This is a genomic window from Falsiruegeria litorea R37 (assembly GCF_900172225.1).
GTDB classification, from domain to species: Bacteria; Pseudomonadota; Alphaproteobacteria; order Rhodobacterales; family Rhodobacteraceae; genus Falsiruegeria; species Falsiruegeria litorea.
The window spans coordinates 277,690-333,293 of record NZ_FWFO01000004.1 but is presented as its reverse complement, the minus strand read 5'-3'; the positions used below and the strand labels follow the sequence as shown (position 1 = coordinate 333,293).

The 55,604-nt window shown below is 60.9% G+C and carries 56 protein-coding genes (2 of these 56 only partly in view); 28 read left to right on the top strand and 28 right to left on the bottom strand.

The annotated features are described in order from the left end of the window. From TRL7639_RS19755 to TRL7639_RS19745, 3 genes are all read right to left on the bottom strand, one after another. Positions 1-48: the start of an FAD binding domain-containing protein gene (locus TRL7639_RS19755; RefSeq protein WP_085797591.1), read on the bottom strand. It extends 834 nt beyond the left edge of the window; the window shows 48 of its 882 coding nt (coding positions 1-48); the start codon lies at positions 46-48; its stop codon lies off the left edge, out of view. A 186-nt stretch (positions 49-234) separates the two neighbouring features. Further along, on the bottom strand, positions 235-1,068 hold the full coding sequence (locus TRL7639_RS19750; protein ID WP_085797590.1) for a tryptophan 2,3-dioxygenase: 834 nt from the start codon (positions 1,066-1,068) through the stop codon (positions 235-237). A 4-nt stretch (positions 1,069-1,072) separates the two neighbouring features. Next, positions 1,073-1,846, bottom strand: coding sequence for a hormone-sensitive lipase (locus TRL7639_RS19745; RefSeq protein ID WP_085797589.1), 774 nt, complete (start codon positions 1,844-1,846; stop codon positions 1,073-1,075). 130 nt (positions 1,847-1,976) lie between these two features. On the opposite strand from TRL7639_RS19745, the gene TRL7639_RS19740 reads away from it, so the two are divergent. The 7 genes from TRL7639_RS19740 (at position 1,977) to TRL7639_RS19710 (ending at position 9,554) form a co-directional block, all read left to right on the top strand. After that, positions 1,977-4,271, top strand: a complete 2,295-nt coding sequence (locus tag TRL7639_RS19740) for a bifunctional salicylyl-CoA 5-hydroxylase/oxidoreductase (protein WP_085797588.1) — start codon at positions 1,977-1,979, stop codon at positions 4,269-4,271. Next, on the top strand, positions 4,268-5,026 hold the full coding sequence (locus TRL7639_RS19735; protein ID WP_085797587.1) for an SDR family NAD(P)-dependent oxidoreductase: 759 nt from the start codon (positions 4,268-4,270) through the stop codon (positions 5,024-5,026). The genes TRL7639_RS19740 and TRL7639_RS19735 overlap by 4 nt, the downstream gene beginning before the upstream one ends. Continuing rightward, positions 5,023-5,490 carry a MarR family winged helix-turn-helix transcriptional regulator gene (locus TRL7639_RS19730; protein WP_085797586.1) on the top strand — a complete coding sequence of 156 codons (468 nt, stop codon included), beginning with the start codon at positions 5,023-5,025 and terminating at the stop codon, positions 5,488-5,490. Before TRL7639_RS19735 ends, TRL7639_RS19730 begins: the two co-directional genes overlap by 4 nt. Then, on the top strand, positions 5,487-6,287 hold the full coding sequence (locus TRL7639_RS19725; RefSeq protein ID WP_085797585.1) for an enoyl-CoA hydratase family protein: 801 nt from the start codon (positions 5,487-5,489) through the stop codon (positions 6,285-6,287). Before TRL7639_RS19730 ends, TRL7639_RS19725 begins: the two co-directional genes overlap by 4 nt. Before the next feature lie 83 nt (positions 6,288-6,370). Then, a complete protein-coding gene (locus TRL7639_RS19720) occupies positions 6,371-7,519 on the top strand; it encodes an acyl-CoA dehydrogenase family protein (RefSeq protein WP_085797584.1) in 1,149 nt (382 codons plus the stop codon). A 2-nt stretch (positions 7,520-7,521) separates the two neighbouring features. Then, positions 7,522-9,144, top strand: coding sequence for an AMP-binding protein (locus tag TRL7639_RS19715; RefSeq protein WP_085797583.1), 1,623 nt, complete (start codon positions 7,522-7,524; stop codon positions 9,142-9,144). A gap of 14 nt (positions 9,145-9,158) precedes the next feature. Then, the gene (locus TRL7639_RS19710; RefSeq protein WP_085797582.1) at positions 9,159-9,554 is read left to right on the top strand and encodes a RidA family protein; all 396 of its coding nucleotides are present in this window, start codon (positions 9,159-9,161) and stop codon (positions 9,552-9,554) included. Positions 9,555-9,668: 114 nt separating this feature from the next. On the opposite strand, the gene queF is transcribed toward TRL7639_RS19710, so the two are convergent. Genes queF through queC form a run of 4 tightly spaced genes read right to left on the bottom strand, consistent with a single transcriptional unit; the run spans position 9,669 to position 11,915 of the window. Beyond that, positions 9,669-10,133, bottom strand: a complete 465-nt coding sequence (gene queF, locus TRL7639_RS19705) for a preQ(1) synthase (protein WP_085797581.1) — start codon at positions 10,131-10,133, stop codon at positions 9,669-9,671. A gap of 23 nt (positions 10,134-10,156) precedes the next feature. Further along, positions 10,157-10,864, bottom strand: coding sequence for a 7-carboxy-7-deazaguanine synthase QueE (gene queE, locus TRL7639_RS19700; protein ID WP_085797580.1), 708 nt, complete (start codon positions 10,862-10,864; stop codon positions 10,157-10,159). After that, positions 10,861-11,214 carry a 6-carboxytetrahydropterin synthase QueD gene (gene queD, locus TRL7639_RS19695; protein ID WP_085797579.1) on the bottom strand — a complete coding sequence of 118 codons (354 nt, stop codon included), beginning with the start codon at positions 11,212-11,214 and terminating at the stop codon, positions 10,861-10,863. Before queD ends, queE begins: the two co-directional genes overlap by 4 nt. Beyond that, complete coding sequence (queC, locus tag TRL7639_RS19690) at positions 11,214-11,915, bottom strand: 7-cyano-7-deazaguanine synthase QueC (protein ID WP_085797578.1); 702 nt, start codon at positions 11,913-11,915, stop codon at positions 11,214-11,216. Before queC ends, queD begins: the two co-directional genes overlap by 1 nt. Before the next feature lie 178 nt (positions 11,916-12,093). Between queC and TRL7639_RS19685 the strand changes: the two genes are divergently transcribed. Genes TRL7639_RS19685 through TRL7639_RS19665 form a run of 5 tightly spaced genes read left to right on the top strand, consistent with a single transcriptional unit; the run spans position 12,094 to position 15,485 of the window. Then, positions 12,094-12,918 (top strand): TauD/TfdA dioxygenase family protein, encoded by an 825-nt coding sequence (locus TRL7639_RS19685; RefSeq protein WP_085797577.1) that lies wholly within the window; start codon positions 12,094-12,096, stop codon positions 12,916-12,918. Beyond that, entirely contained in the window at positions 12,915-13,292 is a 378-nt protein-coding gene (gene pcaC, locus TRL7639_RS19680; protein ID WP_085797576.1) for a 4-carboxymuconolactone decarboxylase, read from the top strand. The genes TRL7639_RS19685 and pcaC overlap by 4 nt, the downstream gene beginning before the upstream one ends. Continuing rightward, positions 13,289-14,017, top strand: coding sequence for a protocatechuate 3,4-dioxygenase subunit beta (gene pcaH / locus TRL7639_RS19675; RefSeq protein WP_085797575.1), 729 nt, complete (start codon positions 13,289-13,291; stop codon positions 14,015-14,017). The genes pcaC and pcaH overlap by 4 nt, the downstream gene beginning before the upstream one ends. After that, entirely contained in the window at positions 14,017-14,637 is a 621-nt protein-coding gene (pcaG, locus tag TRL7639_RS19670; RefSeq protein WP_085797574.1) for a protocatechuate 3,4-dioxygenase subunit alpha, read from the top strand. Before pcaH ends, pcaG begins: the two co-directional genes overlap by 1 nt. A gap of 17 nt (positions 14,638-14,654) precedes the next feature. Beyond that, positions 14,655-15,485 carry a 3-oxoadipate:acetyl-CoA acetyltransferase gene (locus TRL7639_RS19665; protein WP_085797573.1) on the top strand — a complete coding sequence of 277 codons (831 nt, stop codon included), beginning with the start codon at positions 14,655-14,657 and terminating at the stop codon, positions 15,483-15,485. A gap of 251 nt (positions 15,486-15,736) precedes the next feature. Here TRL7639_RS19665 and TRL7639_RS19660 read toward each other — a convergent pair whose 3' ends face one another. Then, complete coding sequence (locus tag TRL7639_RS19660; RefSeq protein ID WP_085797572.1) at positions 15,737-16,597, bottom strand: LysR substrate-binding domain-containing protein; 861 nt, start codon at positions 16,595-16,597, stop codon at positions 15,737-15,739. A 98-nt stretch (positions 16,598-16,695) separates the two neighbouring features. On the opposite strand from TRL7639_RS19660, the gene TRL7639_RS19655 reads away from it, so the two are divergent. Beyond that, on the top strand, positions 16,696-17,400 hold the full coding sequence (locus tag TRL7639_RS19655) for an SDR family oxidoreductase (RefSeq protein ID WP_085797571.1): 705 nt from the start codon (positions 16,696-16,698) through the stop codon (positions 17,398-17,400). Here the strand turns inward: TRL7639_RS19655 and TRL7639_RS19650 are convergent. Genes TRL7639_RS19650 through TRL7639_RS19635 form a run of 4 tightly spaced genes read right to left on the bottom strand, consistent with a single transcriptional unit; the run spans position 17,397 to position 23,414 of the window. Next, entirely contained in the window at positions 17,397-18,671 is a 1,275-nt protein-coding gene (locus tag TRL7639_RS19650; protein WP_085797570.1) for an NAD(P)/FAD-dependent oxidoreductase, read from the bottom strand. The two genes, TRL7639_RS19655 and TRL7639_RS19650, sit on opposite strands and share 4 nt — an antisense overlap. Beyond that, a complete protein-coding gene (gene amaB / locus TRL7639_RS19645; protein ID WP_085797569.1) occupies positions 18,661-20,163 on the bottom strand; it encodes an L-piperidine-6-carboxylate dehydrogenase in 1,503 nt (500 codons plus the stop codon). Before amaB ends, TRL7639_RS19650 begins: the two co-directional genes overlap by 11 nt. 30 nt (positions 20,164-20,193) lie before the next feature. Then, positions 20,194-21,228: an ACP S-malonyltransferase gene (locus TRL7639_RS19640; protein WP_085797568.1), complete on the bottom strand. Its 1,035-nt coding sequence runs from the start codon at positions 21,226-21,228 to the stop codon at positions 20,194-20,196. After that, positions 21,225-23,414 carry a dehydrogenase E1 component subunit alpha/beta gene (locus tag TRL7639_RS19635; RefSeq protein WP_085797567.1) on the bottom strand — a complete coding sequence of 730 codons (2,190 nt, stop codon included), beginning with the start codon at positions 23,412-23,414 and terminating at the stop codon, positions 21,225-21,227. The genes TRL7639_RS19640 and TRL7639_RS19635 overlap by 4 nt, the downstream gene beginning before the upstream one ends. Before the next feature lie 177 nt (positions 23,415-23,591). Between TRL7639_RS19635 and TRL7639_RS19630 the strand changes: the two genes are divergently transcribed. Beyond that, positions 23,592-24,488 carry a LysR family transcriptional regulator gene (locus tag TRL7639_RS19630; RefSeq protein WP_085797566.1) on the top strand — a complete coding sequence of 299 codons (897 nt, stop codon included), beginning with the start codon at positions 23,592-23,594 and terminating at the stop codon, positions 24,486-24,488. A gap of 6 nt (positions 24,489-24,494) precedes the next feature. Here the strand turns inward: TRL7639_RS19630 and TRL7639_RS19625 are convergent, their stop codons facing one another. The 9 genes from TRL7639_RS19625 to TRL7639_RS19585 all read right to left on the bottom strand — a co-directional run bounded on the left by TRL7639_RS19625 (position 24,495) and on the right by TRL7639_RS19585 (position 35,636). Continuing rightward, positions 24,495-25,241 (bottom strand): nuclear transport factor 2 family protein, encoded by a 747-nt coding sequence (locus TRL7639_RS19625; RefSeq protein WP_085797565.1) that lies wholly within the window; start codon positions 25,239-25,241, stop codon positions 24,495-24,497. 19 nt (positions 25,242-25,260) lie between these two features. Next, positions 25,261-25,869, bottom strand: a complete 609-nt coding sequence (locus TRL7639_RS19620; protein ID WP_085797564.1) for a DJ-1/PfpI family protein — start codon at positions 25,867-25,869, stop codon at positions 25,261-25,263. Positions 25,870-26,076: 207 nt separating this feature from the next. Next, the gene (locus TRL7639_RS19615) at positions 26,077-27,234 is read right to left on the bottom strand and encodes an acyl-CoA dehydrogenase family protein (protein ID WP_085797563.1); all 1,158 of its coding nucleotides are present in this window, start codon (positions 27,232-27,234) and stop codon (positions 26,077-26,079) included. Between the two features lie 311 nt (positions 27,235-27,545). Beyond that, on the bottom strand, positions 27,546-28,334 hold the full coding sequence (locus TRL7639_RS19610; RefSeq protein ID WP_085797562.1) for a TIGR03084 family metal-binding protein: 789 nt from the start codon (positions 28,332-28,334) through the stop codon (positions 27,546-27,548). Continuing rightward, positions 28,335-29,465, bottom strand: coding sequence for a nitronate monooxygenase (locus TRL7639_RS19605; RefSeq protein WP_085797561.1), 1,131 nt, complete (start codon positions 29,463-29,465; stop codon positions 28,335-28,337). It lies immediately after the preceding gene. Beyond that, positions 29,465-31,441 (bottom strand): acetyl/propionyl/methylcrotonyl-CoA carboxylase subunit alpha, encoded by a 1,977-nt coding sequence (locus tag TRL7639_RS19600; protein ID WP_085797560.1) that lies wholly within the window; start codon positions 31,439-31,441, stop codon positions 29,465-29,467. Before TRL7639_RS19600 ends, TRL7639_RS19605 begins: the two co-directional genes overlap by 1 nt. Positions 31,442-31,444: 3 nt before the next feature. Further along, on the bottom strand, positions 31,445-32,233 hold the full coding sequence (locus tag TRL7639_RS19595) for an enoyl-CoA hydratase/isomerase family protein (protein WP_085797559.1): 789 nt from the start codon (positions 32,231-32,233) through the stop codon (positions 31,445-31,447). A gap of 2 nt (positions 32,234-32,235) precedes the next feature. After that, on the bottom strand, positions 32,236-33,855 hold the full coding sequence (locus TRL7639_RS19590) for an acyl-CoA carboxylase subunit beta (RefSeq protein WP_085797558.1): 1,620 nt from the start codon (positions 33,853-33,855) through the stop codon (positions 32,236-32,238). Continuing rightward, on the bottom strand, positions 33,855-35,636 hold the full coding sequence (locus TRL7639_RS19585) for an acyclic terpene utilization AtuA family protein (protein WP_085797557.1): 1,782 nt from the start codon (positions 35,634-35,636) through the stop codon (positions 33,855-33,857). Before TRL7639_RS19585 ends, TRL7639_RS19590 begins: the two co-directional genes overlap by 1 nt. A gap of 115 nt (positions 35,637-35,751) precedes the next feature. On the opposite strand from TRL7639_RS19585, the gene TRL7639_RS19580 reads away from it, so the two are divergent. Both TRL7639_RS19580 and TRL7639_RS19575 read left to right on the top strand, forming a co-directional pair. Further along, positions 35,752-36,390, top strand: coding sequence for a TetR/AcrR family transcriptional regulator (locus TRL7639_RS19580; RefSeq protein ID WP_085797556.1), 639 nt, complete (start codon positions 35,752-35,754; stop codon positions 36,388-36,390). Between the two features lie 4 nt (positions 36,391-36,394). After that, positions 36,395-37,552 (top strand): acyl-CoA dehydrogenase family protein, encoded by a 1,158-nt coding sequence (locus tag TRL7639_RS19575; RefSeq protein ID WP_207559696.1) that lies wholly within the window; start codon positions 36,395-36,397, stop codon positions 37,550-37,552. 50 nt (positions 37,553-37,602) lie between these two features. Here TRL7639_RS19575 and TRL7639_RS19570 read toward each other — a convergent pair whose 3' ends face one another. From TRL7639_RS19570 to TRL7639_RS19550, 5 genes are all read right to left on the bottom strand, one after another. Next, on the bottom strand, positions 37,603-38,343 hold the full coding sequence (locus TRL7639_RS19570; RefSeq protein ID WP_085797555.1) for an anti-sigma factor family protein: 741 nt from the start codon (positions 38,341-38,343) through the stop codon (positions 37,603-37,605). Continuing rightward, entirely contained in the window at positions 38,333-38,866 is a 534-nt protein-coding gene (locus tag TRL7639_RS19565) for an RNA polymerase sigma factor (protein WP_085797554.1), read from the bottom strand. Before TRL7639_RS19565 ends, TRL7639_RS19570 begins: the two co-directional genes overlap by 11 nt. Positions 38,867-38,882: 16 nt before the next feature. Next, positions 38,883-39,257: a c-type cytochrome gene (locus tag TRL7639_RS19560; RefSeq protein WP_085797553.1), complete on the bottom strand. Its 375-nt coding sequence runs from the start codon at positions 39,255-39,257 to the stop codon at positions 38,883-38,885. 105 nt (positions 39,258-39,362) lie between these two features. Next, positions 39,363-39,956 carry a YceI family protein gene (locus TRL7639_RS19555; RefSeq protein WP_235820462.1) on the bottom strand — a complete coding sequence of 198 codons (594 nt, stop codon included), beginning with the start codon at positions 39,954-39,956 and terminating at the stop codon, positions 39,363-39,365. A gap of 130 nt (positions 39,957-40,086) precedes the next feature. Beyond that, positions 40,087-41,088 (bottom strand): AraC family transcriptional regulator, encoded by a 1,002-nt coding sequence (locus tag TRL7639_RS19550; RefSeq protein WP_085797551.1) that lies wholly within the window; start codon positions 41,086-41,088, stop codon positions 40,087-40,089. 99 nt (positions 41,089-41,187) lie between these two features. Here TRL7639_RS19550 and TRL7639_RS19545 point away from each other — a divergent pair, with 99 nt between their 5' ends. Beyond that, positions 41,188-42,396, top strand: a complete 1,209-nt coding sequence (locus TRL7639_RS19545) for an acetyl-CoA C-acetyltransferase (RefSeq protein ID WP_085797550.1) — start codon at positions 41,188-41,190, stop codon at positions 42,394-42,396. Positions 42,397-42,411: 15 nt separating this feature from the next. Next, positions 42,412-44,553, top strand: a complete 2,142-nt coding sequence (locus tag TRL7639_RS19540) for a 3-hydroxyacyl-CoA dehydrogenase NAD-binding domain-containing protein (RefSeq protein ID WP_085797549.1) — start codon at positions 42,412-42,414, stop codon at positions 44,551-44,553. Positions 44,554-44,574: 21 nt separating this feature from the next. Here the strand turns inward: TRL7639_RS19540 and TRL7639_RS19535 are convergent, their stop codons facing one another. Then, positions 44,575-45,150, bottom strand: a complete 576-nt coding sequence (locus TRL7639_RS19535) for a TetR/AcrR family transcriptional regulator (RefSeq protein ID WP_085797548.1) — start codon at positions 45,148-45,150, stop codon at positions 44,575-44,577. 301 nt (positions 45,151-45,451) lie between these two features. Here TRL7639_RS19535 and TRL7639_RS19530 point away from each other — a divergent pair, with 301 nt between their 5' ends. Together TRL7639_RS19530 and TRL7639_RS19525 are read left to right on the top strand one after the other, a co-directional pair. Further along, positions 45,452-45,916, top strand: coding sequence for a nuclear transport factor 2 family protein (locus tag TRL7639_RS19530; RefSeq protein ID WP_085797547.1), 465 nt, complete (start codon positions 45,452-45,454; stop codon positions 45,914-45,916). Positions 45,917-45,927: 11 nt separating this feature from the next. Then, a complete protein-coding gene (locus tag TRL7639_RS19525; protein ID WP_085797546.1) occupies positions 45,928-46,545 on the top strand; it encodes a pyridoxamine 5'-phosphate oxidase family protein in 618 nt (205 codons plus the stop codon). Between the two features lies 1 nt (position 46,546). Here the strand turns inward: TRL7639_RS19525 and TRL7639_RS19520 are convergent, their stop codons facing one another. Further along, complete coding sequence (locus TRL7639_RS19520; protein ID WP_085797545.1) at positions 46,547-47,188, bottom strand: TetR/AcrR family transcriptional regulator; 642 nt, start codon at positions 47,186-47,188, stop codon at positions 46,547-46,549. A gap of 78 nt (positions 47,189-47,266) precedes the next feature. On the opposite strand from TRL7639_RS19520, the gene TRL7639_RS19515 reads away from it, so the two are divergent. The 8 genes from TRL7639_RS19515 to TRL7639_RS19480 form a co-directional block, all read left to right on the top strand. Further along, complete coding sequence (locus tag TRL7639_RS19515) at positions 47,267-48,586, top strand: flavin-containing monooxygenase (RefSeq protein ID WP_085797544.1); 1,320 nt, start codon at positions 47,267-47,269, stop codon at positions 48,584-48,586. Next, positions 48,583-49,485 (top strand): bile acid:sodium symporter family protein, encoded by a 903-nt coding sequence (locus TRL7639_RS19510; protein ID WP_085797543.1) that lies wholly within the window; start codon positions 48,583-48,585, stop codon positions 49,483-49,485. The genes TRL7639_RS19515 and TRL7639_RS19510 overlap by 4 nt, the downstream gene beginning before the upstream one ends. After that, positions 49,482-50,414, top strand: coding sequence for an SDR family oxidoreductase (locus tag TRL7639_RS19505; RefSeq protein ID WP_085797542.1), 933 nt, complete (start codon positions 49,482-49,484; stop codon positions 50,412-50,414). The genes TRL7639_RS19510 and TRL7639_RS19505 overlap by 4 nt, the downstream gene beginning before the upstream one ends. Then, complete coding sequence (locus TRL7639_RS19500) at positions 50,411-51,172, top strand: SDR family NAD(P)-dependent oxidoreductase (protein WP_085797541.1); 762 nt, start codon at positions 50,411-50,413, stop codon at positions 51,170-51,172. Before TRL7639_RS19505 ends, TRL7639_RS19500 begins: the two co-directional genes overlap by 4 nt. Positions 51,173-51,487: 315 nt before the next feature. Then, positions 51,488-53,965, top strand: a complete 2,478-nt coding sequence (locus TRL7639_RS19495) for a heavy metal translocating P-type ATPase (RefSeq protein WP_085797540.1) — start codon at positions 51,488-51,490, stop codon at positions 53,963-53,965. Positions 53,966-53,975: 10 nt separating this feature from the next. Continuing rightward, complete coding sequence (cueR, locus tag TRL7639_RS19490; protein ID WP_085797539.1) at positions 53,976-54,365, top strand: Cu(I)-responsive transcriptional regulator; 390 nt, start codon at positions 53,976-53,978, stop codon at positions 54,363-54,365. A gap of 90 nt (positions 54,366-54,455) precedes the next feature. Next, positions 54,456-55,334: an NAD(P)-dependent oxidoreductase gene (locus tag TRL7639_RS19485; RefSeq protein WP_370809094.1), complete on the top strand. Its 879-nt coding sequence runs from the start codon at positions 54,456-54,458 to the stop codon at positions 55,332-55,334. Between the two features lie 105 nt (positions 55,335-55,439). Next, positions 55,440-55,604, top strand: partial view of an aminotransferase class III-fold pyridoxal phosphate-dependent enzyme gene (locus TRL7639_RS19480; RefSeq protein WP_207559700.1) — the 5' portion only. 2,904 nt of this gene lie beyond the right edge of the window; 165 of the gene's 3,069 nt are visible here — the first part of the coding sequence; the start codon lies at positions 55,440-55,442; its stop codon lies off the right edge, out of view.

Here is a 55,604-nt window from a genome sequence, read left to right as displayed (position 1 = left end):
AGCCAGAGCCGAGGCTTCGGCAAAACTGGCAGGGCTGTGATAGTTCATATTTACCTCGCACCTGTTGGTCAGGAATTGACTGGGTGGTTTGAGGCGACGTTAGAACAGCAACTCAGGTAGGTCCATGGCCAGTAGCGACACTTTGATCAAACTCTGAATGTCGTTTTTGGCCATGCTGTATTGGGGTTTGAAGAAAAACCCAATTCTAAGCTCGGGAAAATGAAAGGCTGGGCCTTACAAATCGCCACGCAAATGCCAAAGCTCGGGGAACAGCTCGACCTCAAGCATGCGGCGCAGATATTGTACCCCGCTGGTGCCGCCCGTTCCCCGCTTGAACCCGATCACCCGCTCAACAGTTGTGACGTGGTTGAATCGCCAGCGGCGAAAATAATCTTCGAGATCGACCAGTTTTTCGGCCAGTTCGTACAGGTCCCAATAGGTCTTTGGGTCCTCATAGACCATCGTCCAGGCGCGTTGTACTTCGGGGTCCGAGGAATGCGGTGCATCCAGGCGATAAACCTGGGAATCAAAAGCAACCCCGGTTTTGGCCGACAGGGCATCCAGCGCCACGTGATAGAGAGATTTTCGCGCCAACTCGTCCGACAACATCTGGTGCGATTCCGGTCGGTGTTCGTGCACCTTCATCATTGCTGGGTTGCGGTTGCCCAAGGAAAACTCGATCAGCCGGTACTGATGCGACTGAAAGCCAGACGAATTGCCCAAGGCTTCGCGGAATGTGGTGTAATCGCTGGGCGTCATGGTGCGCAGCACGTCCCAGGCCGAGTTCAGCTGATCAAAGATGCGCGCCACCCGTGTCAGCATCTTGAACGCGGGCCGGAAGTCATCGCCTTTCAGCAGTTCTCGCGCCGCGGCAATTTCGTGCAGCACCAGCCGCATCCACAGCTCAGATGTCTGGTGCTGGATGATGAACAGCAGCTCGTCATGGGCATCGGAGTGCAACTCATGCGTGGCCAGAAGCTGGTCCATATGCAGATAATCGCCATAGCTCATGTCCTTGGCATAGGACATTTTTGCGCCGTCCTGGCTGGGGTCATAGGCCTGTGTCATGGGATCAATCCTTGAGCAATTCAGTAAGAAGGGGGGAACCCGGTCGGCCAATGGCCTCGACCACCGAGAAATGGTCCTGATCCGGTTCAAAGACATTCGGAACCTGCCAGTTTTCTGACAGAACGCGGGTTTGGCGCACCAGCTCCGGGCGCTCAAGCGCGCCGACCCAAGCGGTCACGTCCAAACCTTCGCGTTTGGGCAGCAAGGCGGGGCTCTGCGCTTCGGCCTCGGATGCATCCAGGTGCAGGGTGTTGTTCATCTTGGTCCACTGCAGAGGGCGCAAGTCGTGAATGCCACTGACCGAGATCACCCGGTCCAGCCGCCCCGGCACGGGGCCATCCGCGCACGCCATGCGCGACACCAGATGCCCGCCCGCCGAATGGCCGATCAGGCGCACCGGACCATCAACCATGCCCGCGGCCTTGGTCGTCGCCGCCGCAATTTCGGCCACCATCTGTGACAATCGCGCCTCGGGAGCCAAAGTGTAGCTGGGGATGGCCAACGCCCACCCCTGCGACAAGGGACCGGCGGCAAAGTGGGACCAATAGCTTTTGTCGAGCATCTGCCAATAGCCGCCATGCACAAAAACGATCAGCCCTTTGGCCTCGCCTTGGGGCCGGAACAGATCAAACTGATTGCGAGCGCCATCACCGTAAGGCAGGTCAAGCTCTCCGCCTTTGGCGCGATAAGCTTCTGCCTGTACAGCCCAGGCAGCGGCCAGCTTGTCCGAGCCCGCAACATAGCCGGAATTGTCAAAGGCATCATCCCAGTCGATCATGTGATCCTCCCTGTCCTGGGGTCAGCCTATGCGTCACTCTCACTTATTTCAAGCTTAAAGGTTTATGCTTGAAATAATCAGCAACCGGGGTATCGTAACCCTCAACAACACCGTTAGCGGGAGGGAATCGATGCACGTTGCATGTATTGGGGGCGGGCCAGCCGGGCTCTACTTTGCGATCTCGATGAAGCTGCGCGATCCCGCCCACGAGGTTTCGGTGATCGAACGCAACAAGGGCGACGACACCTTTGGCTGGGGCGTGGTGCTCAGCGATGACGCGCTGGAGAACCTGACCACCAACGACCCCAAAAGCGCCGAGGCGATCCGCGCCAACTTTGCCTATTGGGACGACATCGCCGTGGTGCATGACGGCGTACGCACGGTGTCGGGCGGCCACGGCTTTGCCGGGATCGGACGCAAGAAGATGCTGATCCTGCTGCAGGATCGCGCCCGCGAACTGGGCGTTGATCTGCAGTATGAGACCGAAGCGCGACCGATCGCCGAATATCAGGCGGAATACGATCTGGTGGTGGCCTGTGATGGGCTGAATTCCCGCGTGCGCAGCGACATGGCCGAGCATTTCAAGCCGGATGTGGACGTGCGCGAATGCAAGTTCATCTGGCTGGGCACCCATCAGAAGTTCGACGACGCCTTTACATTTATCTTTGAAAAGACCGAACACGGTTGGGTTTGGGTCCACGCCTATCAGTTCGACGAGGACACCGCGACGGTGATCGTGGAATGCAGCCAAGAGACATGGGACGCCTTTGGGTTTGAACACATGTCTAAAGAAGAAAGCGTCGCCACATGCGAACGCATCTTTGCCGATCATCTGGGCGGGCATGCCTTGATGTCGAACGCCAATCACCTGCGCGGTTCGGCGGTCTGGATCAACTTCCCCCGCGTCCTGTGCGAGAAATGGCACCACGAGAATGTGGTGCTGATGGGCGACGCCGCCGCAACGGCGCATTTCTCGATCGGGTCAGGCTCACGTCTGGCTTTTGACAGCGCCATTTCGATGGCCACCTTCCTGCATTCGGAACCTGACTTGGAGCAGGCATTCGTGCGCTATCAGGACGAACGCCGCCTCGATGTGCTCCGCCTGCAGTCGGCAGCACGCAACTCGCTGGAATGGTTCGAGCAGGTCGAGCGCTATCTGGACATGGACCCGGTGCAGTTCAACTATTCGCTGCTGACCCGCTCACAACGCATTAGCCACGAAAATCTGCGCCTGCGGGATGCAGAATGGCTTAAGTCTGCCGAAGGCTGGTTTCAGACCCGCACTGGCGGAGCCGCTGAACCCATCCGCGCGCCGATGTTCGCACCCTATCGCTTGCGCGACATGGACCTGCAAAACCGCATCGTCGTCTCGCCCATGGCGCAATACAAGGCCGTGGATGGTGCCCCTACGGATTGGCATCTGGTACACTACGGCGAACGCGCCAAGGGCGGTGCGGGGCTGGTCTATACCGAAATGACCTGTGTTTCGGCCGAAGGGCGGATCACACCGGGCTGTCCCGGCCTGTATGCGCCGGAGCATGAGGCCGCTTGGACGCGGCTTACCAATTACGTGCACGACCACACCCCTGCCAAGATCTGCTGTCAGATCGGCCATTCGGGGCGCAAGGGGTCGACCCAATTGGGGTGGGAGACGATGGACGCGCCCCTGAAGGGCGGGAATTGGGAGGTCATGTCAGCCTCTGCCCTGCCTTGGTCCGACAACAACGCCACCCCGCGTGAAATGAACCGCGACGACATGGATCAGGTGCGGGATCAGTTTGTTGCCGCTGCCGAAATGGCCAACCGCGCCGGGTTCGACATGATCGAACTGCACGCCGCACACGGCTATCTGATCTCGTCCTTCATCTCTCCGGTATCGAACGTCCGCACCGACGACTATGGCCGGTCACTGGAAAACCGTATGCGCTACCCGCTCGAGGTCTTCGCCGCCATGCGCGCCGTCTGGCCCGTGACCAAACCGATGTCGGTGCGCATTTCGGCCAACGACTGGGTGGGCGAGGCCGGTGTGACGCCCGAAGAAGCCGTCGAAATCGCGCGCCTGTTCCGCTCGGCCGGGGCCGACATCATCGACGTCTCGGCCGGTCAGACCACCACCGAGGCGCAACCGGTCTACGGCCGCATGTTCCAGACGCCCTTCTCGGACCGCATCCGTAATGAGGCCGGGATCGCCACCATGGCCGTTGGCAACATTTATGAGGCCGATCACGCGAATTCGATCCTGATGGCAGGCCGCGCCGATCTGATCTGCGTGGGCCGCCCCCATCTGGCCGACCCCTATTGGACCCTGCACGAGGCCGCCCGCATCGGCGACCGCCATGCCGATTGGCCCCTGCCCTATCTCGCCGGTCGCGATCAAGCCTGGCGATTGGCCGACCGCGAAGCCGAAGCGGAGATCCGCGCGTGAGTGTCGAAGGCAAACATGTCGTCGTCACCGGCGGCGGCAGCGGCGTGGGGGCCGAGATCGCGCAAGTAATGGCCCATGCGGGCGCCAAGGTCACCATCCTGGGCCGCCGCGAGGCGCCGCTGCGCGAGGTTGCCAAGCAGCACAAGTTCATCGGCTGGATCACCTGTGACGTGACTGACGCGGACGCTGTAAGAGCCGCTTTCACCCAAGCGCGTGGATTGAATGGACCGGTTGAGGTGGCCATCGCCAACGCTGGCGCCGCCGACAGCGTGCCCTTTGCCAAGATGAAACCCGATCGGCTGACGGCCATGCTGCAAGTCAATCTGACCGGTGTGTTCAACACCTGGCAGGCTGCTTTGCCCGACATGCAAACAAACGGTTGGGGTCGCATGATCGCCGTCGCCTCCACCGCCGGGCTCAAGGGGTATCCTTATGTCTCGGGCTATGTCGCCGCCAAACATGGCGTTGTCGGCCTGACCCGCGCGCTGGCGCTGGAACTGGCGCAGGACGGGATCACGGTCAACGCCATCTGCCCCGGCTTCACTCAGACCCCCTTGCTGGATCGCTCGATCCAGAACATCGTGGACAAGACCGGGTTGAGCGCCGAGCACGCCGCCAAAACGCTCTATAAATCGAACCCGCAACAACGCTTCATCCAGACGGATGAGGTTGCGGGCACCGCGCTCTGGCTTTGCTCTGACGCCGCACGCTCGGTCAACGGCCACACCCTGACCCTTAGCGGAGGTGAAATATGACATCCCCCGATCCAGAAATGACACCCGAACCCGACAGCAAGGCCCGCCTGCGGCTGTGGTTGAAACTGCTCAAAGTGACCCGGTCAATCGAGGCTGATCTGCGCGAAGCCTTGCGGACCGAATTCGCCTCCACCCTGCCCCGTTTCGACGTGATGTCGGCGCTGAGCCGCCACGCCGAAGGGCTGAAGATGAGTGAGCTTTCGGGGCTGCTCAAGGTGTCGAACGGCAATGTCACCGGCATCGTCGAGCGGCTGGTTGAAGATGGAATCGCGCTGCGCGAAGCCGTCCCGGGCGACCGCCGCGCCAGCCGCGTGCGCCTGACCCGCAAGGGGGCAGAAGAGTTCGCGCGGCAGGCATCGGAACATGAGCACTGGGTGAATGAGCTGTTGGGCGCGCTGGAGGCGGATGAGGCCACCGCCATGATCGAACAACTTGACCGGATTATCAGGGAGGAGGCGCAATGAACGCCGATACGACGCATTTCAATTGCTCCATCACGGACGGTATCGCCACGGTCTCGCTCGACCGGCCCGACCGCAAGAACCCGCTGACCTTCGACAGCTATGCCGAACTGCGCGACTGGTTCCGCGATCTGCATTATGATGACGAGGTGAAGGCGGTGGTCTTTGCCTCGAATGGCGGCAACTTCAGCTCGGGCGGGGATGTGCATGACATCATCGGGCCGTTGACGAAGATGAACATGAAAGAGCTGCTACACTTTACCCGCATGACCGGCGATCTGGTCAAGGCGATGGTGAATTGCGGCAAGCCGATCATTGCCGCCATCGACGGAATTTGTGTGGGGGCTGGCGCGATCATCGCCATGGCGTCCGACCTGCGGATCGCCACGCCTGAGGCAAAGGTGGCGTTCCTGTTCACCCGCGTCGGGTTGGCGGGTTGTGACATGGGCGCCTGTGCCATCCTGCCCCGGATCATCGGTCAGGGTCGTACCGCGGACTTGCTCTATACCGGCCGGTCTATGTCGGCGGACGAAGGCGCGGCCTGGGGGTTCCACAACAAGGTGGTACCAGCCGAGGAGTTGGACAGTGCCGCTCTGAAGCTGGCCGAGCAGATCGCGGCCGGTCCGAACTTTGGACATATGATCACCAAGACAATGCTGGCGCAAGAATGGTCGATGTCGATCGAACAAGCCATCGAGGCCGAGGCACAAGCGCAGGCGATCTGCATGCAGACCGGGGATTTCGAGCGAGCCTATCGGGCCTTTGTGGCGAAAGAACGCCCCGTGTTTGAGGGGGATTAAGCCGATGGGTTTGTCTGCGTGGCTGACTTCGGGACCGCCTCCGGCGGCCGTATTTGGAACAAAAAGAAGCAAGGGATCACGACATGGCTGATCGAAGCTTTTTGCAGTGGCCGTTCTTTGAGGATCGCCATCGCGAGTTGGCGAAGACTCTGGATGCTTGGTGTGCGGATCATTTGTCTGTGGATCACGCCGACATCGACGCGGCCTGTCGCAAGCTGGTGAGCGATCTAGGGGCCGCTGGGTGGCTTCAGCCAACAGCTGGTGAAGTGCTGGACGTGCGGACCCTGTGCCTGATCCGCGAGACGCTGGCGCGCCATGATGGGTTGGCGGATTTTTCCTTTGCTATGCAGGGGCTGGGGACCGGAGCTATTTCGCTCTTTGGCACTCCGGCACAACAGGACGAATGGTTGCCATTGACGCGGGCGGGCAAGGCGATCTCGGCTTTTGCACTGACTGAGCCGCAGTCGGGGTCAGACGTGGCGAACTCGACCATGACCGCGACGCTGGATGGCGATGACTATGTTCTGAATGGCGAAAAGACCTGGATTTCAAACGGGGGGATCGCGGATGTCTATACACTCTTTGCCCGCACCGGAGAGGGGCCGGGCGCCAAGGGGCTGAGCGCCTTTGTGGTGCCTGCGAGCCTGCCGGGGTTCGAGGTTGTCGAGCGGCTGCAAGTGATTGCGCCGCATCCGCTGGCAACTTTGCGATTCAACGACGTTCGCGTACCGAAATCGGCCCTTCTGGGCGCGCCGGGGCAAGGGTTCAAGGTGGCGATGGCCACTTTGGATGTGTTCCGTACAACGGTGGCCGCCGCCGCGCTTGGCTTCGCCCGGCGCGCGTTGGACGAGGCTCTGGCGCGGGTCAACGAACGGCAGGTGCAGGGCGCGCCGCTCTTTGAGTTGCAGATGGTGCAGGGGCACATCGCCGACATGGCGATGGACGTGGATGCTGCTGCTCTTCTGGTCTATCGCGCCGCCTGGACCAAGGATTCCGGTGCCGCGCGCGTCAGCCGAGAGGCAGCGATGGCCAAGCTCTATTCCACGGATCAGGCGCAGCAGGTCATAGACAAGGCGGTGCAGTTGCACGGCGGCGACGGCGTTAAACACGGGCAGAAGGTTGAGGAGCTGTACCGTGATATCCGCGCCTTGCGCATCTACGAGGGCGCATCAGACGTCCAACGCGTGGTGATCGCGCGCCAAACGATGGGAGCGTTTCTGGGAGGGAACTGATCATGCTGGGACCAACAGCCCATAGCGATACATTTGCACGGGACAATCTGCCCGCGCCGGACATGTGGCCCGAGTTTCATCTGGACGGGTTCGACTATCCCGACCACATGAACATCGGCGTCGAACTGACCGATGCGATGGTCGACAAAGGTTTTGGCGATCACACCGCGCTGATCGGAAACGGGCGGCGGCGCACCTACAAGGAGCTGTCTGACTGGACCAACCGGCTGGCCCATGTGCTGGTCGAGGATTTGGGTGTGAAACCCGGCAACCGGGTGCTGATCCGATCCGCCAACAACCCGGCCATGGTCGCCTGTTGGCTGGCCGCCACAAAGGCGGGCGCGGTGGTGGTCAACACCATGCCGATGCTGCGCGCCGGAGAGTTGGCGGCGATTGTTGACAAGGCCGAAATCTCTCATGCGCTGTGTGACACGCGCCTGATGGAGGATCTGGTGAGTTGTGCCAAGGGCTCGCAGTTCCTGAAATCGGTTGTCGGTTTTGACGGCACCTCGAACCACGACGCCGAGTTGGACCGGTTGGCGCTGGAGAAGTCGGTGCGCTTTGATGCCGTGGACACCGGCCGCGATGACGTCGCCCTGTTGGGGTTCACATCCGGCACGACGGGCGATCCAAAGGCCACGATGCATTTTCACCGCGACCTCATGATCATTGCCGACGGCTATGCCAAAGAGGTTCTGGGCGTGACCGAGGATGACGTTTTCATTGGCTCGCCCCCGCTGGCGTTCACCTTTGGGCTGGGCGGTCTCGCGGTCTTTCCGTTGCGGTTTGGTGCGGCGGCGACGCTGTTGGAGCAGGCCAGCCCGCCCAACATGGTCGAGATCATCGAACAGTACAAAGCCACCGTCTGTTTCACCGCCCCGACCGCCTATCGCTTTATGCTGCAGGCGATGGAGGATGGAGCCGACCTTTCGTCCTTACGCGCCGCAGTCTCGGCCGGGGAAACCCTCCCTGCCCCGGTCTACGACGCCTGGATCGAGAAGACCGGCAAACCGATGCTCGACGGGATCGGGGCGACCGAGATGCTGCATATCTTTATCTCGAACCGGTTTGACGACCACCGACCGGCCTGCACCGGTAAGCCTGTTAAGGGCTACGAGGTGCGGATCCTGGATGACGACGGTAACGCACTGCCCGCAGGTGAGGTCGGCAAGCTTGCCGTGCGCGGCCCAACCGGCTGCCGCTATCTGGCCGACGACCGGCAGGCGACCTACGTGCAAGACGGCTGGAACGTCACTGGCGACAGCTTTGTGATGGATGACGATGGCTATCTGCACTTTGCCGCTCGCAGCGACGACATGATCGTCTCCTCCGGCTACAATATCGCAGGACCCGAGGTTGAGGCGGCGTTGCTGTCGCATCCGGCGGTCAGCGAATGCGGCGTGATCGCCGCCCCGGACGAGGCGCGCGGCCACATCGTTGAGGCGCATATCGTGCTGGCCGAGGGCGAAACGGGTGACGCGCTGATGGTCAAAACGCTACAGGATCACGTCAAGGCCACCATCGCCCCCTACAAATACCCGCGCAGTGTGAAGTTCATTACCGCCCTGCCCAAAACACAAACCGGCAAGATCCAGCGCTTTCGCCTGCGCTCGGACCTGCACTAGACGGAGGGGCACCAATGGCCCATCAAATCATCCAACCCGAAGGCTGGGCCCCGGCCAAAGGCTATGCCAATGGTGTTCTGTCCAAGGACGGGCACCTGTATGTCGGGGGGCAGATCGGCTGGAACGCGGATCAGGTCTTTGAAACGCATGACTTCATCGGGCAGATGGAACAGACCCTGCGCAACATCATGGACGTGGTCGAGGCCGCCGGAGGCCGGGCCGAACACATCACCCGACTTACGTGGTACGTGACCGACAAAAAGGAATACCTCGCCCGTCAGGGCGAAATCGGCGCGGTCTATCGCAAAGTCATGGGGCGGCATTTTCCAGCGATGGCGATGGTCGTGGTGGCTGGTCTGGTCGAGGATGAGGCGCTGGTCGAGATCGAAGCGACCGCGGTGATCGACTAGAGCATCCTCCAAGAAATCTGCATCGCCTGCGCAAAGTTAATGAGACCAGCCCCCGCCCATGGGGGCGGTCGGGGGCTGGTCGGCTTCGCCTCCTAAGGCACAGAGAGAGGCGCGCTAGCCACGCCCACGGTACGGCGGCACGCCTTGGTCCGGGATCCAGACGCTTTCGGGCATCGGCCCGGTCTGCCAGAACACGTCGATGGGAATGCCGCCGCGCGGATACCAATACCCCCCGATCCGCAGCCACTGCGGCGACAGGAACTCGGCCAGGCGGCGCCCAATGGACACGGTGCAATCCTCGTGGAACGCGCCGTGATTGCGGAACGATCCCAGAAACAGCTTGAGGGATTTGCTTTCCACCAGCCATTCGCCGGGCACATAGTCAATGACCAGGTGGGCAAAGTCAGGCTGCCCCGTCATCGGGCAGAGCGAGGTGAACTCGGGCGCGGTGAACCGCACGTTGTAGGCCACATCCGCCTGCGGGTTCTTCACCCGCTCAAGCTCTGCCTCGTCAGGGTTGGTCGGCACCACTGTCGCGCCGCCAAGTTGCTTCAGGTCGCTGTAAATGCTGTCAGTCATCAGCTCTCTCCAATGTGTTTGGGTCAGACGCCGCGCTTATTGCCCCAAACCAGCACGTGCAATTGCGGCAGCACGCGGGGGGTGAACCAACCGTCACCGGTGACTTTTTCGATCAACCACAATAGCCGGTCGGTTGTGACTTGCAGGTCAACGGGTTGGTTTGGGTCTACTTCGGGGTTGCCGGGTTGCAGATACAGCGGCAGGTCCGGGTGGTTTTTGGCCACTTGCTGCGCCCAAGCGTAATCCGCATCATCAAAGATCACGATCTTCAACACGATATTGCGGCACCCTTTGGCGGCGGTCAGGCAATTTTCAAAGGCCGCCCAATCCACGGTTTCGCCACTGGATGGGGGTTTGGGGCTCAGGACTAGCGTGTCCAGTTCGGCGAACCAAGGCTTGGCAATCGAACCTTGGGTTTCGCAGGCAAAGCGATACCCCTCGGCCTTGCCCAGGGCGATCACACCGGAAAAGTCCTGGATCGCTGGGTTGCCGCCGGAAATCGACACGGTCAGCGGACGCCCCCCGGACAGATCCCGCACCTGATCCCAAACGGCATTATCGGATAGAGGTGTCCATGCATGGCGATAGGCGCTATCGACGGCATGCATTGAATCGCACCAGCTGCACCGGTAGTCACAGCCGCCTGCCCGGATGAACACCGTGGGTTCCCCGATCAGGGCGCCTTCGCCCTGGATCGTGGGTCCGAAAATCTCGGCAATGCGCAGGGTCATGGGCGATACTCGGCCCAGGTTTTGGGCGTCTCGGACACTTTTACCGCCGCCGTTTCCGGCCAGCGCGCCTTGCACCAGTCATAGAAATGGCGCGCCATATTTTCGGCCGTGGTGGGCACGTCCAACACATCGTTCAGGTGCCGGTGATCAAAGGTGTCGTCGATATAGGATTTGAGCGGCCCCAGCTCGTGATAATCGCGCACAAACCCGTCGGCGTTCAATTCGGCCCCGGCCAATTCAACCACAACGATGTAATTGTGCCCATGCATCCGGTGGCATTGGTGTTCCGCAGGCAGATGGATCAGTTGATGGGACGCCGAGAAATGGAACTCCTTGGTGATACGATACATCAGGCGCCCTCCTTGTCCGCAACTGCCGCGCGCCAGAAATCCGGGTCTTCGTAGATCGTCGGGTCGGTGACACCGGCCAGATCAAAGGCTTCGCGCCGTTCAACGCAGGTGCCACATCGACCACAGTGATGCTCGCCCCCTTTGTAGCACGACCACGTGTCTGCAAAGGGCGTGCCCACCCGCGCCCCTTCGGTAACGATGTCCGCTTTGGAGCGATGCACAAATGGCGTCGATAGAGCCACGTCCGCATAGCCATCAAGAGCTGCGCGCTGCATGGTATCAAAGGCTTGCGTGAAGGCCGGGCGGCAGTCGGGATAGATGAAGTGATCACCCCCATGCACCGCCGTTGCCACAGCCTCGTCCCCGTTGGCGGCGGCAATCCCATAGGCAATGGTCAGCATGATCGCATTGCGGTTCGGGACGACGGTGACCTTCATCGTGTCTTCGGCATAGTGCCCGTCTGGCACGTCGATATCGTCGGTCAACGCCGATCCTGTCAGCGCCGCCCCGATGGTGCGCATGTCGATGATGTGATGCGGCACACCCAGGCGGGTCGCACAGGCGGCGGCATAGTCCAGCTCCTTGCGGTGACGCTGGCCGTAATCGAATGACACGAGCCGAAAGAGATTGCCGTCAGCAGCAATCGAATGCGCGAGCGAAACGGAATCCAGCCCGCCCGAGCAGATGACAATGGTTTTCAATTTTTCAGTCCTTGTTTTGATAGCCGGGTAGGCTGCGACCGGCGGCGCGCTGCATATCGAGAAGCATAACAATTGGCAACCGTGGTCTTCTTCGGCACGCAAGGTCGCTCGAACCTCAGCCGACCGACTCGACCCGGGCGCGGAATTCGGGAACAGTCGGAGATAGGGAGGAATCGAAATGACCGAAGTTTCCGTGCGGCCTATCGCAGGCCATGTCGGGGCCGAGATTGCGGGCCTGTCGCTGAACACTCTGGACGATGCAGGATTCGCCACGGTGCGCGATGCTCTCTTTGCCCATGGCGTGGTGTTCTTTCGCGATCAGGACCTGTCGCACGAGGGGCACATCGCCCTGGCCGAGCGGTTCGGCACCATCGATGTGAACCGCTTTTTTACACCCGTCGCCACCCATCCGCAAATCGCCGAGGTGCGAACCGAGGCGCATCACGCTCAGGTCATTGGCGGCACCTGGCACACAGATCACTCCTATGACCCGGCACCCGCCATGTGTTCCATTCTGGTGGCGCGCGAACTGCCCCCCTTTGGCGGCGACACGCTCTTTGCGTCGCAAACAGCAGCGTATGAGCATCTGTCCGACGGGCTGAAGACCACTCTTGAAGGGCTGAACGCCTGGCATTCGGATGCATCCTTCAGCGAGGGTATAAAGGACGAACGCCTATCCGACGAAGGCGTCAGCCAGCCTGTGCTGCATCCTGTGGTGATCCACCACCCGCAGACGGGTCAAAAGGCGCTTTATGTAAACGGCGATTTCACCACCCATTTCGAAGGGTGGAGCCGAGCAGAATCGCAGCCCTTGCTCGATTACCTCTACGACTATTGCACCCAACCTGCCTTTGCCTGCCGGTTCCGATGGGAGCCCGGCAGCGTAGCGATCTGGGACAACCGTCTGGTGCAGCATTACGCTGTCGCGGACTATCAAGGGTCCCGCCGCCTGATGCACCGCGTGACTGTCGAGGGACAGGTTCTGGGTGGGGTCACCGCATGAGCCGCCGCGACAAGGGGATGGAGGTGCGCCGAAAGGTTCTGGGCGACGCACATGTGGACCGGGCCGAGGCCGCCAAGACCGATCTGGACGCGCCCTTTCAGGATCTGATTACTGACGCGGCCTGGGGCACGGTTTGGGCCAGCGACGGGATTTCCCTGCGCGAGCGGTCGATGCTGACGCTTGCCTTATTGGCCGCCACAGGCAACTTTGACGAAATCCCAATGCACATCCGCGCCACTGCCCGCACCGGCGCCAGCAAGCAAGACGTGATCGAAGCGTTCCAGCATGTCGCCATCTACGCTGGCGTCCCCCGCGCCAACCACGCCCTGAAACTTGCCAAAGCCACCTATGCCGAGATGGAAGCCGAGACATGAAGAAACCCGCCGAGTTCTTTCAACGCGACCGCCGCTGGCATCCGCCCGCCTATGCGCGCGACTACAAGACATCCGTGGCCCGGTCGCCGCAATATGCCGCCATCAGCCTTGAAAACACCCTCAGCGAGATCTCGGGGCCGGTCTTTGGCCACGGCGACATCGACCCCATCGACAACGATCTTCTGTCGAACTTTGCCGAAGCGGGCCAAAGCCCTATCGGCGAGCGGATCATCGTGCACGGGCGTGTCCTGGATGAAAACGCGCGGCCTGTGCCCAATACACTGGTCGAGATCTGGCAGGCCAATGCCAGCGGCAGGTACCGGCACAAGAAAGACACCTATCTGGGTGCGCTGGATCCGAATTTCGGCGGCTGCGGCCGAACGCTGACGGATGAGGATGGGTATTACTACTTCCGCACGGTGAAACCCGGTGCCTACCCCTGGCGCAACTGGGTCAACGACTGGCGGCCGGCGCATATCCACTTCTCGATCTTCGGTTCTGGTTTTGCCCAACGGCTGATCACGCAACTCTATTTCGAAGGCGACCCGCTCATCGCGAAATGCCCCATCGTGAACACCATCCCCGACCCTGCAGCGATCGAGCAGTTGATCGCGGTGCTGGACATGAACGCAACCATCCCGCTGGACACGATCGCCTACAAGTTCGACATCGTGCTGCGCGGACGGCGCTCGACCCTGTTCGAAAACCGGTTGGAGGGGAACTGATGAAGCAGCGTCTGGATTATCTCAAGGAAACTCCATCCCAAACCGCCGGGCCATATGTCCACATCGGGCTTGCCCCAGGGGATGCCGGGTTCGAGATCTACAAACAGGAACTGGGCCGTGACATTGCAGGGCCAAAGGCCAAAGGCGAACGCATCCGGGTGGAAGGGTTGGTTATCGACGGCACTGGCTCGCCCATCAAGGACGTGTTGCTTGAGGTCTGGCAAGCCAACGCCCATGGCGTCCACGCCCATCCCGAACATCCCGGCGACGTCGACGAGGACTTTCGTGGTTGGGGCCGCGTGATCACCGATTTCGAGACCGGCGAATGGGGTTTTGACACGGTCAAACCCGGTTCGACACCGGGTCGAAACGGGACCACCCAAGCGCCTCACATCAACCTCTGGATCGTCGCACGTGGCATCAACCTGGGCCTCAACACGCGGCTCTATTTCGACGACGAGGCCGAGGCAAACGCTGCTGACCCGGTGATCAACACCATCGAATGGGAACGCCGCCGCCAGACGCTGATCGCGAGGCGCACAATGCGCAATGGCACCCCGGTTTACCGCTTTGACATTCGCATCCAGGGCGAGGATGAGACCGTATTCTTTGACATCTGAGACCAGAGGTTACCCCGATGACAAAACCCTGCATCCTGTGCTGTGCCATCACCGGGTCGGTCCCCACCAAGGCCGACAACCCGGCTGTGCCCACGACGGTCAGCGAACAGATCGAAAGCAGCCATGCTGCAGTTGAGGCGGGTGCCTCGATCATCCACGCCCACGTGCGCAACGATGATGAGACACCGACCTCTGACCCGGACCGCTTTGCGCGGCTGAAAGAGGGGTTGGAGAAACATTGCCCCGGTGTGATCATCCAGTTTTCAACCGGCGGCCGGTCTGGCGCGGGCAAGGACCGCGGCGGCATGTTGCCATTGCGGCCAGATATGGCCTCGCTGTCGGTAGGGTCGAACAACTTCCCGACGCGGGTTTACGAGAATGCGCCAGACCTGATCGACTGGTTGTCCTCGGAGATGATCAAATATGAAATCACTCCCGAGATCGAAGCCTTTGATTTGAGCCACATCCTGCATGCCATCAAGATGAGCGAAGAAGGTCGGCTGTATGGCAAGCTCTACGTGCAGTTCGTGATGGGCGTGAAGAACGCCATGTTTGCCGACCGCGAGGTGTTCGATTTCTACATCAAGATGATGCAGAAACGCGCACCCGGGGCTGAGTGGTGTGCGGCCGGCATTGGCCCCAACCAGATTGTGGTGAACGAGTGGGCAATTGCAGCGGGTGGGCACACGCGCGCAGGGCTGGAAGACAACGTGCGCTTGGACCGCCAGACCCTGGCCCCATCCAACGCGGCCCTGATTGCCCGCGCAGCAGAACTCTGCGAGCAATACGAACGCCCCGTCGCAACCCCTGCCGAGGCACGACAGATCCTGGGTTTGCGCGCAATTTGAAGGTATTTCACGCCGCATTCGGGGGTGCTCCCGCGCCCGGGCTATCCCGACTACGTCGGCACCGCCAACGGCCTTGGGCCGAGCGCCGGGCAACGCCCGGCGCGGTTCCGTCTAGACGCGCTATTTAGCCAGAAACGGCAACCTATGGTCGCGGCCAGACACAGCCGCCGAGCGAAGCGAGGCCCGGCCCAACGGGAGGAGGTTTTTCGTCAGAAAAATTGACGACGGGCGGGAGCGCTCCCTTTTTCTGATCACCCGCTTGCAGCTTCGGCCAACAACCACGCTCGCATCAGCCTGACCGGCTCGGGAATGCGGGGGTGGCGGGGGGCAACGACATAGAAACCAGGATCTGCATTCAATCCGACCTCGAACACCTGCCGCAACCCTCCGCGTTCGATCTCATCCGCCACCAAGGGCGCATTCGCCAGAGCGATCCCCTGCCCTGCCACCGCCGCATCAATGGCCAAGCTCGTCTGGTTGAAAGTGATTGCCTTCGGTCCCGGGCTGACCCCCAGTTGTTCCAGATAGAGCGGCCAGAGCCCGTGGCTGTCATGCAGCAGCACATGCCGCTGCAGATCCCGGGGCGCTCCCAGATCGTTCAGCCTCGGACTACAGACTGCAATGAAAGAGGACGCAAAAAGCGGCTCGGCCACCAACCCCGGCCCAAAGGGCGGCGTCCCCTGGCGGACCGCGATATCAATCCCGTCGCTCTGAAAATTGGCCAACCCAGGTCGCGCATCCACGCGCACATCCAGATCGGGGTGCGCTTCGGTCAAACGCCCCAGGCGCGGCACCAGCCATTTCGACGCAAACGACGGTGTCACGCTGATCGTCAAAGTGCGCGACTGCACTCCGACGCCTTCGGTCGCCTCCTCTAACAACGCAAAGGCCCGACTCACCGGCGCCAGATAAGCGCGCCCCGTTCGAGTCAGCTCCAGTCCCCGGGCAACCCTATCGAACAGTTGCACCCCAAGGCGTGCCTCCAACCCCCGCACCTGCTGCGCCACGGCGCCTTGAGTTACTCCCAACTCCTCGGCTGCCAGTCGAAAATTCAGATGCCGACCAGCAGCATCAAAGGCCCGCAGGGCGTTCAAAGGAGGCAATCTAGACATGACAAACCCAGTAGATTTTCTACAACATAGAGACAAGTAATCTCATTGGTCAAATTCCACACCCATGCCCATCCTAGGATCAAACAAGGAGACGTCACATGACAGAGAAAGTAGCATTGGTCACCGCAGGTGGCAGCGGCATGGGCGCCGACAGCGCACGGCGCTTGGCGGCGGATGGGTTCAAGGTGGGCATTCTCTCATCTTCGGGCAAAGGAGAGGCCCTGGCCGCCGAATTGGGCGGCGTCGGCGTCACCGGATCGAACCAATCCATCGATGATCTGCAAAAACTGGTCGATGCAGCGATGGCGCATTGGGGGCGCATCGACGTGTTGGTGAACTCTGCAGGTCACGGACCGCGCGCGGCGGTGCTGGAGTTGACTGACGAAGAGTGGCACACCGGAATGGATGTCTATTTCATGAACGCCGTCCGCCCCACCCGCCTTGTTACACCCATCATGCAGGCCCAAGGAGGCGGGTCGATCATCAACATCTCGACCTTTGCCGCCTTTGAGCCCGACCCGGTGTTTCCCACCTCGGGTGTGTTTCGTGCGGGGCTCGCCGCCTTCACCAAGCTCTACGCCGACAAATACGCGGCCGACAACATCCGCATGAACAATGTGCTGCCGGGCTTTATCGACAGCCTGCCGGAAAAAGAGGAGTTCCGCGCCCGCATCCCGATGGGTCGCTACGGGCGCAGCTACGATGAGATTGCCTCGGTCGTGGCAATGCTGGCCTCTGAGGGCGGTGGCTATATCACCGGGCAGAATATCCGGGTGGACGGTGGTATTACCCGCTCGGTCTAAAACCGGGCCTTGATCAGATGCGTCAGCGTGGCGCCCGTCTCAAAGAACATCTGACGGGCGCCCGTCATCCGTTCGTGATGCGCCTCGATCGCCGGCATGGGCAGGCTGATGTCATTGCCTGACAGCAACGCCTCGGCCATGCCTTTGCCAAAGACGGTCCCCGGGCCGATCCCGCGCCCAGAATATCCGTGGGCCGCATAGGCGTTGGGGCCGATCGCGGTGATCTTTGGGATATGATCCGAGGTCATCGCGATGCGTCCATGCCAACCCTGGCGGAGCGGCACGTCCTGCAATTCAGGATACAGCTCGATCAGTTTGCGCCGGACCCACGCACGGTGAATGCTGCTGGCGAGATGATCTAAATCACCCATGGCACCGATGATCAGCCGCCCCATCTGATCCATCCGGAATGAGGTCATGATCAAGCCCGTGTCCCAGCACCCCTCGCCTTCGGGCAGAATGGTGGCGCGCAGCTCCTCCGGCAACGGATCGGTGGCGCATTGAAAGTAATGCACTGGCACGTATTCCGGCGCGGTCGAAGAGAGATTGCGGTGATAAGCATTCGTGGCCTGGATCAGCGACTTGGCACGCACGGACCCTGCGGATGTCTCCACCTGCCACATGCCCGCCCCATGCGAGAGGCGCAGCACGGGACTGTGCTGATGCACGAGCGCCTGCGCCTGCATCGCGGCCCGCGCAAGCCCACGCACATACCCCAAGGGCTGGATCGTCCCGGCTCTGGGATCAAAAAGCGCGCCGTGAAAGGCCGCTGACCCGGTGCGGGCTGCGGCCTCGTCGGCATCCAGCAACATCACTGGCGCGCCCGAGGTCTTGAGCTGCGTATGGCGCACCTGCAGATCCTTGAGCCCGCTGGGTGAATGCGCGCAATGCAGGGTGCCGTTCTGGACTGCCTCGCAGGCGATGCCATGCCGCGCGATCAGGTCAAACACCAGACGCGGCGCATCAGAAAGAAGGTTGACCAGCCGATCCCCTGGCCCGTCCCCTAAATGCTTGCGGATCTCGGCGGGCGGCAGCCAAAGCCCTGCATTGGCCAGCCCCACGTTGCGTCCCGATCCGCCATGACCGATCTCATCCGCTTCGAGCAGACAGACCGACGCGCCAAGTTGCGCCGCGTGTAAAGCCGCTGAACACCCTGTATATCCCCCACCGATGACGACCAGATCAACGGTGACATCCCCGGACAGGACGGGGGCCGCGATCTGCTCGGCGCAGGTCTGGTGCCACAGGTTATGGGCTTTGTCAGATGTCAAACTTGATCCCTTGCGCCAGCGGAAGTTCACGCGAATAATTTACCGTGTTGGTCTGACGACGCATATACCCTTTCCAGGCGTCCGATCCACTCTCGCGACCGCCGCCGGTCTCCTTTTCACCACCAAAGGCGCCACCGATCTCGGCCCCCGAAGGCCCGATGTTGACGTTGGCAATGCCACAGTCGCTGCCAACGGCAGAGAGGAAGGTTTCGGTCTCGCGTACATCGGTCGAGAAGATGCAGCTCGACAGACCTTGCGGCACAGCATTTTGCATCGCAATCGCCTGATCCAGATCGTTGTATTTCACGACATACAGGATCGGCGCAAAGGTCTCGTGATGCATTATCGCGGATTGCGCGGGCATCTCGACAATTGCCGGAGCCACATAGGCCGCAGCGCCGTGACTGTCGGTCAGCACCTGACCACCGCCGTGAACCTTGCCGCCTTCGGCCTGCGCCTGATCCAGCGCGCGGGTCATGGCGGTCAAGGCGTCCGTGTCGATCAGGGGGCCGACCAAAGTGCCCTCATCCAACGGATCACCAATGGGCAGGCTGTCATACGCGGCCTTCAGACGTGGGATCAGTTGATCATAGACATCCTCATGCACAATCAATCGGCGCAGGGTGGTGCAGCGTTGGCCTGCGGTGCCAACGGCGGAAAATACAATCGCGCGCAGGGCCATTTCCAGATCCGCCGAGGGCGCCACGATCATCGCATTGTTGCCGCCCAACTCCAGGATCGACCGCCCCAGACGCGCCGCCACATCGCCCGCCACGGCCCGCCCCATGGGAACCGAGCCGGTGGCCGAGACGATGGCGACATCCTTGGATGCGGTCAGCGTCTGGCCCAGGTCACGTTCGCCGATCAGGGTCTGGATCAGCCCTTTGGGAGCATCCTCACCAAACTCTGCCATCACCTTGTCGCAGATCTTTTGCACCGCCATGGCGGTCAGTGGCGTCTTTTCCGAGGGCTTCCAGATCACCGGATCGCCACACACCAGCGCAAGCGCCGCGTTCCAGCACCAGGGCGCCACGGGAAAATTGAAGGCGGTGATTACGCCGCAAACCCCCATCGGGTGCCAGGTTTCGCGCATGGTATGGCCCGGACGCTCGGACGCGATGGTCAGACCGTAAAGCTGCCGTGACAGGCCGACGGCAAAGTCGCAGATGTCGATCATCTCCTGCACTTCGCCCAGACCCTCTTGATAGATCTTGCCGCATTCCAGCGTCACGAGACGGCCAAGCGCCTCTTTCTGCGCGCGCAGCTCGTTGCCCAACAGGCGGACCAGCTCTCCCCGGCGGGGTGCGGGCATGCTGCGCCAGGCTTGGAATGCCTCATTGGCCGCCACGATCTGCGCCTGCGCATCCGCCACGCTGTGCATGCTGAGCCGCGCAATCTCGCTGCCGTCGATTGGTGTGGTAACAGACAGAGTTCCGCCGGTCAGTTCGGTTTCGGTCAATCCGGCAGCGGTCAGAATATCGATGTGGGCCATGTCTTATCTCTCCTCTAAGACACTCAGAAATCAGGGGATCACAAGGGCGCGCTGATCATCGCGGCCCATGGAAACCAGGAATGGGTCCTCGGCTTGCAGCGCTTGGAACTGCGCCTTGTCACCCATGCCGCGCCAGTTGCCCAAGGCCAGCGATTGCGCGACTGCACCGCCCAGGGTCGCGCCCGGGCCGGTAACAATGAACAGATCGGGGGCAAATTCACGCGCGGCGGTCTGTATTGCGTGGGTGAAATCATAAGCCTTGGTCACCTGATGGCCCAGAGTGTAGTCCCACAGTGCCTGCGGGTCGCAAGCTCCCGGCCACCAGATCTTGCCACGTCCGTCAATCATCGGGCGGTCGGGTTGGGTGAAGAGGCTAACGGGCAACCGCGCGCGCCCTTCGGCCGCGACCGGCGCTTGCAGGGACGTGTGGAACGCCGCATGGTTGGCAAGGCGCATGGGGAACCGTTCTTGCACGGTAGGTTGGCTCGCCTCAAACGCCTTGAGCCCGGCCTCGTTTCCGGCCAACACCAGCATCCCGCCCAGATCGATGGACAGCGCCAGATCGCAGCCTTGCGCGGCATTGATCCGGGCCACATCGGCCAGCAATTCAGCCTTGCGCGCAGGGTCGTTTTTCCAATCGTCCCCGACAAAGGGATAGACCAGTTGCCCGCCAATGAGTTGCTCCTGCATCAGCGTGCCCATGGTGTTCACGACGCGGAACCCATCCTGTGGCGACAGTGCCCCGGCCGCAGCCAAGGCGATGTACCAGCCCATAGAATTGCCGGTCACGGCGACCACGTCGATATCTTTGGCCAGCGCCTGCGCGTCGGCCAGCGAGGCCGCGTAGATCAGGGGTGAGGCGACATCCCCGCGTGAATAAGTACTGACGGTAAAGCGACTGGCGCTATCCAGTTCGGTCACAGATTTCTGATTGGCATCGGCGCGGATGGCATCAAAGCTGCGGAACATCTCCATCCGACCCGCATGATGGCGATGCAGATAGCCAAGCTCGGGCTTGTTGTACGTCCCGCGTCCGGGGCAGATCACGACGGCAGTGCGAGTCATGTGTTGGCTCCTGTCAGGGCAAGCGCAGCCGCGACGATCCCATCTTTCGACGGCAAGGGTGCAGCGTAGGCGGGGCCAGTGGCGATAAAGCTGTCCTCGGCCGCGACGCGAGCAATGGGGTGATCGCTCTGTTCCGTGAACAGCGTCATCAGCGCCTCGGACTGGCTGCCGGTGCGGCGGCATTCGTCGACAATTAAGACGTGTTTGCAGTCTTTTGTCGCTTCAAGCAGCGCGTCTTCCGGCAGGGGCGCAAGCCATCGCATGTCAATGATACGCGTGTTCAGTCCGGCCGCCTGCAACTCGGGCAACGCCTGCTTCGACAAGTAATGCCCGTTGCCATAGGTCACAATCGCCAGATCGGTACCGTCGCCGTGCACGCCGACTTCACCCAAGCCGATCCGCTGATCGGGAGAGGGGTAGGTCGTCATCCAGCCGCCATCCTGCGCGCCGTGCAAATCGCGCATCGGGTAAAGCGCAATGGGTTCCAGGAAGACGATCACCCGCTGCTCCTCGCGCGCGAGACGCACGCATTCGCGCATCATCTGCGCCGCATCCGCCCCGGTCGAGGGGCAGGCGATGATCACGCCGGGAATGTCACGCAGCACAGCCAGCGAGTTGTCATTGTGGAAATGCCCACCGAAACCCTTTTGATAGCCCAGCCCCGCGATCCGCAGGATCATCGGGTTGGTGAATTGACCATTGGAAAAGAACGGCAAGGTCGCCGCCTCGCCGCGCAGCTGATCCTCGGCGTTGTGCAGATAAGCGAGGAACTGGATTTCCGGCATTGGCAAGAACCCGTTGTGCGCCATGCCAATCGCCAGCCCCAGAATGGATTGCTCATCCAAAAGCGTGTCGATCATCCGATCCGGGCCAAAGCGTTGATGCAGCTTTTGCGTGACGCCATAAACGCCACCCTTGCGGCCGACATCCTCGCCCATCATGACGATCTCACCATATTCCAGCATCAGATCGGTCAGCGCCCAGTTGATCAGACGGCTCATCGGCTGAGGGTCGTCCATTGCCCGCATGTCCGAGCCAAAAATGGCGGCACGCTCATAGGCACTTGGACCGTTGGTGGGTTTGCAGTCACGTTTCGGCGGGATCAGGCTGGCCATGACGGACTGCGCATCCGCCAGATGCGGGCGCTTGGCGGCCTCTGCCGCAACACGGTCGGTCCGGGCGCAGGTGTCAGTGTAGACCGTCAAAGCTTGCTCTGGCGTCATCGCACCGGCTTGGTCCAGCAGGCGGACAGTATGCAGCAAAGGATCGTTGGCCTCGTCCGCCTCGACCTCAGACTTGCTGAGATAGGTGGTCGGGACATCGGCCCCCGCATGCCCGTAAAGCCGCACGGTTTTCAGGTGCAGAAAGGCGGGCTTGCGGCGGGTGCGGACGTATTCGGCGGCCTCTTGCGCCACGGCAAAGGTTTCAAAGATGTCCAGACCGTTGGCCCGGAAATACTTGAAGCCAGGGCGGTGTTCCATCGACATCTCGATCCAGCCCTTGGGAGTCTTGGTCGAAATACCGATCCCGTTGTCTTCGCAGACCATGAGCAGCGGCAAGGGCACCGACTGGATCGCGGTCCAACCAGCCGTGTTGATCGCCCCCTGCGCGGTCGAGTGGTTGGCGGATGCATCCCCAAAGGTACACACTGCAATCCCATCCTCGGGCAATTCGCGATGTTCGGGCGCGTGGCGGCGGGCCGATCCCAGCGAATAGGCCGCGCCAACCGCCTTGGGCAGATGGCTGGCGATGGTCGAGGTCTGCGGCGGGATCATCAGCGCCTTGGAGCCCAGCACTTTGTGTCGGCCGCCCGACGTCGGGTCTTCGGAAGAACACGCAAAACTCAGCAGCATGTCCCAAGCGATCTGCTGTCCCGGCACCTGATCGGCGCGCGCGATCTGGAACGCCGCATCGCGATAGTGCAGGAACGCAATGTCATCGGGGCGCAGCGCATGGGCCACCGCCGCCATCCCCTCGTGCCCGGACGAGCCGATGGTATAGAACCCCTGCCCCGCCTTTTGCATCGCCCGGCTGGTGCGATCCAAGGCCCGGCTGAGCACCTGCGCATGGTAGAGCGACACCGCGTCCGTCTTGCTCAACCCCTCACATGGCGGCGCGCCTGTGGGCAGGTCGCCCGAGGCCACGCGAGACAGGAAGTTTTCGTGAACGATCTGAGCGCGATCCATGTTTTGGCCTTCTCTTGCGGGGTGCGGGGTGATGCTCCGACCTCAGGGTACACGCTTGGTGGGCGCGTGCGAAATGCTCATGCGGCGTCCCGCATGATGGTTGTACTGCTCCTATATCGCTCTGGATCAGGGAAAGCGCGAGTGATAATAAATCCAAAAGGCATGAGGAAAACTCATATGATTGCACCCCGGCGCTTTCTCCCCTCGATCAACTCCCTTCTCGCGCTGGAAGCCGTCGACAGGCTTGGCAGCGCATCTGCTGCGGCGGGCGAATTGTCCTTGACGCAAAGTGCTGTTAGCCGACAGTTGAAGACGCTGGAGGAGCAATTGGGCGTCGCCCTGATCGAGCGGTCGCAAATGCGGCTGCAACTGACACCGGCGGCCCAAGAATATGTGGAAACCGCAAGAGCACTCTTGCAACAACTGGCGCAGGCCTCGCTCAAGCTCAAGGCCAATCCGCAGGGCGGCTCGCTGCAACTGGCCATCCTGCCGGCCTTTGGCATGCATTGGCTGGCGCCGCGATTGCAGGATTTTGCCCGCAAGAACCCCGGTGTGACCCTAAACCTGAACACCCGCTTGCGCCCGTTTGAGTTCAGCACCGAAGGGTTCGATGCTGCCATCCACTTTGGCGCGCAGGACTGGGCCGGGGTGAACTATCTGGAACTGATGCGCGAAGAGGTGATCCCCGTCTGCGCGCCTGCCTTGATGGAACAGTCTGACGGAACACCCGAATGGCTTTTGTCGGCCTCGCTTTTGCACCTGGACACGCGACCAGACGCTTGGGAGCAATGGTTCGCGGCCCAAGGGGTCGAAGCGTTTGGCGTGCACGGTATGTTGTTTGATCAGTTCTCGACAATGATACAGGCTGCGGTTCACGGGCTTGGCGTTGCCTTGCTGCCCAGCTTTATGGTGGTGCAGGACGTGTTGGATGGGCGATTGGTCTGTGCCTGGGATGGACCCTCGGTCAGCCTTGGGCGCTACTATCTGGTCTGGCCGCAAGGAACGACAGCCTCGGCACCGCTGCAGGCCTTTCGCGACTGGTTGCACGGCCAACTGACACCACCGAGCAAGTAGCATGCATCAAAACTTGCCGTTGTCATTCTTCCACTCGGACGCGGGGGCCACCTTTTCAACCGTGTCCCAATGCTCGACGATGCGCCCCTCTGACAGGCGAAACAGGTCGTAAAGGGCACTGTGTTGCCCGTTTCGGCTCCCCTCACACACAGTGAGCACAAAATCCCCCTCGGCGAGAATCCGATGCAAATGGCGATAGCCCACTGCCGACTTGTCAGAAATGTGCTGTGCCAGCCTGGTCAAGTCATCCGTCAGATGCGGGTTGTGCTCGGTAAACGCGCCTTGGGTAATCCAGTCGTCCAGACGCTCCAATTGCCTTGCGATCAAAACCGTTTGGACAAAGTCGCGGACGGTCGAACGGTTGTCCTCTGTCTGCTCCAAATTCCGGGCCTCAGTCGGCCCACCCACCATGTCATGACCCGATGGGTTCGGCCCCAGCCGGGGTTGGATGTTGTCCCAGTGTTCAACCGCTTGCCCTTGATCGAAACGAAACACCTCGAACCCGATGTTGCGGCGCGAAAAGTCGTATTCGGTGTGCGCAAAGACAAAGTCGCCATCTTCAAAGGCGCGCACGATGTTGACCTTGGGGTTGGTCTGCGACAGCCGCTTGAAAAGGGCGGCCAGCCCTTCACTGCCCTCATGGGTCTGCGGGTTGTGCTGAATATACTTTGCCTCGTTGACAACAGAAATCGGCTCGGGGTCGCCGGTTTCGATACTCTTGAGCAACGCGTGAATTCGGTCCTTGTTGGACATTTTCTTGCCTCCTCTCGGGTCAAACCAAACCATGCACTTCGGCGAATGGATCATGGTCGCGATCCTCGTACCACGTGTATTCACACCATTTGGCGACCTCGAGCGCTCGGTCGCGTCCATGCATGCGTTGGATCGCACCAAGCGCCATGTCCATCCCGGCCGAAACGCCCGAGGATGTGAGGATGTTCCCATCCTCAACCCACCGCGCCTTGGGCACCCAATCAACCTTCGGTCCTTGAGCCGCAACCCAAGCAAATGCCGCCTTGTTGGTGGTGGCCCTGCGGTTGTCCAGAATACCTGCACGGGCCAGCAAGGCGCTGCCGGTGCAAACGCTCAGGGTGAACTCGGCGTGCACTGACGCCCTTGCAATCCACGCGAGTAGGCTTGCGTTTTTGACCTCGCGCCGCGTGCCTGCACCACCGGGCACAAACAGGATGTCGTGGTCCATTTTGTCGGCGGTTGTGGCAGTGGCATGAGCCGACAGGCCTTGATTGCTTGGCACCGGGCCGCTGGTTTCGGCAATCAATTCGAGGGCATAATCCTCGGGAAGCAAGCCAAACATCTCCATCGGACCAAAGACGTCGAGCAATTCGAACCCCGGGAAAATGAGCGCTGCAATTTTGCGCATGGAACCCCCTCAAATCCAAATGAACATAGGGGGTGATGTTACAAGGTTGAAGTCACCTTGCAACCTGCGCGGCCTGTCGGCCTTGCGTCCTGCGGACGGCGGGGGCCGGGCAGGCTCGGGCTTTGCCCGAGCCTGCCCGGCCCAACGGGAGGAGATGTTTCGCCAGAAACGTCGACGACGGGCGGGAGTTCCCCCGTCTTGTATTGCTCAGACGTCCAGCGAGCGGGCGATGAGCTCTTTCATCACCTCATTGGTGCCGCCATAGATCATCTGGACGCGAGCGTCGGCATAGAGGCGGGCGATGGGGTATTCCATCATGAAGCCATAACCGCCAAAGAGTTGCAGACACTCGTGCATCACTTCGTTCTGCACTTCTGACCCCCAGTATTTCACCATCGAGGCCGTGGTTGCATCCAGCTTGCCCTGTTCCAGTCGCGCGATGCAGTCGTTGACAAAGCTGCGCAGCAGTTCCGCCTTGGTCTTGCATTCCGCAAGCTTGAAGCGCGTGTTCTGGAAATCCATCACGCGCTGACCAAAGGCCTTGCGCTCTTGCGTGTATTTCACTGTCTCTGCAATGGCGAAATCGATGGCACCCAGAGCCATGATTCCGATGGTCAGGCGCTCCCAAGGCAACTGTTTCATCAGTTGGTAGAACCCTTGCCCCTCTTCCGGGCCGATCAAGTTGGTCATCGGCACCTTGACGTCTTCAAAGAAGAGCTCGGCGGTGTCGTTGGCCTTCATCCCCAGTTTCTTGAGGTTGCGGCCGCGGCGGAACCCTTCGGTGCCATCCGTCTCGACCCCGATCAGGGAAACGCCTTTGGCCCCTTGGGTTTTGTCGGTTTTGGCAACGACAATGATCAGATCTGCGGTCTGGCCGTTGGTGATAAAGATCTTGGAGCCGTTAATCTTGTAGTGGTTGCCATCCTTCTCGGCGGTCGTGCGCACGGACTGCAAATCGGATCCCGTGCCTGGCTCGGTCATGGCAATCGCGCCAACCATTTCGCCCGAGACCAGTTTGGGCAGCCACTTCTGTTTCTGCTCTTCACTGCCGTAGCCCGCGATGTAATGCATGACGATGGACTGGATGCCAAAGCCCCAACCACTGTCCCCGCGGGCGGCCTGTTCATACATCAGGACCGAGTCAAACCCCATGCCGCCACCAACACCGCCGTATTCTTCGGCGATCGTGCCACCCATCAGACCAGCTTCGCCCGCCTTGTTCCAAAACGCGCGATCAACCACGCCATTGCCATTCCAGGTCTCGATGTTCGGAACCAGTTCGTCATCCAGAAACCGGCCGGACATTTCGGCAAACATTTTGTGTTCTTCGGTGATCCAATTGGCCGTCGGGGTAAAGAGCGTCATCTTACGCGTCCTCCAAAAATGCAAGTTGCCAACATGTTACCTGTGCTGATGTTTCAAACCAATCTGGATAACGCGGCGTCCTCTTGGGACTACGCAACGTCCCTTTTCTTTTTGGACTTCTCCCTTGACCCGCAACTGTCCGAATAAGTAACCGACCTCTTTATAATCTGCGCGGCCTATCGGCCTTGCGTCCTGCGGACGGCAGGGGGCCAGGCTCAGGTGGGCAAAGCCCACCTGAGCCTGGCCCAACGGGAGGAAATGTTTCGTTAGAAACATTGACGACGGGCGGGAGCACCCCCGTCTTCTGCGGTTCAGCTCACTCGGTGGCGCAGTCCCTTGCCAGGGGGCTGTTCCGGCCCTCCGGCAAAACATTGGGCAATCGACAACCATTCTCTGGCGATCGGTCCTTCCGCCACCAAATCGGTGTCCGCGACGTTCCGCGTTTGGGCCGATACCTGCGCAAACTCTACCGCAGATCCGCTGATCTTGTTGTCACCCGGTTCGCCGAATTCCCAGATCGCACCAGACGGCGCGGTCAGCTCCAGTCTGGGCATGGCCGCAGGCACATCACGCCCGTTGACCTTATAGGCCCAGCCAAAGGTGTTCACGCCCAGCACAACGATGTTTTTGACCCTATCCTGCTCCTGACGCTTCAGTCCAAGGATGTCGAATACTTCTTGCCCATGGGCCCAAGTCTCCATCTGCCGGGCCGTGATTGACGACCGCACCGACATGTCCGGGCCTGCCCATTTAACGCGTTGCTTGGGGTCCAGATCGACCCAGCGGGCGCCAATGTCTCGATAGAGCTCTTGCCAAGCCGCGCGCAATTCCTCGCCGCGCAGGGTGATCATGCTGTTTTCAGTCGCCCGAAATCCGACCTTACCGATCCCGGCAAACGTCTCGGCGAGACGTGCCTGAAAGGCACCCTCGTCCATCAGGGACAGATCCGCCATCTGGTTCCAGAAGTGTAAGTGCACCAACACATCATTCAGGGTCCACCCCTTGAACTGGGTTTCCGTGTCCCACTGGTTACCCGAGACACCCTCAAACGCTGCATTGAGCGCCTCGCTCTCGGCCAGAAAATCCGTTGCCTGTTCCATTTACTCCTCCAACGTCGCGTTCAGCCGTTCAATGGCTTCAAGATAGTCCTCTTTGAACTGCTGCACGACAGCAGTGGCCGAAGTCGCTTGATTCATCAGGCCCACGCCCTGGCCGACCCAATAGGTAGACAGTTTCTCAGCGCCCTCGTGACCCGACTGGGCAAGCTTCTCGACCTTTCGCAATGCCGGTTCCGAAACCAGAGACTGATGCGGCATGGGAAGTGGATTGGGGCCTTCGTTTTCCCACGCCTCCGTCCACGCCGATTTCAACTGGCGCGAGTTCTTGCCGGTGCGCGAGCGTGCCCGGATTGTGTCCGACGAGGTCGCCTCGAGCATCTTCTCCTTGATCTGCTGCGGCGGCTCGCCTTCGGCCGTGGTTAGCCAGACCGAGCCGCACCAAGCACCCGCCGCGCCCATGGCCATGCCAGCGGCCATCTGCGCACCGTTGACGATGCCACCTGCGGCCAGAACCGGCGTGCCCTTGGCAACCGAAACCACCTCGGGTACCAGCACGATCGTGGACACTTCACCGCAATGGCCACCGGCCTCACCACCCGCTGCGACCAGAATGTCGACACCAGCCTCAACCTGCAATGCGGCGTGTTTCTTGGACCCGACGAGCGCGGCAACCGGAACCCCGGTCGCGCGCGCGCGCTCCATCATGATCGGCGGCGGCGTGCCAAGAGCATTGGCGATCAGCTTGATGGGATACGAGAATACGATGTCCAGCACCTCCTCGGCACCCGCCTCGTTCATGTTGTCCGAGAAATGCATCATATCCAAACGGCTGTCATCCAGCCCGTCGGTGCTCACACCGTGCCTTTGCAGCACGGAATCGGCAAAGCCGGTGTGCGTTTCCGGCAGGGCGGACAGCAGTTGCTCGGGCGTCGGTGCAGGGCCTTTCTGCTTCTGGATCGAGGTCGGCACGATCAAGTCGACGCCATAGGGTCTGCCGTCACAATGGGCGTCGATCCAGTCCAGCTCTTCGCGCAGCTTGTCCGGCGGGGTCATCACCGCGCCGAAAACACCCATGCCCCCGGCCCGGGACACGGCGGCCACGACATCACGGCAGTGGCTAAAGGCAAACAGCGGAAATTCGATGCCAAGCTGACGGCACAGGTCGGAATTCATTATTCGGTCTCCTCAATCTCGATCATCACATCCCCGGCAGTAAGCTGTTGCCCTGCCTTGACGTGCACAGCGATCACCGTGCCATCAACGGCGGCGGTGATCTGATGTTGCATTTTCATGGCTTCCAGCACGGCCAGTCGGTCACCCTTGCTGACGGTCTGTCCAGCTTCTGCCGTCACTTCGACCACCAGGCCGGGCATAGGGGCCGTGACACGCCCTCCAGCAGCGGCCGCATCGTCATGCGCGCCTGGGCGCAAACGGCGGAAACTCAGGCGTTCCGCCCCCACGGCGATCTGCACCGTATCGCGGGTGACATGAGACACCACATCGACGGTCTGGGTGTTTATCCGGGCTCGAGTGTGGCCGTTGGCCCGACCGGAAAAGGACACATCGAACTGCGCCTCTCCTACCCATACGGTCCATCCATCGGGCTTGGCCAGTGCGCGCGGCGTCAGCTCCTCTTCACCGAACATCAGGGGCACATGCAACGGCAGAAGGGCTGCACTGGACCAGCCCATTTGATCATCCGAGACATATCCCGCCGCCTGTTTGGTGCGCTTCTGGTCTGCATCCAGCAGCAGCGCCAGCGCCAGCGCCACATTGGCTGGGCTCGCCTGTGTCAACGGAAACCCATCGGGATAGGCCTGATCCAGAAAAGCGGTTGTCGCCTCTCCCCTGGCAAAGGCTTCTTGCCCCAGAACATCCACCAGAAAGGCCGAGTTTGTGACGGTGCCCAACAGGACCGACTCCTTGACGGTCTTGATCAGCCGTGCCCGCGCCGCCTCGCGGCTGGGGCCATAGGCGATGAGCTTGGCCAGCATCGGGTCGTAGAAGGGCGACACCTCTTGCCCGGTCACGACGCCCGCATCAACACGCACACCCGGCCCCGTGGCAGGTTGCCAGAGGTCGATGGGCCCCGTGGCGGGCAGATAGTCGTTGGCCGGATCTTCGGCGTAGAGGCGTACCTCGATCGCATGACCAGTCAGAGTCACGTCCTCCTGGGTCAGTGACAGGGTCTCGCCCTGTGCCACGGCGATCTGCATCGCCACCAGATCCAGCCCCGTGACCAGCTCTGTCACCGGGTGCTCCACTTGCAGACGCGTGTTCATCTCAAGGAAATAGAACGCCCCCGAGCTGTCGAGCAGAAACTCCACCGTTCCGGCCCCGCGATAATCCACCGCACGGGCGGCATCGACCGCTGCCGCACCCATCCGGGCGCGCAGATCGGGGGTCATCACCGGGCATGGGGCCTCTTCCACCACCTTTTGATGACGCCGCTGTACGGAACAGTCACGCTCGCCCAGATGGATCACGTTGCCATGCGTGTCGGCAAAAACCTGAATTTCCACATGCCGGGGCTCTAGGATGGCCTTCTCAAGGATCAACTCGCCCGAACCAAAGGCATTCTCGGCCTCCGAGCGGGCCAGAGTGATCGCTTCTGCCAGGTCTGCGCTGTCATGAACCAGGCGCATGCCACGCCCGCCTCCGCCTGCTGCGGCTTTGACCATGATCGGAAAGCCAATCTTGCCTGCGGCCTCGATCAGAACAGCGTCTGACTGATCCTCGCCCTCGTACCCCGGCACACAGGGGACACCCGCCGCGATCATAAGGCGCTTGGCTTCGGCCTTGTTTCCCATCGACAGGATGGCCTTGGGTTCCGGTCCGACAAAGGTCAGACCAGCCCCCTCAACCGCCTGCGCAAAATCCGAGTTTTCGGACAGAAAGCCATAACCGGGGTGGATCGCCCCTGCACCGGTTTGCTGCGCGGCCTGCAAAATCTTGTCACCCACCAGATAGCTGTCGCCGACCGGCCCTTCACCGATCCAGACCGCCTCGTCCGCAAGCGTAACATGTGGGGCCTTGGCGTCTGCGGTGGTGTAAACCGCCACGGCCCGCAGACCCAGGGATTGGGCCGAGCGGATCACACGGGCGGCAATCTCGCCCCGGTTCGCCACAAGGAGTGTGTCAAATGCCATGGGTTATCCCCCTGCCCAATTTGGTTTGCGTTTGTCGAAGAATGCGGAAATCCCCTCGCGCGCCTCGTCCGAGAGCATACGATCCGCGAAAGTATCCGCCGCCATTTGCCGCTGCTCGGCGCGGGTTTGAAGCGGCAGGGCTGCGAGTTGTTTCTTGATGGTGGCCAGCGCCACCGGAGCAGCGGCCATCACCTTGGCCTGCTGTTCTGCAAGGGCCCTGTCCATATCGGCAACGACGTAATCCACGAGACCCACCTGGCGCGCAGTATCGGTGTCCAGCATTGCACCGGTCAGCATCAGTCGCCGTGCGGCAGGCATCCCCAGGCGCGACACAACAAAAGGGGCGATCTGTGCGGGTGTAAGGCCAATGCGCGTCTCGGACAGGCTGAATTTCGTGCCTTGAGACGCGATCACCATGTCGCCGATACAGGCCAGACCAAAGCCGCCTGCCATCACTGCACCCTCAACCGCCATCACAGTGAACTGCGGCAACGCAGCGACCGCGTCAAACAGATCGGCGGCGCGCAGGCTGAGCGCCACGACATCGTCTTTTGATGCGCCGCCCTGAAACACTGTCTTGAAGGATTTCAGATCGCCACCAGCGCAAAAGATGCCACCGCGCCCGCGAAAGGTGACGCCACGAATGGGGGCCGTTTGCAGGGCTGCGCACAGCTTGATCAGAGCGTCAACGCGGGCGTTGGTCAGCGGGTTGCGTTTTTCGGGTTCGTTGAACCAGACGGTCAACCACGCGCCGTCCAGTTCCAATTCCAGATGTTGAGAAGTTGGCAGCATGATCAGAACCTGTGTACGCCATACGAGGTGGGCTTGACCTTGCGCACGCGCGCCTCGATGCAGGTTTCCAGGCAAAAGCCCAACACCCGGCGGGTATCGCGCGGGTCAATCACGCCATGATCGATACAGCGACCCGAGGTGTAGAACGCCCCTTCTTGTTTGGTGAAATGCTGGGTGATCATCGCCGTCTGCATCTTGAGCTTGTCCTCGTCCGGCTCGATGCCTTTGCGCTTCATGCCTGCGCGTGCCACCATCTCCATCGTACCGGCCGCCTGTTCGCCCCCCATCACGCCGGTTGCGGCATTGGGCCAGGCAAAGAGGAAATCGGGGTCATAGGCATAGCCGCACATGCCATAGTTCCCGGCCCCGAAACTGGCCCCGATGTAGAGCGTGATCTTGGGCACGTCGACCGAGGTGACGGCCTGGATCATTTTGGCCCCATGTTTGATCATGCCCCCCTGTTCAGATTGCGTACCAACCATGAACCCAGTGATGTTATTGAGGAAAATCAGCGGCATGTCAGCTTGGCCGCAAAGCTGAATGAACTGCGTTGCCTTGTTCGCGCCAGCCGGATCAAGTGGGCCGTTATTGCCCAGAATACCAACCGAAATCCCATTGATCGCCGCCTGCAAACAGACGGTGGCAGGGCCAAAACCTGGTTTGAAATCCTCAAACTCTGACCCATCCACGATGCGTGCCACAACCTCGCGTACGTCGTAGGGTTGGCGGTAGTCAACGGGCACCACGCCCGCGATTTCCTCAGGATCGTAAATTGGAGGCTGCACGTCCTTTTCCCGACGCTGAGGCAGAGATTTGTTCCAGTCCAGACGCGCCATCACATCGCGGGCCATTGCAACGCCATGGGCGTCATCTTCGGCCAAATACTCGACCAGACCTGACGTGGTCGCGTGCATCTCGGACCCGCCCAGATCACGGTCATTGGCCTTTTCACCGGTCGCGGCGTGGGTCAGTGCAGCCCCGGCCAAAGCCGCCATTCCGTTCTTTTTCACGCCGACCACGTAATCGGCCAGCCCAGGCATGTATGCTCCGCCCGCTGTGGACGGCCCGTGCAGCACGGCCACATTCGGCAGGCCAGCTGCCGAATGGCGCGCCAGATTGCGGAACAGCTTGCCGCCATTGGCCCAGAACTCGACCTTGTATTCCATCAGATTGGCCCCGGCGCTTTCCACCAGGTGCACAAATGGCAGGTTCTGTTTCAGCGCCATGTCCTGCGCGCTCAGGAAAGCGGCACCCGACATCTCAACCATCGAGCCTGCCTTGATGCCCGCGTCATCGACAATGATCATGCAGCGCACGCCCGAAACAAAACCGATGCCTATGATCAGAGAGGCACCGGGCACCGATTTCTCGGGGTCTTTGTGATCGACGCAATAGCCCGCCAACCCATGGATCTGTAAAAACGGCATGCCCGGGTCGAGCAGATGTGCCAGACGGTCGCGTGGCGTGATCTGACCGCGCGCTTCCATCCGCTCACGGCGCTGTTCCGACAGCGCGACGGGCCGTGCCTCGAGCGCGCGCATTTCATCGATCAGCGCCAACATGTCGGCACGGTTCCTGGCATAGCTTTCCGAGTCGCGAACGACCTGGCTGACAAAACCCATCAGATGCCTCCTTCGTTTGAATTGACGATCAGACCCGCCGGGATTTGCACCGACGTGGCGAGCAAAGTTTGGGCAAAGCTCTTGCCCTGTGCATCGTTGCGCAGCGAGGCGACACCGCCCCCACCCAACACATCATGCATCAGAATGTTCATCGAATGGGTGCCCGGCAAATGGTAGCGATCAATGCCGCCTTGCAGATGGTTCGCAAAACGTGCCGCAATCACATCCTCGCTCAGGGCGGCCCAGATGTAGGGTAGGTAGGCGGGATGCCGTGCAATGACGCCGATATTGGCCTTATCGCCCTTGTCGCCGGATCGGGCCCAGGCAAGCTCTTCGAGCTTGCGTTCGGTCATGTCTGCGCTGGTATCGGGTGCCTGCGGCACGCCGGGTGCTGTTTTGGGCGTTTGGATCAGCGGCAGATTGGGCGTCTGGAATGCGACGGCCTTGCCATTCAACGAAATGCGATAAGTCAGATCGGTCGCCGGAACCAGGAAAGAAAACAACGCAACCACCGGAGACGGCCGCGGTCGCCCGCCTGCGGTGAAAATATGCAGACCCGGAGGCGTCGCCAAAGCAGCCCCAGTGAGTTCTTTCAAAAACAACCCAACCGCGCGTGCATCGTCATGGCGCACGGCAGCCTTGAATGAAATCTCTTCATAGTCACCCTCACCGGGCTTGCCGCCAAATGCCTCAAACGAAACCTCGCGATAATCTGGCGCCTTCATTTTGCTCAGCACGGCGCGCGCACGGTCCAGCCCGGCCTGGGCAAAGGCCCGCGCCTTGGCGCGCGCATCGCGTCCGTTGACGAGAAAGGTCAGACCGGCACGGAATCCATCAGCCCAAGTGGCCGAAACCTTCAACTGACCCGTGGGTGCCCGACCTTTGGTGCCGGTCACACGAACCCTGTCCGGTCCATCCTGCGTCATCGCAACCTGGGTGAAGTCACACGCCACATCCGGCAGCAGATAGGCGCTTGGATCGCCGATTTCATACAGCATCTGTTCGGCGCAGGTCGCAGGCGTGACACATCCGGTCGTGCCTTCGGGCTTGGTCAGGATCATTGAGCCATCGCCCGCAACTTCGGCCACCGGGTAGCCGATCTTGGCGATGTCGCCGGACTGCTCCCAATCGGTGAAATTGCCACCCGTGACTTGCGGCCCACACTCCAGCAGATGCCCCGCCAGCGAGCCCGCCGCCAGCAGATCATGATCATCCACGGTCCAACCAAAGTGGTGCATGCACGCCGCCAGTGTCAGCGCGCTGTCCACGCAACGCCCTGTGATGACAATATCTGCGCCTGCCTCAAGCGCGGCCACGATCGGAGCCGCACCAATGTAGGCGTTCATCGAGGCGATCTTCTCTACGGGCGGCATGGGCGCGCCGGAAAACATCTCTGTCTCACCCGCAAACTCGGCGGCGCGCGGCAACAGATCGTCGCCTTCGACCACCGCCACGTGCAGGTTCAACCCCGCATCGGCAATCTTGGCGCGCAAAGCTTCGGCACAGGCCACCGGATTCACCCCGCCCGCGTTGGACAGGACCTTGACCCCCTTTTCGGCGATCGCCGACAGGTTGCGCCCCATTGCGTCCGAAACAAAGTCGGCAGCATAGCCTTTGTCTGGGTCCTTCAGTCGGGCGCGGGCCATGATCGACATGGTCACCTCGGCCAGGTAGTCATAGACCAGAACATCCAGATCGGGCACGCGCAACAATTGCGCCGTTGCATGCTGGGCCTCGCCCCAGAACCCGCTGGCCCCGCCAATTTTCAGTGGCTTTGTCACGTTACGTCCCTCCCTTCAGACGGCGAAATCCAGTTTACAGACCGCCTGTTCTGTTTTTATGGTCCTGCTCAACCCCACCGGTCAACGGTGATTTGACAAACCGACGCCACGGAACATGACAGAGCCACAAACCAACAAACCTTCGCTGCAGGACAAACGCTCGCAAGCCATGCGAGCCAAGATCTGCCGTGCCGCCATCGATTGCCTGGACCGACTTGGTTACGCCGAAACGACATTCGCCAAAATCCAGGCCAAGGCCGGTGTCTCTCGCGGTGCGATCACCCATCACTTTCCCACCAAACAGGCGTTGGTGGCTGCCACAGCCATGCAACTGCTGAGCAATGCCCAAAGCCCAGTTGCTCGTTCAGACACCACAACAGGCGCGCTACCAGTCTATGATCTGATCATGACATCGTGGAACCGGATCGTGAACTCTTCCGGAGGCCGCGCGATTGTAGAAATCCTTGTGGCTTGCCGCACCGACGTCGAATTGTACCAGTTGCTCGAAGAGAGCCTCAAGGACTGGGACCGATCCAATGTCACGCTGATCGCGCAGTTTTACACCAGCGCCAGCGGTGACCCTGAAGACACGGAACTGCTGTGGAGTATCGCGCGAAACTTTTTGCGCGGGCTGCTTTTGCACGAAAAATTCGTCTCGTCGCCCGAATACCTGACGCGGATGATGGACCGCTTTGCCCGCATGATGGAAAGCCAGCTGTCCGTCCGCGCTCCTTCTGATTTGAACCAAGGATAACCCGATGACCCTGCCTTCCCCCTTCATGACCCCCGAGCGCGAAGCCTTTCGCCGCGACATGGCCCGCTTTATCGACAGCGAAATCAAGCCAAACATCGAACAATGGGAAGCAGACAAGGGCGTGCCGTGGGAGTTGCATGCCGCAATTGGTGCTTTTGGCGTTTTTGGTTTCGGCATCGACGAGAAATACGGCGGTCTTGGGTTTGAAGACGCGTTCATGCGTCATGATTTCAACGAGTTGCTGTTTGGCTGCGGCGCATCGGGTGTGGCTGCAGCAGTTGGCGGTCGGGCGATTTCGATCAGTCCGATTGCCAAGTTTGCGTCCGAAGAATTCAAGACCACCGTTCTACCGGAAATCCTGGCGGGTCGCATGATGTCGTCCCTGGGAATTACCGAACCGGGCGCGGGTTCGGATGTGGCTAACATCACCACCAAGGCCGAGCGCAAGGGTGGCAAGTGGATCCTGAACGGCGAGAAAACCTATATCACCGGCGGCATGGACGCCGAATGGTTCGTCATTGGCGCGCGAACCGGTGGGCCGGGACTGGCAGGGATATCGCTGTTTTTGGTGCCACACGACGCGCCGGGTTTTAGCCGCACGCCCCTTGGAGGCAAGATGGGCTGGCACTGCTCGCAGCAAGCAACGCTGCACATGGACGATTGCGAACTGCCCGAAAGCGCCCTTTTGGGACCAGAAAACAAGGGTTTCATCGCGATCATGAACAACTTCAACTTCGAGCGTCTGTCGCTGACGTCCGGCTCGTTGGGGATGATGAAAGTCTGCTATGAAAGCGCGCTCGATTGGGCTCGGGAACGCAAGACATTCGGCCAGCGGCTTATCGAGCATCAGGTCATCGCCCACAAGTTTGCCGAAATGTCAGCCAAAATCGACCTGAACGAAGCTTACATCGAACGCATCTGCTGGGCCATCAATCAGGGCCTGATGCCGGTTGCGGAACTGGCCAAAGCCAAAGTGCAAGCCACCAAGTCGCTTGAGTTTGTAGCCTCTGAGGCAATGCAGGTCTTTGGCGGTGCCAGCTATATGGTCGGCAACCCGGTTGAACGGGTTTGGCGCGAGATCAAGATCATGGCCATCGGCGGTGGATCCGAGGAAATCATGCGCGACCTGGCAGTGCGACAGATGGGATTGGCCGGGCAGTGATTGAACGTCACCCAATCGGTTCACGCGTTGTGCGACGCGGACCGGAACTGTTAGACATCTGCCGTTGAAAGCACCTCGGCGTACCGGCTGATCTGCGCGTCGTCCTGCCCGCCAATCAGCAGGTACTCATAACCATCGCGCCCCCAGACAGCGGCGCTCATCCCTTCCATCTGCGACAGCTCTGGTTGTGGCGAGCGCCCCTTGTTCGACCGGATGATGCACAATGCCAATGGATCACCACCCTCGGTCAGGAACGTCAGCTGAATCAGTGGCTTGCCATTGAAACTCAGCACCTGCGCACGTTTGTATTCTGCTCCTGGCAACATATCGAGCTCGGCGGGTGTCAACATCTTGCCTATCGCCACCGCCACCCGGTCCAGCTCAACCTGCTGGGCGGTTTCATCCTGCTGAATGTGCGACAAGGTTTCCGTAGAATAAAGCGCCTGATACGCCGCCACATAAGCCAACCAGCCCGGCTGCGGCGCACGGGTCAAATACGCGCCGCTGCTCAAACCGATGGCCAACGCAAGGCTCGCCACCAAGGCAAGGCTCCCAAGACCATAGCCGCGCGATGCGGGCGTTTCAGGCAGAACAGGCGCAGGACGGTCCTGCGCCAGCAGCGCGGCAAACCCATCCGAAATGGCCTGTTTGTCGATCTGCAACGCATCCAGTCGCTGCCGCAGCACAGCGTCCTCTTTCAGCGCCTCGCGAATGGCGGCCGCCGGCGCGTGATCTTCTTCGCCGTCAAGAAAGGCGACAAGCTCTTCGTCTGTGAAGGTTCTATCTGCCATGGCGCGTGCCTTTTTCGTATTCGAACATCTGGCTGATCGTGGCCCGTGCACTGGCCAGACGGCTCATGACGGTGCCGATTGGGATATCTAGGATCTCGGCCGCCTCTCGGTAAGCATAGCCCTCGACGTAAACAAGGACCACTGTGGCACGTTGCGCCTCGGGCAGGCGCAGAATGGCCACCATGACCTCGCGGTTGAGCACCGCAGTTTCCGGACCGGGTTTCAGATCGCGCAGATCAGCATCCTCGATGGCGACCAACCCACCGCCTGTGCGCACTGCGGTCTTTCGCAGCTCACTGATCCACAGGTTGTGGGCGATGCGAAACATCCACTTGGCCAGATCAGTGCCGACCTCGAAGCGCTCAGCTTGCTCTATGGCGCGTACGCACGTGGCCTGAGTCAGATCGTCTGCGCCTTCGGGCTTGCCGGTCAAGGTGAGGCTATACCGCCAAAGGCGAGGAAAAACGCCTGCAACTCCATCACGCACGATCTCATGCGATGTCTGACGCCGCCAAAACTTCATTCCTCATCCCGTCTCGTTACTCTTCGCTTTCTGCCACCAGATAAGCGATCAGATCGTCGATCTGCTGTTCCTTTTTCAGCCCCGCAAAGGACATCTTGTTGCCCGGCACCAGTTCCTTGGGCTTGGTCAGAAACGCCCTGAGCGTCTCGGCATCCCAGGTCAGCCCTGCCTCAAGCAGCGCGGGCGAGTATTTGAACCCATCAACCTGCCCCGCTTGCGCACCGACGATACCATAGAGCGTCGGCCCAACCTTGTTCTTGCCTTCCTTGACCGTGTGGCAGGCCTTGCACTTCTTGAACACTTTCTTGCCGGCCTTGGCGTCGCCTTCGGCCCAAGCGCCCGTGTTAAAGGCGCCCAAAACCAGTGCCGCCCCAATGATCATCCGTTTCATACCTTGTCCCTTGCCTGGCGTTTTTGCTGGGATGCGGGACGGTGACACGCTTAGCGCGTGTCACCGCTCGCACACAAAACACACACTCGTTACTCAACTGTAAGATTACTTCTCGAACACCATACGCACCGTCACGGGCGTGACCCGCGTGATCCCCGGCAGCTTGGCCAGTTTCATCAAGGTATCGATGCCCGCGTCGATACCCAGATCGGCGGTCGACAGCATGATCATGTTGGCGGTCGTCACCAGTACACGATCCTCGCTCAGGCGCGCCACCAGCAGCTCGGCCTCGATGTCAGCCTCAAGACCACCCAGAGACAGAACACCCTCGAAATCGGTCAGTGTGGTTTCACCAACGCCCAGCGCGTCCAACTCTTCCATGTCAACTTCACCCGCCAGAGTGGCCTTGGCATCAGCAGCCCTGAACACATGTTCGATCATCCGTTCGTTGCGGATATCGATGTAGGTTTCGACCGAGCCAAGCTGGATCGAAACCGCCAACTCTCCGGCCTCGCTGACCGTTCCGATCACATCTTCGAAATGATGCACTTCACCTACGGTGTCTTTCTTGATCGAACCAAAAGCGATGCTCGACTGGTCCGCGACCGAGGTCCAATTGGCGTGCCCGCCCGCTTGGGCAAAAGTGGCAAGGCTGGTCGTCATAAGCGCCGCAGTGGCGAGGCGGGTCAGGTGTTTCACAGCGGGTTTCCTCTGGTTATCTCATGCGCAAATCACGCTCTGATATGAAAACGCCCAAGCCCTGACGTTTATTCGAAGGAAAAAGAGAAAATTCACGAATCCCCCGTCAACGCACTGAAATCAAAAAGAACTATCTCACCGCATCAGAGGACCGATAGGCCCGCGGCGTCATCCCTGTCCAGGATCTAAACGCCCGAATGAATGCGCTGGCCTCGCTAAAACCGGTCTGATTGGCGATCTCTTCGACAGATACGTCCGACGTCGCCAATAGCCGTACCGCCAGGTCGCGACGCACCTGTTTGCGGATGTCAGAATAATCCACGCCCTCTTTCTTCAGACGCCGCCGCAGGGTGTGGCTGGGCATTGCCAATGCCCGACCAACCTCATCCATGTCGACCAATCGCCCCTCACTGGACAGAACGCTATCGACGATCACTGACACCTCGAGAGACAGGCCCGAGGTGCTGTCCATGGGTAAAAATGCGTCCAAAGGCGTACGTCGAGCATAGGCGATCGCCTGCTCCTCGGTCCGGATCAGGGGCAGCTTCATCAATGTCGCAGGCAAGGCCAACCCGCTATTGGTCTGATCAAACAGCAACGGAGCCCGCAAGAACATGCTGCGATATTTGTAGGCATGTGGCGGGGCAGGATAGTCGAACCAGGCCCGATTGATCGTCCCCAGATTGCCCGCCAGCCAGGCCATCATTCGATTGACCAGCATCAGGATCATTTCGATCGCAACCTCGTTCTGAACCACGCGACCAGGAATGCGCGTCATCTCGAACATCACATTGCTGCCGGATGAGCGCAGTGAATAGCGAAACGAGTTGTCGCCCAGGTCCATGAACTGAACTGCCCGCTCATACCCCTCGCCCAAGGTTGCCGCCTGACTGACATAGGACGCCATGATGGCGGTCCACCCGATACGCTGCGGGCGGTGATGCAATCCGGCCAACTCGTCATCTAGGGTCAATGTCACGGTGCGAACCAACTTGACGAATTCAGGCACAGTCAAATCTCGCGGTGTATTCCCCAACCCCGCGCGCGACAACAGCGCCACCGGGTCAACCCCGCGCCGTTCGGCCCCTGCAAGCAGGTTGATGGCAATCGCCGTTGGTATCTGAACCGCCATACCCTGTCACTTAATGTCTATTTTTTTGCACCGCCAGATCATTGTTGGCATCCCCCTGCCCTGTCACGCTGCGTTCCAAACAGAGATCGGAGGATTCCCATGGCGAATGCCGCCTATATTTACGACGCCATCCGCACCCCGCGTTCGCGCGGCAAGGCAAATGGCTCATTGCATGAAGTCAAACCCGTTCAGTTGGCCGCCGGTCTGCTGCGCGAAATGCAAAGCCGCCACGACCTGGATACTGCCTGTGTCGGTGATGTGGTGCTGGGCTGTGTCTCTCCAACCGGGGACCAGGGCAGTGACATCGCCAAAGGTGCAGTTCAAGCGGCACATTGGGATGAAAGCGTCTCAGGCGTTCAGCTTGACCGCTATTGCGGGTCTGGCCTTGAGGCGGTGAACACCGCCGCCGCCAAGATCGCAAGCGGGCAAGAGGACCTGATGGTTGCCGGTGGCGTCGAATCCATGAGCCGCGTGCCTATGGGGGCCTCGGGCGGAGCTATGTACATGGACCCGGATATGATCATGGACCAATGCGCCGTGCCCCAAGGCATCGGCGCCGATCTGATCGCAACCATCGACGGCTACACCCGCGAAGACGTGGACGCCTATGCCATGGAAAGCCAACGTCGCGCCGCGCATGCCCGCGACAACGGCTGGTTCGATAAATCCGTCGTCCCCGTCAAGGATGAAGGTGGTCTGACCATTCTGGCAAAGGATGACTTCATCAAACCCGACACCGACATGCAGAAACTGGGCGCCCTGAACCCGTCGTTCGCCGCTATGGGCAGCTTTGGCTACGACGACATGGCCTTGTCGAAATACCCCGAGGTCGCGCGCATCAACCACGTGCACACGCCTGGCAACTCTTCCGGCATCGTGGATGGCTCCGCCGCCGTTCTGATTGGCTCAGAGCAGGCAGGCAAGGACCTCGGCCTGACCCCGCGCGGTCGCATCGTCCAGGCCACCATGATTGCCACCGATCCCGTCATCATGCTGGCAGGCCCCGGCCCCGCAGCGCAGAAATGCTTGGACAAGGCCGGACTGACTGTGGACGACATCGACCTGTGGGAAATCAACGAAGCCTTCGCCTCGGTCGCCATGCGCTACATGAAGGACCTGAGCATCGATCACGAAATCACCAACGTCAACGGTGGTTCGATCGCCATGGGTCATCCCTTGGGCGCAACCGGCGCGATGCTGGTCTCGACCATGCTGGATGAGCTGGAGCGCCGCGATGCCAAACGCGCGATGCTGTCGCTGTGCATCGGTGGTGGCATGGGCATCTCGACCCTGATCGAGCGCGTGTAAGGAAGGACCAGACACATGGCATTTGCATATGACAAGGACTCGGACGGCATCGTCACCATCACCATGGACATGGACGGCCCCGTTAACGCGATGAACGATCAGTTCTGGCCACTGTTCAAGGGCGCGATGGACCGGATCGAGGCAGAAGACGACCTGAAAGGCGTGGTCTGGACCTCGGCCAAGGAGACCTTCTTTGCCGGTGGTGATCTGAACATGCTCAAGGGTATCACACCCGACACCGTGGGCGACCTTTTTGAACAGGTCGAGGCCACCAAGGCCGTCATGCGACGCATGGAAAAACTCCCCGTCCCGATGGTTGCCGCCATCAACGGCGCGGCCTTGGGCGGTGGGTACGAGATCTGTCTGGCCTGCAACCACCGCATCGCCGCCGACAACCCCAAGACCAAGATCGGCCTGCCCGAGGTCACCCTGGGCCTGCTGCCCGGTGGCGGCGGCGTGGTGCGCCTGACCTATCTGCTGGGACTTGAGGGCGCGATGCCCTTCCTGTTGGAGGGGCGTCAACTCAACCCGCAAAAGGCCCTCAAGGCAGGTCTCATTCATGAGGTCGTGGCCCCTGACCAGTTGCTGGCTCGTGCCAAAGAACACATCCTTTCGGTTCAGGGAGATGAAGCCGCCGTTACCCAACCCTGGGACACCAAGGGTTACAAAATTCCCGGCGGCCCTTCGGCCTCGCCCAGGAACGCGCCGCGCATCGCCGGTGCTGCCGCGATGCTGTTCAAGAAAACCCGCGGCCTGATGCCTGCGCCAACGCGCATTCTGGACATCATGACCGAAGCAGCAGGCCGCGTGGACTTCGACACCGCGCAACGCTACGAAAGCCGCCGTTTTGCATCGCTGACGCCACTGGCACCGACCAAGAACATGATCGAAACCCTGTTTTTTGGCATGAACAAGGTCAATGGCGGCGCCTCGCGCCCCAAGGACATCCCACGTACGAAAATCGCGCGTCTGGGCGTTCTGGGCGCGGGTATGATGGGTCAGGGGATCACCTATTCGGCGGCCATGGCGGGCATTCCTGTGGTGCTGAAAGACATGAGCATAGAAGCGGCCGAACGCGGCAAGGCTTATACCGAAAAGCTGCTGAACAAGCGCGTCGACAAGGGCCGCATGACGGCCGAACAGCGTGACGCCGTGCTGGCGCTGATCACGCCGACTGACAAGACCGAAGACGTGAAAGGGTGCGACCTGATCATCGAGGCCGTGTTCGAAAAGATCGACGTCAAGAACGCGGTACTGGCCGAGCATGAAGAATTGCTTGCGACGGGCGGTTTCTGGGGATCGAACACTTCGACCCTGCCGATCACCCGTCTGGCGGGTGCATCCAAGAAGCCCGAGAATTTCGTCGGCCTGCACTTCTTCTCGCCTGTCGACAAGATGCCCCTGCTGGAAATCATCGCAGGCGATCAGACCTCGGACGAAACGCTGGCGCGCGCCTTTGACTTTGCCCGTCAGATCAAGAAAACCCCGATCATCGTGGGCGACAAGACCGGGTTCTACACCTCGCGCACCATCTCGACCAAGATGTTCGAGGCGCTGCAACTGGTGGCCGAGGGACAAGACCCCATGCGCGTCGACAACCTGTCACGCCTGACGGGGATGCCCACCGGTATGCTGTCACTGCTCGATGAGGTGCAGTTGAAACTGGCCAACGACATCTATGGCACGCAGGTAGAAATGGGCTTGCTCGACCCCGAGCAGGAAGCCACGCCAGAAGCACGCAAGATGGTGCACGAGTTGGTCAGCCAGCACGATCGCCACGGCCGCGCCACCGGCAAGGGCCTGTATGATTACACGTCCGAGGGCAAGGTGATCTGGCCCGGTCTGGCCGCCTGGCGCAAAGAGGGCACCGACCTGCCCGATCAGGACATCCAGGACCGCATCCTGTTCCGCGCGGTGCTGGAAACGCTCCGCTGTTTGGAAGAGGGCGTCTTGCGCTCGGTCGCGGATGGCAATGTGGGTTCGATCTTGGGCATCGGTGCGCCGGTCCACACGGGCGGCTACATCCAGTTCGTGAACACCTATGGTCTGGATCGGTTTGTTGCGCGCTGCGAGGAACTGGCCGCAAAATACGGCGACCGCTTCACCCCGCCCGAAATCCTAAAACAGCACGCTTCCGAACAGAAGCTGTTTGCCTGAACCCCTTTGCCAGGCCGTCGATCAGGCGGCCTGGTGCTCCAACGCCTGATCCAACAAAACCCGGGCTGCCGCCTTGGCATCGCGCGCAGGCGCGCCGCTGTTGATCAGGACCGACGACACGATGGCACCCTCTTTCAAGAGCAGCATCTGACTGCCCAGACAATCCGGGTCTTTTGCCCCCGCCGTCTTGGCGAGCCCCGTCAGGTGCTCCAGCAGGATCTGCTTGTGGCGCGCGGCCTGCTGATGGATCGGATGCTCGGCTTCCTGAAACTCGGAGCAGGCCTTGATGAACATGCAACCGCGATAGTTGTCCTCTTCAAACCATTCGGCCAGCGCATCAAAGCCCGCGATCAACTGCCCCTCGGGCGTGTCTGCCATCTCGGCCACACGGTTCAGAAACCATTCGCGAAAATTCCGGTCGCGCAGCTCCAACGCGGCCAGAATCAGGTCGTCCTTGGTGCGGAAATGCTTGTACATTGACGTCTTGGAGACCCCGGTTTCCACCACCAGCTTGTCCATGCCCGTGGCATGGAACCCATCCCGGTAAAACACCTCCAAAGCCTTGGAGACCAACTCGTCTTTCTTGTTCGGGCGCATGGCTCGTCCTTGACATGAACTGATCAGTACATAGTCCGCCATCCGCCCTGCTGCAACGATAGGGGCCAGAGATGACGGTTTTCACACCCTTTCGTGTCCCCAACTGCGCATCAGATCACAAAACCGTATCTGGCTTGCAATAAGATTTACCGATCTGTACACATTAAGGCAAGAGTTACCGATCAGTACACCCAAAAGGAGTGCCCCATGCCCTGCCCCAAGAAAGCAAAGCTCCACCCGTTCAACCCCGCACTGCTGGCCGTTGTGCTGCTGGTGGCTACGCTGACCTAAAGGTTCCCCCATGACCCGCCCTCCTCTCCCCCCGTTTGACCGCAAGACCGCAATCCAAAAAGTGCGCCTGGCCGAAGATGGCTGGAACAGCCGCAACCCTGACCTCGTGACGCCTGCCTATACCGACGACAGCCGCTGGCGGAACCGACATGAATTTCCGGCGGGTCACGCGCAAATCCACGCCTTCCTGACCCGGAAGTGGGAAAAAGAGCTGGAGTATCGCCTGATCAAAGAGCTTTGGGCCTTTGGCGACAACCGGATTGCGGTACGTTATGCCTATGAATGGTGCGATGCGGACGGCACTTGGACGCGATCCTACGGCAATGAAAACTGGGAGTTCGCCGCCGACGGGCGCATGGCCCGCCGCCATGCCTCGATCAACGATCTGCCAATCCGCGAAGAATACCGCCTGTTTCATTGGCCGCTTGGCCGCCGCCCCGACGATCACCCCGGCCTGAGCGATCTGGGCCTTTAGGAGACATCACCATGCCCCGCGCCTTTAACAAACTGATGTTCACCCCTGCTGTGCTCGCCCATCAAGAACGCATGGGTTCGGCCCGCAGCTATGAAAAATTCCTGACCGAAGGCCCCAAAAGCGGCCACCTGATCGGTCCGGCCGAAAAGGCATTCATCGAGGCCCGGGATGGGTTCTATCAATCCACCGTGTCCGAAACCGGCTGGCCCTATGTGCAGTTTCGCGGTGGACCTGTGGGGTTCCTCAAGGTGTTGGGGGAAAGCACACTCGGCTATGCGGATCTGAGCGGCAACCGCCAATACATCTCGCGCGGGAACCTGGATGGCAACGACAGGGTGGCGATGATCCTGATGGATTACGCCAACCAACGCCGCCTGAAGATACTGGGCCGTGTGAGCTTTACCGAAGGCGAACAGGCGGCGGCGAGCCTCTTCATCGAAGGGTCAGAAACCCAACCCGAACGCGCCGTGATCATCAAGGTCGAAGCGCTGGATTGGAATTGTCCCCGCCACATCACGCCCCGCTATACTGAGGCCGAGTTGCGCCCCCATTTGAACCAACTGGGGCTGGAGATCGCACAGTTGAAGGCCGAGAATGAGAGGTTGAAGGCGGAGTTGGCGGGCAAGTAGACTAATCCCGTTTCACCATCACCTCGATCCCCGCCGCGCAGTAGTCGACCAACTGATCCACTCGCGCCTCTACCGCACCGGGGCTGAGCGCCTCGATCCGCCAGCCGGTGTTCAGAAATGCGAGCATGGCCGACACCGAATAGACCTGACCGGCGGCAATCGACTGCCGGTCAGCTTGCGGGTAGAGCCGCGCAATCTCATCAATGAACTGCCCGGCCGTGGGGTCAAAACACTCTGCCGCAATCGCACGCCATCGCGGATCGACCGAGACGTGGGCGACCAGGCGGCCATAGGCCATCCATTGCGGTCCGCCCGTCCGGGCCAGCGTCACATAGGGCCGGATGAAACAGTCGAGCACCGCGCTCAGGGTCAGGACACCGCCTGCCCGCGCGGCATCCAACGCTTCCAGCCTGATCCGCGACAGCTCATCTGCCCGGCGCGCAACAGTCTGGTGAAACAGCTCCTCTTTGCCGCCGCCGTGGTGATGCACCAGCCCCACCTGCACCCCGGCCTCTGCCGCGATGTCCCGGATCGAGGCGCCGTCGAATCCCCGCGCCGCAAACACCTGCTCTGCCGCATCCAGAATCCGCGCCTTGGTCTGGAGCGAGCGGGCCGAGGGCGCTCTTTTGCGTTGTTTTTCCATGCAAATTCCCTGTCTTCAAAAACATATTGCCTTATTTTGAACGATCGTTCAAGTTAAGCTTCATCTTAGGGAGGTCACATGACGGAAACGCGCGCTGCTTACGCTCTGATCGGGGCGGGTCCGATGGGGCTTGCCATGGCCAAGGTGCTCAAGGAACACGGTATCCCCTTTCGCGGGTTTGAGCTGCATTCGGACGTTGGCGGCCTGTGGGACATCGAAGGCCCCAAATCGACGATGTACGAGACGGCCCACCTGATCTCGTCCAAGACGATGACCGAGTTCGCGGACTTCCCGATGGACGAGGGCGTGGCCGAATACCCGTCGCACCGCGACCTGCGCAATTACTTCCGCGCCTTCGCCGACCATTTCGGCCTGCGCGATCACTACACCTTCAACGCCGAAGTGTTGAAAACCGAGCCACTGGGGGGACCGGGTGACGGGTGGCGCGTCACCTGGCGGGACGTCGATGGCGATCATACGGCCGAGTTTGCGGGCGTCATGATCGCCAACGGCACCCTATCTGAGCCTAACATGCCGACCTTCCCCGGTGAGTTTGATGGCGAGTTGATCCATTCCTCGGCCTATCGACACCCCAGCCAGTTCGACGGCAAGCGCGTTCTGATTGTCGGGGCCGGCAACTCGGGCTGTGATATCGCTGTGGATGCGATCCACCATGCAAGCCTGTGTGACCTGTCGATGCGGCGGGGGTATTACTTTGTGCCCAAATATGTGTTCGGCAAACCCGCCGACACCATGGGCGGGCTGATCAAACTGCCCATGTGGCTGAAACGGCGGATCGACGGCATGATCCTGAAATGGTTCGTGGGTGATCCGCAAAAATACGGCTTTCCCAAGCCCGACTATCAGCTTTACGAAAGTCACCCGGTGGTGAATTCGCTGGTGCTCTATCACGCAGGCCACGGCGATCTGCGCATTCGGGCAGACATCGAGCGGATGGACGGCAAGACCGTGCATTTCCGTGATGGTTCATCAGATGAGTATGACATGATCCTGGCCGCCACCGGGTATAAGCTGCACTATCCCTTCATCGACCGCGAGTTGCTGAATTGGCAGGGGGATGCGCCGCATCTGTATCTGAACGCCATGCACCCCGAACGGGACGATCTGTTTGTCTTGGGCATGGTCGAAGCCAGCGGTCTGGGCTGGCAGGGCCGCCACGAACAGGCGGAAATGATTGTCCGTTACATCAAGGGGCTGCAAGCGGGCTGCCCGGTGGCCGGATCGCTGCAATCCGAGAAAGCAAACGGGTTCGAACGCGCAACTGGCGGCATGAACTATCTGCAACTCGCGCGGATGGCCTATTACGTGGACAAGGCCACCTATCGCAGCGCCGTCACCGGATGGATCGCCAAGCTCAGCAAAGGCGCGCAGGCATGACGGGGATCGATGACGTCACGCTGAATTTTTCGCCCGGCTCGCTGACCTTGTTGAATGCGATCCTCGCGGTGGTCATGTTTTCAATTGCCATTGATCTGAAGCCCAACGATTTCAGCCGGCTGCGCAGGTCACCCAAACCGCTTCTGGTGGGGCTCTGCTCGCAGTTCATCGTGCTGCCCGTTCTGACCTTTGGCCTGGTGGTGCTGACCGATCCGCGCCCGTCGATTGCCTTGGGGCTGATCCTTGTTGCGGCCTGTCCCGGAGGTAACATTTCGAACTTCATCACCCATCGGGCGGGCGGCAATGCGGCGCTTTCGGTTTCGATGACAGCTTTTGCCACCGTCGGCGCGATCCTGCTGACCCCGATCAACGTCGCGCTGTGGGGTGGGCTGTATGAACCGACGCGGGCGATCTTGCAGGAAACCCAAATCGATCCGGTTCAGATCGCCATCACAGTGGGGTTGATGCTGATCCTGCCGCTGGTTTTGGGTGTTCAATTGAACCTGCACCGCCCCTCACTGACGGCTCGGCTGCGCAGGCCGCTGCAGTATCTGTCCATGGGGATTTTCATCGCATTCATCGTTCTTGCTCTGGCGGCCAACTGGGGGTTCTTCCTGGCCTTCGCCGGAGCAGTCGCCGGGCTTGTCATCTTGCACAACGCCCTGGCTCTGGGGGGCGGGTATGCCGTGGCCACTCTGGCGCGCCTGTCCCCGTTCAATCGCCGCGCCGTGACCATTGAAACCGGCATCCAGAACTCGGGCCTTGGCCTGGTTCTGATCTTTGCCTTTTTCAACGGGCTTGGCGGCATGGCCGTCGTCGCCGCGTTCTGGGGTATCTGGCACGCGATCACGGGGCTGGGTCTGGCCGCCCTCATGTCCCGGACCGAGGCGGAACGATGACCCGCATCCTTGTCACCGGTGCCGCCGGAATGGTTGGCCGCGCCCTGGTGGCCGAGATCCGGGATCATCAGCTCTTTGCCACCGACCTTGCGCCACCTGACCCGCTGCCAGAAGGCGTCAGCTTTGCCAAAATGGACGTGACCGGTGGCGACCCCGATCGGGTGATCGCCAAGGTGCAGCCGGACGTGGTGGTGCATCTCGCCTCGATCGTGACACCGCCCAAGGGTACTGGGCGCGAATTTGCCTACAATGTCGATGTGACCGGCACCCGAAACGTGCTGGACGCCTGCATCAAACATGGCGTGCAGCGGCTGGTGGTGACGTCTTCGGGCGCGGCCTACGGCTATCACGCCGACAATCCGGTGCCCTTGCAGGAAAGCGATCCCGTCCGTGGCAACCCCGAGTTTCCCTATTCCGATCACAAGCGCCAGGTCGAAGAAATGCTCGCAGAAGCCCGCGAAACTGCGCCACAGCTTGAACAAGTCATTCTGCGCGTGGGTACGGTTCTGGGCGCAGGAACGGAAAATCAGATCACGGCGCTGTTTCACAAACCCCGGCTGTTGGCGATCCAGGGCAGCGAGAGCCCATTTGTATTCATCTGGACCCGCGATCTGGTCCGCATCATCGCGCGTGCTGCGACCGATGGGCCAACCGGCATCTATAACGTGGCGGGTGACGGCGCGGTGGGGGTCTCGGACCTGGCACGCGCATTGGGCAAACCAGTGCTGCGTTTGCCTGCCTGGGCGCTCAAGGCCGCGTTGGCCGTGGCGCGCCCCCTGGGCCTGTCACAATACGGACACGAGCAGGTGCGGTTCCTGCAATACCGCCCTGTTCTGGCCAATGACGCGCTGAAATCAGATTTTGGCTACACCCCCGAAAAGACCAGCGCCGAAGTGTTCGAGTTCTGGAGAAAGCAGGCCATCAAATGAAAACAGCAGTGATTTCTGGTGGTGCGGGCGGTTTGGGGCGCGCGCTGTCGACGGCCCTGCAAGCCGATGGTTGGCAAACCGTGCTTGTCGATCTCGACATCTCAGGGGTTGAGGCCAGCGAGACACAGTTCCCGATGCACTGCGATTTGACCAATCCTGAGCAGCTTGACGACACCATGGCGCAGATCGCCGAGCGGTTTCCCCGGGTCGACCTCGCCATCTACAACGCGGGCATCACCCAGATCGGAGCCTTTGACGCCACGGATGACGTCAGCCATCGCAAAGTGTTCGAGATCAACTATTTCGGCGCAGTTGCCATGGCGCGCCACCTGCTGGCACCAGTGCGGGCGGCCAAGGGCACGCATCTGGCAATCTCTTCCGTGGCAGGGTTCTCGCCCCTCTATCACCGAACCGCCTATGCCGCATCAAAACATGCGCTCGAAGGGTTCTTCAAATCGCTGCGATCTGAGGAGAAGGAGCACGGCGTGCGCACTCTGATCGCCGCGCCGTCTTTTGTGGCCACGAACATTGGCAATGACCAGCGGCAAGAGGACGGCACCGCACGACCCGGATCTGCCACGGATGGAATGGATTACATGACGCCCGAAGATGCGGCAGCGGAGATCCTGACCGGATTGCGCAAGTCCCGACCCATGATCCCGGTCGGCCGCATCGCGCGCGCGGCGTGGTGGGTCAACAGCCTGTCCCCGCGCCTTTTTCAGCGACTGATGGAACGACAGATCGACGGTCGACACTGATTGGACGGGGGTGCTCCCGCGCCCGAGCGATCCTGGCTGCGCCAGCACCGCTAACGGCCTTGGGCCGGGCGCCTCGCCTTTGGCTCGGCGCGGCCCCGCTTGAGGCATCTGGTTCGTCACAAGCGCCAACCGCCGCGCGCAGCGCGGCCCGGCCCAACGGGAGGAGGGCATCTTTGATGCCTGATCGACGGGCGGGAGCCTTCCCCGGACCTGCAGCGACCGTCATCGAAGCAAGAGTTCGAAAGGCATCCCTTGACCTTCCCCTAACTGGAACCCTTATCTGAGGCACGACTCAAGAAATTTTTGGCCTCGGATATGTCGCATCACACCACCACAACACTCCAGATCACCGGCATGGGCTGCGCGTCATGTGTGGGCAAGGTCGAGGCTGCGCTAAACGCCCTACCCGGCGTCGATCAGGCGCACGTGAACTTTGCCAGTGAGACGGCGCAAGTCAGCCATGATGCGCAACTTGCCGACATCGCCGCGGCCCTGTCAGACAAAGGCTATCCCGTCGCGACCCAAGACACCCAAATGACCATTGAAGGGCTCAATTGTGCGTCCTGTGTCGGCCGGGTCGAGCGCGCACTTTTGGCAGCACCCGGTGTCATCACCGCCAACGTCAACTTGGCCACGGAAATCGCCAGCGTAACCTTTGCCACCGGCACCACCGACCCAAACACCCTGGCGGCAACCGTCACCCAAGCAGGCTATGCGGTCGCACCGCCAAGCGACATGCCCGAGATCACTGATCGCAAGGTCGAGGAGATTCAAACGCTCGCCCACCAAACCCTTTTAGCGGCGCTTTTGGCGCTGCCTGTCTTTGTGCTGGAAATGGGGGGGCACATGATCCCTGCCTTTCACCACTGGGTCCACGCCACCATCGGGCAGCACACCAGCCAACTGATCCAGTTTGCCCTGACCAGCGTCATTCTGATCGGCCCAGGTCGCATGTTCTATGCCAAAGGCCTGCCTGCCCTCTTCCGGGGTGCCCCTGATATGAATGCCCTTGTCGCAATCGGGACGCTGGCGGCTTATGGGTTTTCGGTCCTATCCACATTTGCCCCAAACCTGCTGCCCGCAGGAACCGCCAACGTCTATTTCGAGGCGGCGGCGGTGATCGTGGTCCTGATCCTCTTTGGTCGCCTGCTCGAGGCGCGCGCCAAGGGGCGTACAGGCGCAGCCATTCGCAAGCTCATCGGCCTGCAACCCAAAACCGCGCGGGTTGAGGTGGGCGGCATCGTCACCGAGCGCCCCATTGCCGAAATCGTGGCCGGGGACCTCCTGCACGTCCGCCCCGGCGAGCGCATCGCCGTGGACGGCTCGGTGCTGGACGGCCAGACTTATGTCGACGAAAGCATGATCACCGGTGAGCCTGTTCCGGTTCTCAAATCCGCTGGGGATGCAGTCGTTGGTGGCACGTTGAACGGTACAGGAGCCTTGCGCGTTACCGCGACCAAGGTTGGCGCAGACACGGTATTGGCCCAGATCATCGCCATGGTGGAACAGGCACAGGGTGCCAAACTGCCGATCCAGGGGATGGTCGACCGCATCACCGCCTGGTTTGTGCCCGCCGTGCTGGCAACCGCCGCACTGACTGTGCTGGTGTGGCTGTTCTTCGGCCCCGACCCGGCGTTGTCGATGGCGCTGGTGGCCGGGGTTTCGGTGCTGATCATCGCGTGTCCCTGCGCCATGGGTCTGGCCACGCCGACCTCGATCATGGTGGGCACCGGGCGGGCCGCCGAAATGGGTGTGCTGTTCCGCAAGGGAGACGCGCTGCAAGCCCTCCAAGACACCCGCGTCTTGGCCTTTGACAAGACCGGCACGTTGACGATGGGACGCCCCGAGCTGACCGACCTGATCACAACCGAAGGGTTTGACCGTGACGAGGTTTTACGCCTTGCCGCCGCTGCCGAGGCGTCGTCGGAGCACCCAATCGCGCGCGCCATCACACAAGCCGCTCCTGGCCCGCTGCCCGAAGTTACCGCATTTGAATCGTTGACCGGTCTGGGTCTCAAGGCACAGGTCGAGGGTCGCTCGGTCCTGATTGGTGCAGATCGCCTGATGATGCGTCAGAACATCGACCTCTCGGCACTAGAACCCCTGGCGCAAGAATTGGCGGCAAAGGGCAAAACCCCACTTTATGTGGCCATCGACGGCACGGCCGCCGCTGCATTGGCCGTGGCCGACCCGATCAAACCGCAAAGCCACGACGCCATTGCTGCCCTGCACGCCCAGGGACTGACCGTTGCCATGATCACCGGTGACAATGCGGCCACGGCCAAAGCCATCGCCGCCGAGTTGCAGATCGACCATGTGGTGGCCGAAGTCATGCCCGGCGGCAAAGTCGACGCCGTCTCCGATCTGCGCAAACGGTTTGGCGCGGTGGCTTTTGTCGGCGACGGGATCAACGACGCGCCCGCTTTGGCCTCGGCTGATGTGGGTATTGCCATCGGAACCGGCACGGATGTGGCGATCGAGGCGGCGGGTGTGGTGCTGATGTCGGGCGATGTGTCTGGCGTGACAAACGCCTATGAGATCTCGCGCCACACCCTGCGCAACATCCGCCAGAACCTGGGCTGGGCATTTGGCTACAATACACTTCTGATCCCCGTGGCGGCTGGTGTCCTGTACCCCTTTGGCGGGCCGCTTTTGTCACCTATGCTGGCAGCAGGCGCCATGGCTCTGTCGAGCGTCTTTGTCCTGACCAACGCGCTGCGGCTGCGCTTTGTGGCACGCTCTGTGCCTGCGACCCAAAGCGCAGCCACACTCAAGCCCGCACCAGCAGAATGAGAGGTCATCCATGAACATCGGAGACGTCGCCGCACAAACCGGCCTGCCCCCCAAGACCATCCGCTACTATGAGGACATCGGCCTTGTGGTTCCGGGTCGTAGCGACAACGGCTATCGCCAGTTTCGCGAACAGGACCTGCACAAGCTGACCTTTCTGGGCCGCGCTCGCGCCCTTGGCTTCACCATCGAGGATTGCCGGACCCTATTGGCACTGTACGAGGATGAAACCCGCGCCAGTTCCGACGTCAAACGGGTGGCAAAGTCCCATCTGGTCAAGATCGAGGCCAAGATTGCCGATCTGCAGGCGATGCGCGACACGCTGACCCATCTGGTGAACTGCTGCGCAGGCGATGATCGCCCCGATTGCCCGATCTTGCAGGATCTGGGTGGCACCACCTGAACAAACGGGGGTTGCCCTGCGCCGCCAGCTTTGATTTGTCTCTGCGCGAGAGCGACCCTTGGGGAGAGGGACCGCACAGCCGAGAGGATCATCACTATGGCAAACGTCGCATTCCTGGGCCTTGGGGTCATGGGCTATCCCATGGCAGGTCATTTGCAAGCCGCCGGGCATTCCGTCACCGTCTACAACCGTACCATCGCCAAGGCCGAAGCCTGGGTCGCCGAACATGGTGGCGCATTGGGGGTCACCCCGGCGGAAGCCGTCAAAGATGCCGATCTGGTCATGGCCTGCGTTGGCAACGACGATGACCTGCGCATGGTCTGCACCGGAGCGGACGGGGCGTTTTCGGCAATGAAAGAGGGCGCGATTTTTGTCGATCACACCACTGTTTCGGCCAAGGTCACAAGCGAATTGGGTGATATCGCCTCTGCGGCTGGCCTGTCCTTTGTCGACGCCCCGATCTCAGGCGGTCAGGCGGGCGCTGAAAATGGCGTGCTGTCGATCATGTGCGGCGGCGAACAGGCGGCTTATGACACGGCCCTGCCCGTGATGGAAATCTATTCCAAGATCTGCCGCCGCATTGGCGAGGCAGGTGCCGGTCAGCGCTGCAAGATGGCCAATCAGATCGCCATCGCCGGTCTTGTTCAGGGCCTGTCCGAAGCACTGCATTTTGCCGAAAAGGCGGGTCTGGACGGCCGCGCGGTGGTCGAGGTGATCAGCCAGGGTGCCGCAGGCAGCTGGCAGATGGTGAACCGGCACGAGACAATGCTGGACAATCATTTCGACTATGGCTTTGCCGTCGATTGGATGCGCAAGGATCTGGGGATTTGCCTGGATGAGGCCGAAGAAAACGGCGCTTCGCTGCCTGTGACGGCATTGGTCGATCAGTTCTACAAGGACGTACAAAAGATGGGCGGCGGTCGCTGGGATACTTCATCGCTGTTCAAACGCCTGAAGGCGCTGGACTGAGACCGGTTTGGGGGCGCTGCCCCCTCTTGGCTTTTAGCCAATTCACCCCCGCCGTATTTGTAACAAAAAGAAGCATGGACGGGGTTTGCAGAAGGGATGTCGCCTATGTCGGGTGAGCTGGAGTTTTGGGGCGCAGCGCTGCGCCGGGTCTGGGGGTTCGAAGCCAAGCTGGAGCGCCTGGACGGTGAATACGACCTGAACTTTCTGGCGCGCGCCACCAATGGGCAGGACTATGTGCTCAAGGTCATGCGTGCGGGCTGTGCACCCGAT

What these genes read in the sequence shown, in the direction of transcription:
- TRL7639_RS19710 (WP_085797582.1), top strand. Translation starts at nt 9,159, where the DNA reads ATGGCCCATCAAATCATCCAACCCGAAGGCTGGGCCCCGGCCAAAGGC.
- pcaH (WP_085797575.1), top strand. Translation starts at nt 13,289, where the DNA reads ATGAAGAAACCCGCCGAGTTCTTTCAACGCGACCGCCGCTGGCATCCG.
- TRL7639_RS19665 (WP_085797573.1), top strand. Translation starts at nt 14,655, where the DNA reads ATGACAAAACCCTGCATCCTGTGCTGTGCCATCACCGGGTCGGTCCCC.
- TRL7639_RS19725 (WP_085797585.1), top strand. Translation starts at nt 5,487, where the DNA reads ATGAACGCCGATACGACGCATTTCAATTGCTCCATCACGGACGGTATC.
- TRL7639_RS19575 (WP_207559696.1), top strand. Translation starts at nt 36,395, where the DNA reads ATGACCCTGCCTTCCCCCTTCATGACCCCCGAGCGCGAAGCCTTTCGC.
- TRL7639_RS19565 (WP_085797554.1), bottom strand. Translation starts at nt 38,866, where the DNA reads ATGAAGTTTTGGCGGCGTCAGACATCGCATGAGATCGTGCGTGATGGA.
- TRL7639_RS19525 (WP_085797546.1), top strand. Translation starts at nt 45,928, where the DNA reads ATGCCCCGCGCCTTTAACAAACTGATGTTCACCCCTGCTGTGCTCGCC.
- TRL7639_RS19745 (WP_085797589.1), bottom strand. Translation starts at nt 1,846, where the DNA reads ATGATCGACTGGGATGATGCCTTTGACAATTCCGGCTATGTTGCGGGC.
- TRL7639_RS19605 (WP_085797561.1), bottom strand. Translation starts at nt 29,465, where the DNA reads ATGAATTCCGACCTGTGCCGTCAGCTTGGCATCGAATTTCCGCTGTTT.
- TRL7639_RS19595 (WP_085797559.1), bottom strand. Translation starts at nt 32,233, where the DNA reads ATGCTGCCAACTTCTCAACATCTGGAATTGGAACTGGACGGCGCGTGG.
- TRL7639_RS19505 (WP_085797542.1), top strand. Translation starts at nt 49,482, where the DNA reads ATGACCCGCATCCTTGTCACCGGTGCCGCCGGAATGGTTGGCCGCGCC.
- TRL7639_RS19740 (WP_085797588.1), top strand. Translation starts at nt 1,977, where the DNA reads ATGCACGTTGCATGTATTGGGGGCGGGCCAGCCGGGCTCTACTTTGCG.
- TRL7639_RS19620 (WP_085797564.1), bottom strand. Translation starts at nt 25,869, where the DNA reads ATGCGCAAAATTGCAGCGCTCATTTTCCCGGGGTTCGAATTGCTCGAC.
- TRL7639_RS19730 (WP_085797586.1), top strand. Translation starts at nt 5,023, where the DNA reads ATGACATCCCCCGATCCAGAAATGACACCCGAACCCGACAGCAAGGCC.
- TRL7639_RS19600 (WP_085797560.1), bottom strand. Translation starts at nt 31,441, where the DNA reads ATGGCATTTGACACACTCCTTGTGGCGAACCGGGGCGAGATTGCCGCC.
- TRL7639_RS19545 (WP_085797550.1), top strand. Translation starts at nt 41,188, where the DNA reads ATGGCGAATGCCGCCTATATTTACGACGCCATCCGCACCCCGCGTTCG.
- pcaC (WP_085797576.1), top strand. Translation starts at nt 12,915, where the DNA reads ATGAGCCGCCGCGACAAGGGGATGGAGGTGCGCCGAAAGGTTCTGGGC.
- TRL7639_RS19560 (WP_085797553.1), bottom strand. Translation starts at nt 39,257, where the DNA reads ATGAAACGGATGATCATTGGGGCGGCACTGGTTTTGGGCGCCTTTAAC.
- TRL7639_RS19660 (WP_085797572.1), bottom strand. Translation starts at nt 16,597, where the DNA reads ATGTCTAGATTGCCTCCTTTGAACGCCCTGCGGGCCTTTGATGCTGCT.
- TRL7639_RS19625 (WP_085797565.1), bottom strand. Translation starts at nt 25,241, where the DNA reads ATGTCCAACAAGGACCGAATTCACGCGTTGCTCAAGAGTATCGAAACC.
- TRL7639_RS19550 (WP_085797551.1), bottom strand. Translation starts at nt 41,088, where the DNA reads ATGGCGGTTCAGATACCAACGGCGATTGCCATCAACCTGCTTGCAGGG.
- TRL7639_RS19750 (WP_085797590.1), bottom strand. Translation starts at nt 1,068, where the DNA reads ATGACACAGGCCTATGACCCCAGCCAGGACGGCGCAAAAATGTCCTAT.
- TRL7639_RS19610 (WP_085797562.1), bottom strand. Translation starts at nt 28,334, where the DNA reads ATGGAACAGGCAACGGATTTTCTGGCCGAGAGCGAGGCGCTCAATGCA.
- TRL7639_RS19495 (WP_085797540.1), top strand. Translation starts at nt 51,488, where the DNA reads ATGTCGCATCACACCACCACAACACTCCAGATCACCGGCATGGGCTGC.
- cueR (WP_085797539.1), top strand. Translation starts at nt 53,976, where the DNA reads ATGAACATCGGAGACGTCGCCGCACAAACCGGCCTGCCCCCCAAGACC.
- TRL7639_RS19720 (WP_085797584.1), top strand. Translation starts at nt 6,371, where the DNA reads ATGGCTGATCGAAGCTTTTTGCAGTGGCCGTTCTTTGAGGATCGCCAT.
- TRL7639_RS19615 (WP_085797563.1), bottom strand. Translation starts at nt 27,234, where the DNA reads ATGACGCTCTTTACCCCGACGGCCAATTGGATCACCGAAGAACACAAA.
- queF (WP_085797581.1), bottom strand. Translation starts at nt 10,133, where the DNA reads ATGACTGACAGCATTTACAGCGACCTGAAGCAACTTGGCGGCGCGACA.
- TRL7639_RS19590 (WP_085797558.1), bottom strand. Translation starts at nt 33,855, where the DNA reads ATGGGTTTTGTCAGCCAGGTCGTTCGCGACTCGGAAAGCTATGCCAGG.
- TRL7639_RS19640 (WP_085797568.1), bottom strand. Translation starts at nt 21,228, where the DNA reads ATGACTCGCACTGCCGTCGTGATCTGCCCCGGACGCGGGACGTACAAC.
- TRL7639_RS19630 (WP_085797566.1), top strand. Translation starts at nt 23,592, where the DNA reads ATGATTGCACCCCGGCGCTTTCTCCCCTCGATCAACTCCCTTCTCGCG.
- pcaG (WP_085797574.1), top strand. Translation starts at nt 14,017, where the DNA reads ATGAAGCAGCGTCTGGATTATCTCAAGGAAACTCCATCCCAAACCGCC.
- TRL7639_RS19535 (WP_085797548.1), bottom strand. Translation starts at nt 45,150, where the DNA reads ATGCGCCCGAACAAGAAAGACGAGTTGGTCTCCAAGGCTTTGGAGGTG.
- TRL7639_RS19580 (WP_085797556.1), top strand. Translation starts at nt 35,752, where the DNA reads ATGACAGAGCCACAAACCAACAAACCTTCGCTGCAGGACAAACGCTCG.
- TRL7639_RS19515 (WP_085797544.1), top strand. Translation starts at nt 47,267, where the DNA reads ATGACGGAAACGCGCGCTGCTTACGCTCTGATCGGGGCGGGTCCGATG.
- TRL7639_RS19530 (WP_085797547.1), top strand. Translation starts at nt 45,452, where the DNA reads ATGACCCGCCCTCCTCTCCCCCCGTTTGACCGCAAGACCGCAATCCAA.
- TRL7639_RS19715 (WP_085797583.1), top strand. Translation starts at nt 7,522, where the DNA reads ATGCTGGGACCAACAGCCCATAGCGATACATTTGCACGGGACAATCTG.
- TRL7639_RS19570 (WP_085797555.1), bottom strand. Translation starts at nt 38,343, where the DNA reads ATGGCAGATAGAACCTTCACAGACGAAGAGCTTGTCGCCTTTCTTGAC.
- queD (WP_085797579.1), bottom strand. Translation starts at nt 11,214, where the DNA reads ATGTATCGTATCACCAAGGAGTTCCATTTCTCGGCGTCCCATCAACTG.
- queE (WP_085797580.1), bottom strand. Translation starts at nt 10,864, where the DNA reads ATGACCCTGCGCATTGCCGAGATTTTCGGACCCACGATCCAGGGCGAA.
- TRL7639_RS19655 (WP_085797571.1), top strand. Translation starts at nt 16,696, where the DNA reads ATGACAGAGAAAGTAGCATTGGTCACCGCAGGTGGCAGCGGCATGGGC.
- TRL7639_RS19685 (WP_085797577.1), top strand. Translation starts at nt 12,094, where the DNA reads ATGACCGAAGTTTCCGTGCGGCCTATCGCAGGCCATGTCGGGGCCGAG.
- TRL7639_RS19500 (WP_085797541.1), top strand. Translation starts at nt 50,411, where the DNA reads ATGAAAACAGCAGTGATTTCTGGTGGTGCGGGCGGTTTGGGGCGCGCG.
- amaB (WP_085797569.1), bottom strand. Translation starts at nt 20,163, where the DNA reads ATGGCCCACATCGATATTCTGACCGCTGCCGGATTGACCGAAACCGAA.
- TRL7639_RS19635 (WP_085797567.1), bottom strand. Translation starts at nt 23,414, where the DNA reads ATGGATCGCGCTCAGATCGTTCACGAAAACTTCCTGTCTCGCGTGGCC.
- TRL7639_RS19540 (WP_085797549.1), top strand. Translation starts at nt 42,412, where the DNA reads ATGGCATTTGCATATGACAAGGACTCGGACGGCATCGTCACCATCACC.
- TRL7639_RS19510 (WP_085797543.1), top strand. Translation starts at nt 48,583, where the DNA reads ATGACGGGGATCGATGACGTCACGCTGAATTTTTCGCCCGGCTCGCTG.
- TRL7639_RS19520 (WP_085797545.1), bottom strand. Translation starts at nt 47,188, where the DNA reads ATGGAAAAACAACGCAAAAGAGCGCCCTCGGCCCGCTCGCTCCAGACC.